Below are 47,221 nucleotides of genomic sequence, written 5' to 3'. Positions count from 1 at the left end.
TTGAACGTACACATAGTTGGTTCAACCGATTTAGAGGGTTATTGATTCGTTGGTCTAAAAGACCAGATGCTTACATAGGATTATTGCATCTCGCATGTGGAATAATTACATGGAGGTCAATCTAATGGGATAGGCTCTTAATACAATTGCCCATGGAGCGAGGAATAGAAGTAGTACGTCCTTTGCCATTAAAAAAAGTATTATGATAATCGTCAACACTTCCACGAAGTCTTTGTGTCGTACGATACCCATACACAGTGCCAAGGCCAATACCACCAAAAGAAGTATGAGAACTTTCAGCAGCAAGCAGCCTTTCAGCGAGTGACTCCCCTTGTTGACCGCTGACTCCTATAATATGCACGTCTGTTTTCAAATTCCCACTCCCTACCAGTAGTAATCCATAAGGTAATTTAAATATTGTGATGTTTTTACAAAAATATCTCTCTTTTTGTCACCACTTTGTAACACAATAAACAAAATGGCGCAAATGAAAAGATGCCGATGTATTGACAGCTACTACATAGCATTAAGAGTAAGTAGTTCTCATGAACATAAAAAGATGTGTTGTATACCCAACTACTACAAAAAGTTATATAAGTATAAAGTGTCCTCTTCATTAAAACAAATAGTACATTGAAAGATTTACGAGGAAAAAATGGAAGAATCAATTCTTCAGGAGATCGGACTTACACAAAATGAATCACGAGTGTATCTTTCGCTACTTAAAACAAAGGCCGCAAGCGCAACTGTCGTTGCGCAGGAAAGCAAAATCCATAGGGTTAATGTATATGATACATTAGAGAAATTAAAAGAGCGCGGTCTTGTGAGTGAATTAACTATTGGCGGCAAAAGAATTTTCACCGCAGCAAATCCTGAGAATATCACAAACATTCTCAAAGAGAAAGAGATTAAACTTAAGACAATTCTTCCGCAATTACAGATGAATTATGCGATGCAGCAAAAAGATTACGCGCTCAATCTGTATAAAGGCGCGAACGCCCTGCGAAAAAGACTGCTTCGTTTTGCAGAATATAATAAACCCATTTATGCGTGGGGAGTTCCTAAAAATGTTGTTGAAGTCATTGGAAAAACATTTGTAGAAGAGATGCATCAGCAACGTGTTAAAAGAAAGCAATGGATGTATCATATTTACAACAGTGATGCAAAAGACAGGATGCTGTATCTGAATACGCTTGCGTACACAAAAGCGCGGTATCTTCCGGAAAGTTATGATTCTCCTGTTGAGACAAATCTTTGCGGCGACGAACTTCTTATGATTTTTCCTGGAGAAGAAATTATTACTGTGAGCATTGTGAATAAAGCGCTTGCGAACGCGTATGAAAAATATTTTTGGCTTCTCTGGGAGAAGACAAGTGAACAAAAATAGCGCCCATATTTTTTGCTTCTCAAAGAGAAATAAAAAAAGCATAGATAAATGAAAATGGCAGATCTGGAAATTGATGTGGGAATTATAGGGGGAGGCGCAGTTGGATGCGCTATCGCGGCACAACTTACCGAGAATTATTCTGTTATTCTTTTTGAAAAGAACCATAATTTCGGAGATGAACAGTCCGGAAGAAACAGTGGAGTTTCACACGCAGGACTCTATTACTCCCCTAAGTCTCTTGCTGCACAATTATGCATTGAAGGACAGCGCATGCTTAAGGCATTTTGCGAAAAACATAATATTTCATATAAGGAAACAGGAAAGATAATTGTCCCGCAGAATCCTCATGACAGGAATGGAAGAAAAGGAATTGAAGATATCCTGGCAAATGCAATCGCTTCAGGAGCAGAAGACCTATCTATCATGGAAGGGAGTGATATCCAAAAAGTAGAACCGAATGTTGTTGCGGCGCTTGCACTCTATTCACCGCGAACAGGAATTGTTGATGCATCATCGTATGTGCAGCGTCTTGCAGGAATTGCAGAGAGAAAAGGAGTATACATGCTCAACGGGACAAAAATTAGAGGTGTAGCAGCAAGAGCAGATGGTTTTGATATAGAAACAGAAAAGAAAGGAAGTTGTCATGTAAAGATTCTGATAAATAGTGCAGGTCTTGGAGCAATTGACGTCGAGAAAATGTTGAATCCTGAAAATGAAGAAACATGCGTGTATGTAAGGGGGGAATATTGCAGTTATATCCCTAGAACAGAAAGAGGAAAAATTAGAGGAAACATTTATCCGCTTCCGGATGCAATGGGTTTGGGCGTGCACCTTACTCCAACATTCGATAGCGGAAAAATACTTGTTGGTCCATTTTATCGTGCAGTCAGTAGTCCAACAGACTATGGCTCAAATCTACTGGAACCGCATACGTTTGTGGAAGCAGTCGCGCCATTTTTTCCAGGGATAAAAGAAGAAGAGCTTCATCAAGATTACGCGGGCATTACCATGCGCCTTAATGGGATAAAGGATTTTGTAATTAAGAGAGATCCAAAATATGCATCGTGCATTCATCTTCTAGGAATTAAATCGCCTGGTTTAACAGCATCGCTTGCAATCGCAGAATATGTGAAACGTATGCTTTAATTAAGACAATGCCCTTTGAACATAAGAGCTGGTTCTAAACAATCCATGAACAGCAGCAAGATACCTTTTCTCATCTCCCGATGAAAAGTGGCCATAACCAAGTGCGTGAAACAGTGTTCCGTCTGTCAATAAAGTATACGCTCGAACAACAGCTGTTTTTGCTTCTGAAACTAACGCATCGTGCAATGGACGATAGTGAGCGGGAATATCTTGTTGAGGAAACGCTTCTAACTGCTGCGAAACCCAAAGTGGATGATAATCCGAATACTGGACTGTCGTTGATGTAGGGATATGAGCGGTTGCGGCAGAAGAATGCGTTTCTTTTTTTGGAGATATCTTTTCTTTTCTGTCTAAATCGTCAACAGCATGAGAAATCTCAGAACCAAATGAAATGCCTGTTCTGAATTCAATCTCCTGAATAATTCTTGTAATATTTTTTAACGCAAGACGATCATCATAAAAAATTTCATTGTTTGCCGCAGAGCGCAAAACAAGTGCCCCTATATCGTTTCTATTTTCAGAAAGCCAAGTGTCTCTTCTGAGGGTAAACGTTGTATATGCAACGCTGTATGCCTCTTCAAGCGCTTCAAATTTTGGACAAGCGGGAGTCAGAGAATAGTGCGATAAATAATCCTGATTGCAGGAAGAAAGCAAAGAAGAGAGTTGCTGAAGAGAAAGTTGCCCGACAACCGCATGGTCAAGAGTCGTGGTGCTGGAATTCAATTCAGCAGTTTTCTGCTGGATATCCTCGCGTTGATGCTGAAGTTCCGCAAAGTTTTTTATTTCTTCTCGCATATCAGAAGAGAGCGCAGAAATTCCTTCTACAAAAGAATAATACTGTTTTATTCTCTTTACTCCCTTTGTCGCTTCTTTTTGTAATGGAATTAGTGTCTCTTTGACGAATGCCAGAAGCTCTTCTTTTGTTGAAAAAAAAGTTGTTCTGTATTGTTGTCGAACAGCATCAATCTTCTCTTGAAGGAGTACTGCGTGTTGATACTGGAGGTGCCATTGTGTCATGTCCGCATCAGTTTCAGAGGAGAAGCCCGAAAACGGCTGGCCGTCTCCTATCGCCTTCTGACAATCTTTATAGAAAAGAACAGCGTGAAGAATATTTTCTTGAGTGGTATTTGATGATGACGTTACGCTCTCCCAAAGTCTCGCAATATATGCGGGTAATGCGACGTCTTTAATTCTTACTGCTATTTCTCGTGTTGCATTGTATTCTGCAATTAATGGAGCATATTGTCTTTGAACAGACCCTTCTAGAGTTATTTTTGGGATAATAGTATCGAACCGCTGTGTATCCTGTGTTGCCTCAGTAAGAAATTCAAGAACAAGAGAAGGGGATGACATGACAACAGGATCATCTTTTTGAAGAAGTTCTTCAAGCAGCAGATACCTATCTCTTACGTGCGTGTTACGAAATGTAGTATCAAATGCAGCGAGACAAGCGAGCCAATTTGTTTCATACATGTTTACGACCCTTGGATTTTTTGTTCCTGTGCAACCCATGCGCCTGCGTGAGCAGGATAAAATGTAGTCATGCGTTGTTGTGCTGAATGAATCATCTCTTCCCAGGGAAGTCCATTCTGCTCTTCTATTTTTTTCCTGACAATTTCAACGTGCTTTTGATCTCCTTCTGTTTTGTCAAGCTGCTGCATGTTCGCAAGCATTTGATCATGATAAAGTCCATAAATCAATTGATGATCTTCAATGCTGACAAAAACAGTTCTCTCTTGTGAAGAAGCGGATTCGCAAGAAGCATGATCAAGTTGAGCAACATATCTTCGATTATGACTAAATCTCGCTGCCGCACCAACTAGCCCGTAATATTGCGCTTGAAAACTTGCGGAACGCTGTGTCAGTGGAATGTAAGAAGCAACGTCTTGTGCGAATGGATCTGCAATGTGCAAAGAAAAAGGGTGATGTAAAAGAGAGCCAACATACATACGAAGATCTTTTTCCAGTTGAACATCAACGTCACTATCACCTTTGTAAAATGCGCTTTTCGCTTTTGCTTGGCGAACAGCTTCCTTATGTTCTTCTGTTGTGTCAGTAACAAGCGCAATGAAACGCCGTGCGGTTTCTTCATCATAATGGAATATATTTTCAAACGCGAGAGATGTAATAACAGTTAGTCCTGATTTGAGTGTATATTCTCGCACATCTTCGCGCCCAACAGTAACTCTTCGTGTCACGTCTCTTCCTTCAGTTATTCCTTTCATGATTTCGGCGATCATTGGGGTCTTTTGTCGTCCACCTGTACTATACGCTTTTTGTACCTCGGGAATATAAAGAATCCTTGTACTGTTAATTCTGTCCACATCATTCATGAGCGCGGTCTCTGACGCGAATTCAAGTTTGTAGATATCGGCAGGATCAAGGAGAGCGACTAACGCGTCAATGATTTTTGTTTTTCCTGAACCGCTTGGTCCACTTAAACAGAAATGAAGGCCGCTTGTCACGCACAATGTTTGCAAAATGAGATTCTTCTCTTCACCAACAACGCCTTTTTGGTTATAATAGCGAAGAAGCTGTTCAAGAATTTTTGAGTCGCGAAGTGAAGCAGGCAAAACAAAGTGATCAGGCTCAACTATTTCAAGAGCGGCTGATGATTGGCGTAAAGGCTGTTGAGAAGAAGAATGTGAACCTTCGTTGGCAAAATAACTGATTTCATCAATCTCTTCCAGAATACCATCAAGATTTCCAGACATTTCTTCAAGAGAAGCATGAGGCGCAGCAGAGTGATCTGCAGAGACAGAAGGTCTTCTTCTGACAATAACTTCAGGAACAACAGCAGGATGCGGAAGAGTAGGAGTGTGCTCTTTTGCTTTTTTAGGAGCAGTTTTTTCTTTCTGCTGCAGCGTTTGAAGATATGGATTAAATAATTCTGCTGCATACGTGTTCGAGGCATAGGCAGTTCGCATTCTTTCGACATCTTCCCTTCGTAAAGCAAGATCTTCTTTAGATATGCCGTCCAAAAGAGAAACGTATTGGCGTGCGCGATCAAGATCACGCTCAAGATTCCGCAAAAGAGGAGAGCTCCACATAATTATGGCCCCCCTAAATTTTGGGAACCAGATCCCAAACCAAACTTTTCTCGATAGTATTGTTGAAGTTTTCCAATTCCTTGTTCAATGGACGCGATAAGCGTTCTCGATTCTTCTGGCTCTGGAACAGCGACAGCAAATTGATACATTTCAACGCACGTTTCGTAGGTCACTCTTTTTTGATCAATAATAAGTCTCTGATGCTGCATCTGAGTTTGATTTGAGTGAATCATTTCTCTGTTTTGATACAACGCCATGAGTCCTGCAGTTATGACAGTTGCGGCTTGTTCAAGAAAGTCAAGATCACGTTTTTCATCTATAAGCTTGGATCGCTCATCCTGCAATTTCTGTGCGGTTGCATAACTCTCCTGTTGAATAACGAGAAGCAATCTTCTGTTTGTCTCGTAATCTCTTGTGGAATCTGAACCATCTGTAACGAACTCAAAACCTGCGTTACACAAGATTTCATCAGAGTACGATTGGATGGCAAATCTGCACGATTCATGATCCTCTTCTAAAGCTCTTTTCATTGCTTCATATTCTGCTATCGCTATCTCTCGCTGATCATATGATTTCCTAATTTCAAGCGCCCTGTCAAAAAGTGTCCGTTGTTTTTTTTCGTAGTCTTCTATCCTCTTGTTTAAAGATGCGAGATTCTGTGCGCAGGCAGCCTCTCCATTCTCAAGCTGCGTATATTTTCGCTGAAAAAAATCTTCCGCGACATGGGCGTTAACGCGAGTTTTGACAAGAGTTGTTAATGAGAGGGATGAGTAACTGCTAAGACCTTGCAACAAAGAATCTGGGTTCAAAACAAGTTGCGTATCGTCATTTTTTGCAGCATCGTCTGTTGTTCCTTCTGCTGTTTGTGCACTTGTATCCATAACGTGAATAATAGGGAGATATCCTGTCAACCAGATGACTCCAGAAAATATTCTCTGAAGATAGAAATCCGCGAGCTCCGCATGTTTGACAAGTCTTTGTTCGAAAGGAGTGTAAAAAGATTCCAGCACGCCAAACTCCCCAGCAATAACTCTTGTGGTGAGTTCCTGGCGTTCAAAAAGAAGAAGCGCTTCAAGTCCATTTTTAGATATTTCATCCACCATTATCCTCACCTCGAATTTTTTCAGGAAGGTATTGAAAATACTTGTTATCAATTCCTTCATCACTCTGTTCAACCGTAAATGTCATGCCATTGGAAAACAGCCAATCCCCTTGTTGCACAACTTCCTCAAGCCTTGAAGGAGTCTTTGACGCAGGTGCCTGAACATACTGCGAAGGCACATATGATCCATCTGATTTCTGATATGCGGTTTTTATTTCAGAACCAATAGTAGTGACCGCATAATACACACCACGTACTGCAAGCGCGCTGCCTCCAATAATGAGAGTGCCAACAATGCCTGCCGCGATATACAAACTTCGTTTTGATTGTTGTTTTTCCATATGAGTTTCCTCAATTTTTTACATACTCTTTTATAGTGTCAAGCACTTCTTTTCCTTTATCAAATCCCGCGTCTATTTTTTTGTCAGTAATGGCGTCACTAACTTGTGTGTAGCCGTCTGTGCTCATAGACGGAACAAGTGCAACAGCAAGAGCATCAACTTCTGCCTGCGGAAGTGTTGTTGTATATCTTTGCATCATTGTTCCTCTTTCTTCAGGAGTCATAGACCCTAAAAGCGCTTCGACTGTTTGAGCCCGCGCTTGTGGCGTCGTAATGTAGGGAACCGCTGTTTCAACAATTGATTCTGGAGACATTGTATCATACAACTTTGCGGCAACAGCTTTTTTTCCTTCTTCATTGAGGAGATTCTGTGTAAGTGGCCAGAGAGAGCGCTCAAGATAGTACGCTCCTCTTGTACGATCATCAAGAGATCTAGCAAGATAAGAATCAAAAACAGACTGCATTCCTGTTACTGTTTGAACAACATCTGCTTTTGGCGCAACTTGGCTGTAAACAACGAGAAGTGTTTCTAGTTCTACCCTGCCTAATCGTTTCTGTATGTATTCACGTCGTTCTTCTGAACGTCCGTTTGCGAGGAAAAGTGCTTCTACAGACAAAAAATCATCATACACAGTAAACATAACTTGGTTGTACATCCCACCGCGCATTTGATTTGCGTTTGTCGTAAAAACTTCCCGTACATTTCCAAGAGCCTCACTAACCTCTGCCTCCAAATTGCCTGCGGGATTTGTAATTTTTGCTTCAATGCCTACCGCTTCCAACGCAGCAGTGAAATAAGAAGAAGCAGCTCTTGCCATTCGTGTTTGAGGAACATAATGTATCAACGCGCCTGCGACAAGAATTCCCCCCACAAGGAGCCCTACTCTTTTTAGTGTTTTTGGTTTAATACTGTTAATACTCCAGTGTGGTCTTGTTTTTTTAGGAGTTGCATTTTCTCCATCAGGTTTTTCTGTTTGATATCTTGCTTGTTCATCAATTCCCATTTTGAACCCCTCTTTCTTTTTTTGTATATTCTAAAATATTCGCAGCAACGGGCGCCGCATGTATTCCTCCTTGATATGTTGGCGGCAACTCTTTTCCTGGTTTTTCCAAGCCAAACATGACAACTGCAAGAAGATCATCTTGCGGAGCGTAGCCAACAAAGATAACATTAGAATGCGCTGTTCCTGTTTTTCCATGAATATCAATGTCAACTCTTTTTGCTCGCTGACCAGTTCCCCGTTCCACAACCTGATCAAGAATAGTATCTGTTTTATCAACAACATCCTTTGAAGTGACAACGTCATCTATTCCTTTGGGAACAAGAGAGAGTGTTTTATCTTGACCGTCAACAGTATAGTCAATGCCTATTTTTTTGATATACTGCGTGTTAATGTCATCGCTCAATCCATATTTGTAATGTGTCGCGACACCTTTTGTTTCAAGGACAGTATAACTTCCCGCAATATCTGTTGCGGACGCCTGAAACGCGCCAATGCCATAAGAGATTTGGTAATCTGTGATATCATATCCAAACGATTGAAATTCCTTGACCAATTGTCGTTCGCCAAGCATGTTGAATAATTGAAACCCAAGCTCAATAAAGAAGCTGTTCACGGAGTCAACAGTCGCTTCTGTCACATTAAGCTTTTCTCCGCTGTGTTTTCCTCCAAAGTTTCCAGGAGTATATCTTTTTCCATCAACAATGTAAACTCTCTGTTCATCCTTGAGAGTAAAGTCAGTTGCGCTGATGCCATGTTTAAACGCGATCATATCCCAAATTGGTTTTATGGAAGAACCTGGATCCCAGAATACTTCAGTTGCGCGGTTTATCCAATTGAGTTCTGGAATTGGTTTTCCATCAACAAGAAGAGAATCTCCATTCGCGTCTTTTTTATACGTGGTGCACCCATCAATCATTGCGAGAACATCGTGTGTTTTTGTGTCTAAAACAACGGCTGTGCCATTGAAAGGATTATTTTCATACCCCTTTTTTGTTTTTCCATCCTTTCCGATAAGTGTCTTGTTGAGGGCAGCGCATTGTTTGTCCATTTGTTCCTGCGCGTATGTTTGGACAGCGAGATCAATGCCCGTATAAAAATGAACAGTCGCGTCTTGTGGCAAAAGCGGTGTTGCTTCTCTCATGAACCCTTCTGCGCGCGTAAATACTTCTCTTGTAAATCCAAAAACAGTGGGATCAATTCGCTTGGACTCATTTCTCTTAAAATCAAAATCGTGATGCGCTAATCGCTCTAGCGCTTTGGTATATTCACGATCAGGAATAACAACATCGTCTCTGCCAAAATTCAGTTCATACAATTTACTAAGAACATATTCTGTCCTATCAGTTGCCCACTGAACAGAAGAAGCGTCTGTATCGCCTTTAAGAAACGCATTGTATGCCTGTTGACCTCTAGGAGGATTTTGAACAATACCCGCAAGGAAAGCGGATTCAAGATAATCCAGTTCTGTTGGCTCTTTTCCAAAGTAATATTTCGCAGCAGAATATATTCCTTTAATAGAAGTGCCTTCTCGTCCAGAATAACCAAAATCCATTAGGTTCATGTAATCCACTAAAATTTGATCCTTGGATTTGTATTCTTCGAGCACAGCAGCAGAGAGCCATTCATCTGCTTTCCATGAAATTTTCATGAAGCCAGGGATAGCGCCAGAATCCATCTCATTTTTTCCACCGTATATCTGGTTAGGATAAACACGATCTGCAACTTGAATAGTGATAGTGCTTGCTCCTCTAGAGACAGGTGTTCCTCTCATTTTCCCAATAAGATTCTGCGCAACAGCAATTGCAGTGGAACCAGGATCCCATCCATAATGATCATAAAACCTTCTGTCTTCTGCCGCGACAAACGCCCATTTCACATGAGAAGGCGCGTCAAGAATAATTTTTGTAAGATTATACTCTTCCCCAATAATTGTTCCGTCAGCCGCATGGATAATAATATCCCTATTCTCTTTAATGCCATCAAAGCGAGCATCAATCCTTTTTTCAATTTCTGAAGGAGTGATCGTTGGTCGCTCTGGCGACTCGCCAAAGAAATACGCGGTTGTGTTTGCAATAGCAATTGCGCTGTGACTTGCGAGATACTCCATCCAGCCAAATTCAATCTCTAATGGAAGACCAATAACAGTTGCGGCGGTTGCGGCGATCGCAGTTCTTTTCGCGCCTGTGTACAATTTTTTTCCAGCGGTGCTGGCAGATTGTTTGATGTTCATGACAGAAAGAAAGCGTCTGACACTCTTTAACTTATGTAGTCTAGACTACTACAACATAAGTTTATACTGCACGGTCAACTACTAAGAATAGTGTATGAGAACAGAAAACAGCGGGAATGGTGCTTGCTGAAAAAGAAGGCGATGTCTCGTTGTTTTCTTCTCAAAAGAATATTGGAGGCAGAAACGAGATGGGAACTATAACCAGAATTGCTCTCGGAACAACAGCGGCGCTAGGATTGCTCTATGTTGGAGGGGTCTACAATCTTGACGACAAGATAACCGCCGCGTATCAGACCGCAAAGCATGAATATATGAAGGCCGGGCAGGAATATTTCTGCCCTGGATTTGGACTGGAAACAATAACTGTTCAAGAGCAAAAGATAATGCCGGAGACGTCTGATCTTTCTTTGTACATTGCTGGTCTTCCTGCCGATGTTCAGGGAGAGATTTTCACAGAAATGTACAGAGGACTTCCCGAAGAAAGAAGAGAAGATGTTCTAGCAGCAGGATTCAACACGCTTTCCTATGATGGAAAATTAGAGACGCTTGACGCTATGGCAAAGAGCTTTGAAAAAGAGATGACAAGAGAAAAAAGAAGAGAATTCAAATAAAAAGGTGATGAATATCAGAAAAATACTTGAGAATAGCGCATCTCTACTTGTGGGGGCTGTGGCTTCTTACATAACAATTTATTACCTTGAAAACATAATGCAGCGACTTCACGCAACACTTGAAACGGCAGTTTCCGCGGCGTTGCCTGATATTTTCAGCTCTCTTCCAGAGGATACAGGAGATTGGGTTACCACAGAACCAACGTATGTTTCCGACACTGGCTTCATGCCTGTTGTTCCCAGTGATATTGAAAATACATTAGATGGGGCATTTCATGATATTGATTCTACCGCTATCGATGTTCTTGCACCTGCCTATGCAAACATCGCTATTGATTACATGAACGCGGAGCAAATCAATCTTCTTTTTTATAGGACACTTCAGGATTATCGTGACAATATACATGATTACAAAACAATCACGCAAGGAATATGTCCTTCAGATGGTGATTCAGATCCTATCCATACATATTCTTCTAAGGATTATAACATGCGCGCTCTTCTTGCCGCGCTTCCCCCTGAGCAGGAGGGGTATGAACAAATCAACGCGGTCTATGGTCTCTTTCAAACGCTTGATGAGGATGTTCAAGTTGAAATTCTCAAAAAAGAAATATATTGGTACGCGTTGAAACAGGACGCTGTCGGAACTCGCAATCAGGTGATGGTCGTGCAAAAACTTGTAGACACATTGATTGATGCGGAGTTTCAAGTGACCTGTAAACCGTTAGAAGAGAAGAATGCGGTTTTAGAAGAGAATCTTTAAAGTATCATTTGCGTTTCTTCCTTTTTATGAGAAGAACTGTTCCTTTTCCTGACAAGGATATGCCGCGTGTCCCTCTTTCTGACAAACGACCGGTCGTCTCGCTGCCGCTTGACGCACTATTACCAATCTCTCGTCCATCCCTTGAAAAAATTCTTTCAAATTCCAGAGGGAAAACAATTCATCTGGAACCAGGCAGCATTTCTTTAGAAAATCCGATTGTTCTTCAAAATCTTTCTGATGTTGTCTTCCAGGGAAGCGCTGATGAAGACAACCCAACCATTATTCGTTATTCTGGAAACGGACTTCAATTGCGGGGCTGTTCAAATGTTGTTGTTGCGCATCTTTCTCTTGAAGGACCCCACCCGTATGCTATTGAAGCAACAGGGATCGCTGTTCGCTCGTCTCCTCATGTTTTTGTGTATCGCTGTGATGTAAGTTCTTTTGCCCGTGCATTAGTGGAGTTTGCCGAGTCTATCGGTATTGTGACAGAATCACGATTTTCAGAATCAGCGATGATTGATTGTCGATCTCCATATGTGCGAAACAAAACTTCATTGGCTCATTTAAAGACACAAAAAAACATGGGCTATGGCATTTGTGTCAATAACGGCGCCCATGTTCGTGTCACACAATCATTTTTCTATCACTGCAAACACGCGATAGCCTCAGGCAATGACAAAAAGCAGGACTACTATACTTCCTACACATTAATGAACAATGTTGTTGAAGCGTGCGGTGTACTTCCTGATCCAGATGCGCCAGCGAGGTATAGATATTCTGCTGCGTGTGTTGATACGCATGAAGTCCATCAAGGCAATTTCTCAATTGTGGGAAACAGGATTATGGGAAAAGGGAATATCATTGGCATCAACATCCGGGGAGGGACAGGAATTGTGGAGAGAAATGTCATTAGAGATTGTGCTGTTGGAGTTCAGGTAGGTTGCGCTGCTTCTCATAGAGAACTATATCATCCAGGAAGAGTTATAGTTGGGAAGAACGAGTTTGTGAATGTTGAGAAAGAAGTTGTTTTTACGAAAGACTATCTTTCATATTTTCCGAGATAGCGGTTTATTATATCAATATATCCCTTGTCAATAGATCAGAAAATAAACAAATAATATTATTTTGCTGGTCTGCTCGCATACTCCAAATCCAACTCAGTCATCCAGAGAAGCGGCGTAAATCCGGTTCTTTTTGCGAGAGGACGTACAAACTGCTCAAGATTATCCATTGCTCTTTTGTAACAAATGTCATCTCCAATTGTGGGAAGATCATGAGCAACACAGTGTTTTGCTTCTCGAACCAATACAGCAGATGCTTCCGCTACAGCGTGGATTCCTTCCACCTTATACTCTAATTCACATCTCTCTAAAAAAGAAATATCTTTTAGTGCATACATAAAAAAAGTTTGTTGAGAGACTATACGGCGAGTATAAACACATAATTCCCGTGTGAAATTTTTTTTGGAATCTATCTTTTTCCCAATCTCATCCCCTCTTGTAAGCCATGCCTGTTCTTGATCAAGAACTAAATCATTTTTTTTATAATATGCTGCGCGAAGAAATCTCTTATATGTTATTTCAAGAAGCGGTGGGGAACAATCTGCTGTTGACCGACCAGTAAAAGATGCTGCTTCTTGTTTTACAGCACATGCTCTTTGTTCTTCTTGCTTTTCTTGCTTTTCGCGCTCGAAATTTCTTGGTACTATTACATTACTATAGTATAGAATCCCACAACCCACAGAGAGCATAGTCCCCATACCTATAAATTTCATTACTTCTATTAGCCCTTCAAGATTAGGATCAAAGGTTGATTTTCCCATTTTAAAACCAAGAAAGAGACTATCATTTATATGTTTCTTCTCTCTCCTATTTATTCTTGATGATTATTTCTGAAAAAGAGTCAAAAAATCGCTTCCTCAATTCGACCTACAGAAATATTAATCTTGCTCATGGACACGATTTTGTAAATCTTTATTCTCTGCATCTCTTGTCGCATATTGTTTATGCAGTTTTTTTCCATAATCAAATGCACTTCTTGCACAGAAGTAGACAATGCTTCCGATAAGCAAAAGTTCCAGACTACTTTCTATTCCCACTAATCCCGATGTTTCTCTGCATGGTACAGAATCACCGCAGGGTTCTAACCATTTTGGCATTGTTCTATAGTCATGCTCCATGATATGCGTAAACAGACCTTTCATTGGCGCGTGATTATACCCATAGTGATAACCAACACCGACTGCGGGAATAAAACCAGTAAGCAAGATCGCAATGCTTTCCAGTTTGTATTTATAACGTCTTGCTGAAAGTGAAATCTTTTCGTGGGGGTTTAATAAATCTGTTGTTGTTGGAAAAACATTTTCCTGCATCACGTTTCTCTGAGTATCATACAATTTTCTTTTTTCAGGATCTCCTAAAACTTCATATGCTTCTGAAATCTGAAGAAATGCTTTATTATCTGATGAATGATTAAGATCTGGATGAAATTGTCGAGCAAGACGCCTATATGCTCTTTTGATTTCTTTTGGACTGGAATTTTTGCGAACTTCAAGAATAGCATAATAATCTTGTTGCATTTCTCAAGAAAGTACTTTCCGGTTTATATGTTTTATAGTAAAAAAGAGGCGTTCAAAACAGATTATTAATGCCCGTCAAACGCGACCAATGAATAACAAGGCTTCCCCACTTTCTTCGCGCCGCCAAGTTCTGGAAGATCGACAATAAACGCGCATTCTAAAACAGCCCCGCCTTGCTTTTCTACAAGTTCCACTGTCGCGCGAGCGGTTCCGCCTGTCGCGATTAAATCATCAACAATAAGAATAACGTCGCCATGTTTAATCGCGTCTGTGTGAATCTCCAGTTTGTCTTTGCCATATTCCAATTCGTATTCAATAGAATCTTTTTCAGCGGGAAGTTTGTTTGGTTTTCTAACAGGAACAAAACCAACATTCAATTGATGCGCAAGCGCGCCGGCAATAATAAATCCCCTGCTTTCAATACCCACTACTTTGTCAATACCTTTGTTCGCGTAGCGCTGCACAAGATGATCAATAACATAACGAAATCCAGCTGGATCTTTGAGCAGTGTTGTCACGTCGCGAAACATGATTCCTTGTTTGGGGAAGTTGGGTATTGTTCGAATCTTTGATTTGATGTCCATAAAAAGAAAAGTTTTGTTGGGTTTAAATGGTTTACGAAATTATAGTAATCTTGGTTTATATTCTTCATACGTTCGAAGAGCGCGTAAAACATACGGCATATCCTCTTTCGTTTTCATAAAAACAACACGCTGTATTTCTGGAACATGGTCAGGCGCGAATCGGGCGTGTTGCTCAAATACACGCGCATAGAGGTCAAGTATTGTTTTTCCGCCAGCTGAACTGCTGTCAATCGCATCATGAACAATTTCGTAGAAAGATAAAGGCATGATAACACTATACTGTGTTGTCGCGTGAGCGCTTCCATACCGCGAATCAAGAAACTCAAGCACCAAGCCCAGCGCTTCACTGGTTCCATTGTCAGTTATTTTCCCATCAGCGTCCATATACGCGGGCACCCATTTTTGTTCAGGTTCTTTCGCCTTGCTCTCTTGAACGCCAAAAAGTCTTTGAAATAAATTCCTGCCAGGGCGTGTATTTGTTTCTTCCTCTTTTCTTAGATACACGAATCCAGCGCGAATAGACGCGACATCGCCTTTTTTCTGTTTACCAACAGAAGTAGACAGCATGCTAAAATGATTATTTTCATAAAGAAACGCGGGTTCATGCATAGCCTCTGCGTCGAGCATCGGGTCAAGAATCTGATTTTCTTTGCCAAGCAAAGGAATGTGTATCCCCACACGCAACGTGACTCCTCTTGGATGACCTTCTTCATTGTACGACAAATTATTTGGTGTTTTATATCCCAGCACAGAGACACCATCGCTTCGATTGGCGACAAGCATATGTGTCCCATATTTTATAAGCCAGTCCATTACTTGTTCATCAAGAGTCATTTTTTTCCTTTTTTCTCCTTTTGTTTATATAATTTATGACACTTGTTTCATGAGAAGTGATCATTTGACAAGCGCGACAAAAGCGGAGAATTTCAAAACGTCGCTGTTGTAATCGCTTCTTTGCAGCCGCAATCCCAATCGCGCAATTGGGGAATAACTGCTTTCAAAATGGTTTTCACTTTTTCCGCGTTGTCATGCATTGTTTTCAAAATCATATCAAGAGTCACATGCGCTTCATCTGTTTTCCAGCAATCATAGTCCGTACTCATCGCGATTGCGGCGTAACAAATGCCCGCTTCACGAGCCAAAACAACTTCTGGTACAGTGGTCATGTTAATGACGTCGCAATGCCAGCTTCGAAATAATTCAGATTCCGCGCGTGAAGAAAATCGTGGACCTTCAATCGTCACCATTGTTCCTTTTGCATGATACGCGATGCTATTCTCGATTGCGGCAGCGGCAAACAACGTGCGCAGCTTATCGCAAAAAGGATCAGCCATAGGAATGTGACAAATCGTTTGTCCAGTATAGAAGGATTGTTCGCGTTTGGTTGTGCGATCAATGAATTGGTCAATGAACACAAGATCTCCTGGTTTGATGTGTTCGCGCAAACTCCCGCACGCGGTTGCCGCGATAATGTGCGTCACGCCCAGTTCTTTCATTGCCCAAATATTCGCGCGGTAATTCACTTCTGTTGGTCGAATCGTATGATTCGCGCCGTGGCGGGGAAGCGCGACAATATCTACTCCTTTAAATGTGCCGACAGTGAGAAGATCAGAAGGAGCGCCAAATGGAGTAAAAACCTTCACTTTTTTAGCGTTGTCCCAGAGATTAGGGTCGCCTAATCCAGAACCACCAATAACGCCAATTTTCATGAAAGAAAAGAACACAGCCAGCGTTTATATTGTTTGTTATTAATGAGGATAAATTATTCTTTTAAAAAAAAGAAATAGAAAGAAAAATTAAAAAAAACGACTATTCCGCAACAGTCGTCGCACTGACAATAGCCCACATATCATCATCTGTTGTTGTTTCGTCCACTTTAAACAAGACTGCAACATAAATCCGTAAGCGTCCATCTTCAAGCTGTGCAATTTGCGGATCATGAAGTGACCATGCATAACCATATTCAGCATTATCAAAATCACCAGGTTCTAAAAGAACATCTTTATACCGTTGGAAGGAAACACCATCATCATCGCTGAGAAAACCATAAATATTTCCTTGCTGCATCGCGACTAAGAAAACACGAGAGTCAGAAAGGACAATTACTTTTTCATCAACATAACTCATCTGTCCACCACCTAAGTCTTCATCGTTCAGAACATTGTCGTTGATAAATGTGAATGTCCATCCGCCATCAGTGGAATACGCTCGTCGAGCATTGTTTAAACCATATTTATCTCCGAGATACAGAAGAACAATATTATCTTTTGAATCCGCAAAGAAATCATAAACTCCCATCCAGCCTTCGTCTTCTTCTTGAAGGGTGTATCTGCATCCTTCATCTTGAGTATATGTAATCCCATCAAAAGAACTTTGACTCGTCAGGCATCCGCCTTCAATCCCTTTTGTGGTGTCGTATCCATACCCACGCCAAGTTCCATCAGGCAGTTGTTTTGCGCGAAACTGTCCACCAACAGAATTAGAGACACTCTCTCCCCTATCAGAAAAAAGTAAGCCATCTTCTGACGTTGCGACGTATTGCGCAGGGCTATCACCTGTATAATCTTCATAGAGCAAAGAAATTGTCCCATCATCGTTCACGCGAGCGCCAGGGTTTGATGCTTCGGTCATTTGCAAACCTTCATCCACGAAGAAAGTAAATTCTTCAGGAAGAGAAGGATAAGAAGAAGTGTCTTCAAGAACAGAATTTTTTTGCTCTGCATTTCCTATCTGTTGTGAAACTTCGCCACCGCAATCTATTGGACAGAGCGTTGCGTCTGTTTGTTCAGCGTCATCACACATTCCATCGCCGCATTTCTCGCTTGTTTCTTCATTTTGAGCAGGACTGTTCTCTACATTAGTCTTATCACTGCAACTTGCGAGAAATAAAACAATGAATAGGAGTAAAGTAAATAATTTTTTTTTCATAATAAACACCTCAAGGACAATGCAAAGCGACATTATATTTAAAAAAGTATTGATTAAGGCAAAAATCGCGCACTAGAAAAGTCCTGCAAAGGAGAAACTATAAAAAAAGAGAAGAGCTAAATGAAGAGAATGAAACAAATTGTGCTTGTAATTCTACTTTTGAGTGTCATACTAACAACATCCTGTTCTCAAACAGAATTCACCAAAGAAGAATTAGAGCAAATCGTCTGCACAGCAGATGTTTCTGAATGTCCAGATGGTTCTTTTGTCGGTAGAGATCCAATGAATAATTGTGAGTTTAAGGAATGTAAAGAAACAATAAAAGAATAAATGCTCTAAAAAGCTACTTCTTCTCCTTCCACGCCTTCACCGCTTTCGGACAGCCTTTCAGAATTCTATCAATATTATTGTACACACTTGGATGCTCTTTCTTGTTCAATTCTTTACGAACCATCTGCAACGCGTCAACCAAGCGAACCTGATCAGCAAGATCCATTTTTTCTAAATCAGTAAACGCGGAGAGGAAATGAAAACCTGTATACTCGTTTAATTTGGAAATGCGAATAATAATTTCAACAAAATAAGGAAGATCATCAAAGAGCGACTTCTTGCGATTCGCCGCGAAAGATAAATACAATCCACGTTGATCATTGGACTGTTCAATCCTAAACTTTTTATCCTTCTTAATCTCTTTGATAAGTGTAACTGCATCAGCACTGTTATTACTCCCCACAATGCGAAGGAAATTTTCCCAGCTCACCAAATGCTGCTCCGCCTCTTTCTTAAACTCCATCAAACTCTTGTGTTTGTCAGGAGCGTGAGAGTTAATGTACAAACTCATCGCGGCGTTTTTATCTGTTGCGTGAGAAGCTGTTTTCAAAAGATCCTTCATCATCTTCCAAACTTCTTCATTGTCGAAAGAAGCAAGCACGCCAAGACAAAGTAATTTCAAATCTCTATTCTTCATCCCAGCAAGTTGCTGTTCAATGTACGTTTCAGTAAACTTTTCAGCAGCGAGTTTCTCATACAAACGAAGAAGTTCTTTTTTGTAGCGAACTGCGACAGCCTTGCGTAATTTTTCTTTCGCCGCGTAAATTTCTTTATACTTGTGATTCACAGAATCATCGCGGACAGATTCGGTAATCGAGAGAAACTGCGCTTTCACTTCAGGAGTCAAAGAAGTATCAACGAGAATTTTGCCGTAAAGAGATAAAAATTGTTCTGAAACAGAAGCACTAATATCTTTCACCAATTTTACTTTTTCATTGTCAAGAATTTCAGAGAATGCCATGTATCGATTGACCGGATCGCTGTCCGTCAAAGCCTGAAGGCTCCGTTGCTCATCAGATTGTTCAAAAGAAACTGTTCCATAAAGGGTATGATTTCTATTCACAGAAACATACGCTGGTTTTTCAGAAAGAGAAACAGAGATTGTTTCTTTTTCTTTCTTCACCCAATAGATTTGCGTGGAAAGCATATCTTTTCCTTGTGCGTCAACAGGACAAAAAACAAATGGAAATTGCCAAGGTCCTTCAGCGTCAAATCCCTTCTGTGAGACAGTGAGTGTTAATTTTCCAGAAGCATAGGCACTTTTGACAAAAAGACGAGGAAATCCTATCCTATACAACCATCCTTTTGCCATTTCTTGAAACGAAAGTCCAGAAACTTCCTCCATCGCGGCGAGCCAATCGTTCGTGTTCGCGTTGCCATGCGTGAACCGTTTATGATACAACGCAAGCGCTTGAACAAATTTCTCTTTGCCCATCAAAATTTCAATCATTTTAACAAACTCAGGCGCTTTGACATAGGTCATGCCAGTGATGAGTTCATCTGGAGTGTTAAATCCCTTTGGAATGATCGGCATTGCCGCTGGACTGGAATCTTCCGCGAATGTTCCGAACATCGGCGCGTGCAACGTCATCACGCGATTAATTCTATTATATGCGTCCCCCATAATCGAAGCGTTATACTCTGTTTCAATATGCACAGTAACTGCTTCATTGAGCCAAAGAACAAAAGGATCAACGCCAGTCACTTCGCTGCCATTCAAATTATGATAAAATTCGTGGCATTTGACATCAAGCATGTATTCAAAACTATCATCGCTGATTTGCTTGAAAGGCATGATTCTGTTGGTGACAATAGTCGTGTTGCCCACGTTTTCCATCCCACCAAAATTCGAGTTCTGCATCCCAATCTCGCGATACACCTCTCCTGTGTAAACATAACCAAGTTTCAACGGTTTAACAAGTTCTTTTAATGCATCGCGAACAGCTGCGAGTTCTTTTTCTTTGCCTTTCGCATTCTTCAACAAATCGCGTTTTTTGACAAGTTCCCATATTTTTTTCTTGACATCTTCCGCGTCATATTTGTGTGCGCCGGTATGCAGATGAATCCACATAATGCCATGACTCAAAATTTCGAGCGCGTGAGAAGCAGCTTCTTTATCTGCGTTGAGCGGAGTAAGAAGTTCGATCATGAATGTTTTGCCCTGCGGATATTCAAACTCTTTTTTGAATGTCGAATACGTTCCAACACAAAGGAAAAAAAGATACGGCGCCATGGGCGTGGTATGATTATAATAACAAAGCATGCTTCTTCCCTGCCCAGCGTCTTTTCGCTGAACAACTCCTTCTTTGGAATGATACTCTGGAGCAAGATCGCCGTTAGAAATGACATTCGTGTAGCGCGAATCAGCGACAATGGTCGTCGTATACGTGCATTTCGCGGTCATGTCATCAAAACACGGAACAAGTCGTTGAAATCCCCATTGCTGGCATTGCGTGATTTGCGTTGGTGGACATCCCTCTGGAGTTTCATCGTAATAAAGTCCTTCAAGAACATTTTTAGTTGGCTTAGTAATAGTTTTAGTAAAGAGAGTAAAAGCAGTTCCTTTCTTAAACGGTTCAGGAAGCGTGACATGAAGTTTATCCGCTTCTTGATCGTAATGATATTTCAGCGCTTTCTTTCCAACTGTTTTCTGGTGAGCGCTTTTTCCTTTCACCGCGTCGTAAAGAGCGACCTCGAGAATTTCAAGATTTTTCGCGTCAAGAGCGAATGTATGCAGCGAATCAGCGGTCACCGTCATGGTCATGTCGCTGGAAACAACAGAATGGTCATCGAAAACATCAAAGAAAAGGTTGAAATGTTCCACATGAACAGGCAACTTGCCAAAATCATCTGGATAATATTTAAATTCTCGTTCAGACGCGACTGCTTTTGTGCTCGGTTCAGTTGGAGTTGGCATAAATCAAGGAAAACTGTATATCTGTTTTTATACATTGCGAAAAAGAGAAAAAAGAACCACAACATTTAAATAGTGGTTACAATAAGTAAAGTTACTATACATATTATTTAGTTACTTATTAACGAAAGAAGGTGTAAATATGGAAGTATTCACAATAAGAGTGCAGGAAAGCGTCGCAAAGCAAATATGGTTTTTATCGAAGGAACTGCAGAAACCACAGGCGGAAGTAATTCGCGAGCTTATGAGTAAGGCAGTAAAAGAAGAACGCCTTCAATTATTGCTTAAGAAATATGAAGAGAAAGAAATAACATTGCGAACGCTTGCAAAGGAACTGGATATTCCTTTATGGAAAGTCCAAGATTTATTGCAGCGAATAACCTTTCCTTATGGCTTAGAAGATGTGCAAAGAGATCTCCAAATCCTTGAGGGAATTTAATGGTTATTCTGGATTCATCGGCAATAATTCCCCTCATAACAATAGGTAAGCTTGAGCTGCTTCGGAAGAATTTTGATAAAGTGGTAGTGCCCTTTGTTGTCTGGAAAGAAGTTGTCGAGGAAGGAAAAAAATTAGGAAAAAATACATTGTCTTTTGAGCAGGGAAAAGATGTTTGGTTTGAGGTTGTGGAGCAGAGAGAAGAGAAGACAAAAGAGATAAAAAGTCTCCATCGTCTGCAAGAAAATGACGCTCTTGTTTTTCTCCTCGCGAAAGAGCATAATGACATTCTGCTTACCAATGACGCAGGACTTTATTCATGCTGTCAGGCAGAAGGAATCAACGTGTGGTGGCTTACCACATTGCTTCTTGCATCTGTTAAAAAAAAGATAATTACCAGAACAGAAGCAGAAGCGGCACTTCTCGCGCTTGTGAACAGCGCGCATATACGCCTTCGTGGAGATATTCTCGCGCAATTGCTTTTAATTATAAAAAATCTTGGCTAAAAGCACAATATTTATATATATGTATATACTTAGAAACCTTATGTCACAAATAATCAGCGTTTCAGATGATGTGTATCATACATTAAAAAGACTAAAAGGAAAAGAAAGTTACTCTGTTGTTATACGAGAATTACTTTCAACGAAAAGCAATAAAGAGAAAGTACTAGAACTCTTTGGAAAAGGAGGAGTGGATGAAGCGAAAGTAAAAGAACTCAATCCACTCTGGAAAAAATGGTCAGAAGAATATGTATAGATTCTGACGTGCTTATTGCGCTTCTGAATAAAGATGAAAAGACAAAGCGGATTCTGGAATCTTTAGATGGAGATTTTTATATCACAACAGTGAATACATTTGAAGTGTGGTATGGACGAAAGAAGACAGAACCTGTTTTTGAAGCGTTGGAATGGCTTCACGCTCTTGAAATGGACGATAAAGCAGCAAGAGTAGCAGGTGACATTTTACGAAAATTAAAAGAAGATGGAAAGATAATTGATATGAAGGACTTGTTTATTGGTGCGATTTGCATAAACAATGATATTGAATTATTGACCTATAACAAAAAACATTTTGAACGATTAAAGGAGTTTGGTTTGATACTCGTTGAAATAGAAGCATGAACCGCTCAATCATCCTTAACCAATCCTGCCTCTCTCCAAAGTTTTTTCTCTTCCTCATCAGGAACTTCTTCGATGTAGGGAAAACCATAATTCGCGACAAACATCAATTTTTCTGGCGCAACGGCAATGCGAAGATAAGCAGAAGTAATTCCCTCTTCCTCAAAATAGACAACCTCGACACCACCTTTGAAGGGGAGTGTCACTTGGAGCTGAGTAAATGCATAAGCCCTTCGTTCAGGATAGCGAGAAAAACGATGCGCAACAATGCAGCGTGAGATTCGTTGATAATCTCCTCTACCTTCTGGATCACTTCCAAGAAGTTCTTCCAAAGGAGCAGTAAGCGCATGAGCAAGGCGTAATGAAATAAAGATCACCCATACTGGCTTCTCGCGTTGCCAAAGCATTTTCCATAATAATCACATTGTCCTGAGCTATATTTACAAAGAGGACCTGGTTTCATAGGATAATTTTCTTTTTTCGTTGTAGAGGTGTTCAGGTGAATCAGTTCAGACTCAAATTTCGCGAGATTGACCAATTCTTCATCAACGTCCAAATGAAATTCGCCAAATTTCAAGAAATCAATGCCTACTTTGTCAGGCAAGCGAGCATGTGTTTCGTGATACATCAAGGCATAGAGCGCAAGCTGCAACCGATACTCAGGAGAGACTTTCGCGGATTTAGAAGTTTTGTAATCCATGAGCACAACCTGTCCATCTTTTTCGTGGATCGCGTCAATAAACCCGCGAACTCCATAGGTTGGTGATTTGTATTCTACTTCTGCTCGTGGGGTTAACCGCTGAAATGAATGAAGAACAGGGTGTTCCTTCATTTCCACAGCAAGCTTTCGCAAAAAATTCGCGTACCAGTTGTTGACCATGTCTTTTGTTTCGATGTGATAAAAATCAAGCTGCGGCCGCGTCAAACCAAGCGAATTAAACTCAGTCGCGGATTTATGCCAATATTGTTCGAGCATATCGTTGATAAAAACTTTCAACACAAACATGAAGTTCTCTTCAGGCAATTTAGAAATATCAATTTTAAAAAAATGTTCAAGAACTGAATGCACCACTTTCCCGCGGGTCAAATGAATGCTTGGTTTACCAGGAATTTTTTCAATATAAGAGTAATAATATTTTCGTGGACATTGTTTGTGCGTGTTAATACTGCTCGGGCTTTGAATACGCGCGAACGTCAACTTTTTTGGTTGTGCGACCTCTTTTGCGAGAACAGAAATAGTCATAGAAAAATCACAAGCGCTACGCTATAAAAAGGTTATTATTAGGAGATTAAAGGTTTTGAGTAAAACTTACTACCCCACAACCTTCCGTCTCCACAACAGATAGCAAACAAAAAGAAAATTAATTGGGACAAGGAAAGCGGGATTAAAGACAGTAACAAAAGAGTATTGTTTCATTGCAAAAAGGGAAAAGACATAGGAGATACTGCTGCAAAGATACAGTGTCGCGTTTTCTCCAAATGGCGCAGCATAGGATTTTCGGATTGTCGGAATAAACGCAATGCAATCAACAAGAGTAATAGTAATGACAGTAAGCAACGGACTGTTCGTGAGATACCAAAATAAAAGGGAAAGCAATGCTCCATAAAAGCTCACCCAATCTAAGAAAACAAAATTCTTCTCTCCTTTTCGCAATGCAAAGATGAAAATAACAAAACAAGAGAGAAACCAGAACGCGCTTATCCACGCGCCAGGACCAGCGCCTTGGCTCACTTGCGCGGCAAAAGTGATGACCGCGAGCAAAGACCAGAAAAACCAGGAAAACGCGTGTGGCTTTGCTTTTCCTGAAAAGAGATCCTTAAAGTAAGGAATATAACCAAGAAAAGCAATGGTAACCGCGATCACACCAAAAATTACTTTGTAATCCATATGTTGAAGAGAAGCCTAGTTGTTTAACTAGGTTTCTATTGAATCTAACAGCAATCTCCAAAACAAAACATATAAACCAGATAATAATTTCATCCATCATGCAAACAAAAACAGTACTTGTCACAGGTGCGTCAAGCGGCATTGGCGCGGCGTTCGCGGAAATTTTCGCGAAAAACAAATACAATCTCATTCTTGTCGCGCGAAGAGAAAAAGAACTCAACATTATCAAGAAGAAATGTGAACAGCAATCCAACGCGCAAGTAAAAATAATCATAAAAGACCTCACGCATTCAAAAGCGCCAGAAGAAATCTACAATGAAATAAAAAAAGAAAACCTCTTGGTAGACATTCTTATTAACAACGCGGGATTTGGAGAGTATGGTTCATTCTACAAAACAAGCTGGGAAAAAGAAGCAGAGATGATTCAAGTAAATATCACCGCGTTAACTGCGCTCGCAAAACTCTTTGGACAGGATATGATACAAAGAAAGTCTGGAACAATTATGAATGTTTCCTCAGTCGCGGCGTTTCTACCTGGTCCATTGATGAGTGTGTACTATGCGACAAAAGCGTATGTTCTCTCGTTGTCAGAAGCGCTTGCGAATGATCTTGAAGGAACAGGGGTAAAAGTCATTGCGCTTTGTCCGGGCATGACAAAAACAGGATTTCAGGATGCGGCAGGATTTGCGGAAAAAGCAGAGAATGAGAAGCAAATGAGTAGTGCGGAAGAGGTCGCGGCATATGGTTTTAAAGTAATCCAAAAAGGAAAACCTGTCATTGCGATTCCAGGAATAAAAAACAAAATAATCGCGCGCTTAGGATGGCTTCTTCCGAGAACAGTGCTTGCGAAAATAATTCGATCAGTGCAAAGCGGACGAGAAAAGAGAGAATAATTCAAAACAAAAAAGAAACAATCTTTAATCTGTCAAAAAAGCAGAAACCTTCTTCAGAACATCTTCGTGCTCACGAGTAAGGACCACATGATTTGCGTCCATTTCCACAACAGTCAAGAACGCGTTTGTCTTGCAATCACTTAAAATTAAATCATTCTTTGTGCTCCAATCAGCGGTAGACAAGAAAATCTGTGTCGGTACAGTAACAGTGCTCAAATAGATAGGAGTCGCGAAAAGTTCACGAACAAGTTTCATCACAGTGCCAAAAGGAGTGCCGCGAATGTCTAAATACGGATAATACCAAATTGGCCTTTTTTGATATTTATGATAATCCTGAAATTTCAAGCGACGCCATCCAGAAAAAGGTCGAACAAGAATAGATGCGGCAATAGCCAAGGCATTGAGAAATGGAGAATAACGAATATATCTCTTCGAGAAAAGAGTGAACAAAATCATTTTATGAACTTTTTTTCTGTTATTTTTGTAAAACTCCAGCGCGACAGACGCGCCAAGACTATTTCCAATGAGAATGACATCATGGATGTGCTCCGCGGCAAGAATGGAAGCAATATCTTTTACGATATTTTTGATAGTGACTGTATCAAGGGATGTTCGCCCGCTTTTTCCATGGTTGCGAATATCAAGCGCAATAAAATTTCTTTTTTCAAACGCGGAAAAGAATGGTTTGTAGACAGTATGGTTGCTTCCCGCGCCATGAATAAAAACAATAAATGGAGCAGTGTTTACGTGATTGATAATGTAGTACAGATCAATTCCATCAACGCTTTTGCATATTTTTTGTTTCATAGGGGAGAATACCTTACTCAATTAAGGTTCCATCTTTTAATGTGTAACTAAATGTTCCGTTATAACAACAAACTTCATCTATTGGTGTTTCAGGAGTAAAAGAGCGAACATCCTCAAGCATTGCTTCGAGTGCTGAAGCAAGTGCTCCTGTCGTCTCAAATGTCCTTCCAGAAAAATAATATGTGTGACCCATTAATGTGGTTACAACAACCTCTTCCCTAAACCCATGAGGAAGTTTTCTTAGTTTTTTTTCATCTGTCATAATGAAGGGAATAAGGGGAATGTATATAAAATTATTCCAAAGATAGGTTATCTCATCGCGTTCCATTGCTCATTCCCATATTTCTCATGTTCAATAACAAATGCTCGCTTTTGTTCTTCAGGGGAAAGTGTGGAAACGACAAATTCTACATCAAACGCTTGCGCAAAGCCTTTCACAAGTGCATTCTGAATATCAATAAAAGAAACTTCTTTTCCAAGCTGCTGCTTTAAGGAAGTTACCCTTTCTTCAACATTGGTAATCATTTTGTCTCTGATTTTTTCGTCGGAAACTCTTAAAAGAGAAAACATTTTGCGAACATCAACATCAAGCAAAACAGTGCCATGCTGCAAAATGGTCTTCTGTTTTCGTGTCTGCGCGTTGCCAGAAATTTTTCTGCCAGAAACAATAAGATCATTAAGCGGAACAAATTGGACATCAAGTCCAAACTCTTTAAGCCCTTCAATAATTCCCTGACTAATCTGTTTATACGATGCAAGAATATCTTTCACGATCAGACCATAATTTTCAGGAATAATAAAACTATACGTTATTTCTTTATCGTGATAAACCGCGCCACCGCCAGTAATGCGACGAATCACAGACACCCCATTGCTCTTGCAAGCCGCCGCGTCAATCTCTTCATGCAGCGATTGAAAATATCCTAAAGTCACAGCAGATGGAGACCATCCATAAAGGCGAAGCGTTGGAAGTTGCGAACCTGAGGAAACAGCTTCAAGAATAGCTTCGTCAACAGCCATATTCCATGAACCCGTATTAAAATCAGTGAGAAGCAAACGGATTTTTGTTTTTTCCAGAGCCATGAAATCACCTTTTCTCCTGCGATGTGCATTGCATGATTGCGTCGCTAATTGCTTCTGCTGTAACGCCAAAGAGTTCTACACTGTTTTGTTTGAAGAATGCGTCAATCATATAGAGCAAAAGATCTTTTTCAAGCGGCTGATAACGCAACAGTTGTTCAAGTTGAAGGATAGATTCTTCAGGATACACAAAAAAGTCACCAGTGATCTGTACAGAAACAAGAACAGTTTCGTCAATATCCGCAGTGATTCTAAGAAGTTTACCATTCGGCACTTTAAGAACTGCTTTTCTTTCCATAAAAAGGAAAAAAGTAATTAGTTTTAAAAAGATGATGGAAAATTATACTTTTGCGAGAAACGCGGTAAGGATTTGTGGAATGGGGATTCCAGAATGCGTACTACAAGCACCTCTTGATTTTTCTCCCCCAAATAGCCAATCCTCTGCTGTAAAAGCTTCTCGTAATTGAAATACCTTTTCTTGTTCTTGTTCAGTAAGTTCCTGTAACTCCCAATGATGAGCGTTTAAAAAACTGTTTTGAAAAATATCTTCAATTCTCTCTAATTTACTCCCTTCTTCCACAAGAGAAGTCGTCGTCTCTCGAAGTTTCTGTTCAGAAATTCCGTAACATTTCGCGACACGTTCATAATCCAATTCACAAAAAACACTCCCATGTTGAAAAAGTGCCTTTTTTTGCTCAAAATAAGGAACGCTTCCAGAAATTTTTCTCCCCTTGACCATAATAGAAGTATACCCTGCTTGGGTTGCATTTTTTATACCCCTTTGTTCTAAAAAAGAAATTATTCTTGACGAAGTAACGATGCCCATACTTGCTCTTGTCCCATAAAGAGAAACAGGCGCAGCAACTGCGTAGGTCAGATCCGTTGATCCGTGATACATCGCTCTTGCTTCTGTAAATCTTCGGACATAAGGGATTCCCTGATCATGACAAAAATCAACTGCAACGTCAGCAATGCTTTGCGATGCACCATAACTCACTGCGCCGTTGCCGCTCCAGCGATAAAATCGGATAGTGGGTGGACCCCCCGCCGCGACAGATTCCGCGATGGTTTTGTCAATAGCCATACACGTGTAAGGGTCATCAGTCCGGAAAGGAAGAAGCCGCCAACGTACATCTGAAGTCATAGGATATTTTTGAGACGCTGTTTTTATAAAGTTTTCAGATAAATTTTATAAATGTATCAATTTTACCATCTTAATATGGTAAAACAACAGACAACTGGTGTGGCAATACTTGTCAGTTCTTTAAGCGCTGGATGCCTCTCTATGGATTATGTTGCTCATGATCCAAAAGAAACACCTTCTGTAGAAGATCTTCCTCCAGATATCCATTCAATTATTTCAACCCCTAATCCTGTGGAAAACAATACATACATCACCATAGAAGCGTACGTCACTGATGACTATGGCGTGGACGCAGTTTTTCTTCAAATAGACGGAGAAACTGCATCTATGGACACGTCAACAGCGCCGTCATACACGATTGCGTATGATACAAGTATACTTCCTATCGGAGAGAATCTATTCTCTATTTTTGCTGTTGACACTGCTGGACAAGAAAGCGGCGCGGAGAGTTCGTTTATTGTCAATAATGTCACGAGCACAGCTATTGAAAGCCTCATTCTTAATCCATATGTTGTTTCTACGGCGAATCTTGCTGATTCGGTGAGCGTCACCCTTACTGCAACTGATTCTTTTTATGATCTCTCTACCCTAGAAGGTTCTTGTGTGCTTGAAAGTGTTGATCTTGGTACACTTTCATATAACACTACAAACCAGACGCATGAACTCTCTTTTCTTCCAGAAATAGGAATAACGCCAACAGATCTTGGCGAAATACCTGTTACCTGCACAATCACAAATCCCGCCGGATACAGTGTTAGTGATAGTACTTCTTTGATTATATATGATGGAATTCCTCCCGCGCTTGACTGTACTGCGACACAAGAAGGAAACAATGATGGTTCTGCATCTTTAGAGATTAGATGCACATCGACTGATGAAAATGGGGTCGATACAGTGCAATGGCAGCAGGATAATTTAGGAAACGGTTATTTTACCAATACAGAAAGTGATACCTTTGTGACGCAGATTGATGTTACTGGGACCCCAGCAACAGGATATGCATTTCTTGTCACCTCGGTAGACAATTATAAAAATAGCGCCGCTGATATTGTCAACGGAACTGTTTATGACGTTACAGCACCAAACATCGCTTGTTTTCTCACTGACGCATGTATTACAAATAATGCGATAAGTGGAAGTGGGCTGTACAATGCAGAGACAACATATGACTGCACCATTACAGATGAAACTTCTCTTGCATCAGTTGTTTATGACGCAGGATCTTTTGGCTCTGGGACAATGAGCGGTTCAGGAAGCACGTACAGTGTTACGCTCTCTGGCACAGAGATCGCAGCAGATAACTATTCAATCTCCGCTACTGCGCAAGACAGTGCAGGAAATACAATGACTTCAACAGATACCTTCACTGTTATAGATGAACTTGCACCTACTTTTACTTCTGTTACAAGTTCTCCAAGCAGCGTTCTTAGTGATGGTTCTGAAGAATTTTCTTTAGAAGTATGTGTTGAAGATGAAACAGATGGCCTAGAATTAGGAACTGGCGTTACTGTTGAAATTGATTCTTATACAAATAGTCTTTCTTATGGAAGTACTTGTTATGCGCTCGCCATCAATGGCAATGAATTTTCAGAAGGAGATTACAGTATTTTGCTTCAAGCAACTGATGCTGCTGGAAATACTGCAGAAGATACAAGCGCGATGATCACTATTGATTCCATTACATATACAACGACAACACTCTATGCAGATGAGGATGTACGAACAAGCGAGGAGAATGCAACAACAAATTATAATGGGTATTCTCTTTATGTCGGCGCTTCCACTGTTGGTCGAGGAAGAAGCTATATCTCTTTTGATTCCAGCACTTTTACCGGCGCGGAGGTTACTTCCGCATTGCTCACTATTTACGCAGCGAGTGGCACTTGCCATTCTTCCTCTAATAATCATGATTGCAACCATGACCTTGTTGTTGATGCGCATGAAATTACAAGTACATGGAGTGCAGCAACAGCGACATGGAATTCTGTTCCATCATATGATACAACAGTCCTTGATAGTGCCACTATGAACGAAGCATTTGGCGGTGGAGGAAGCTACACTTTTGACGTTACCTCTCTTGTTCAGACGTGGGCAGATGGCTCAAATTATGGTGTCTTGCTTAAAGCAGATAGCACAGGCGAAAGCACTTCTAATCAAGTTGATGCAGGGATAGAATCAATAGAAACAGGTCTTCCCGCGACGCTTGAAGTAACATACGGGATGTAATAGTTAAGAATTCTTCAACACCAACCATTTCCCCGCCCAAACCATCCCTTCATCAGCGTGATAAAATGGAGTTTTGTAGACAGAACCATCTGAAGAAAAAAGTTCAAGAAAATTCTGATGCATCTCCATATTCTTTTTATACAACGCAAGGTATTTTTTCGCCAGCTTTGTATCCACAGTTGCAACAACATCTAAATAACATAAACCAAGATGCATCCAAACGCTGTTCCCCTCATAGTTTGGCGCGACAAGTTTCAGAGGAAAGAAAAAATTTGCAGGTACAAAAGAAGTATATTTGAGAGGAAACGGCTGATCCAGTTTTGCTTTTTGAATCACGACGATTGATTTCTGTATCATCTTTTTGTCTGTGAAAATACCAAACCAATAAGGGAAGGTATTCGCGTCACCAGTAACAGCAACAGAGTGGCATGACTCTTTAAAATAATCGCCTGTCCAAAAGACCTTCTTTATTTTTTCCTGTATTTTTTTATAAGAAAAACCATTTCCTGTAAATGGATTATTTAATCCGAGCGCAGCGGTTTCTCGCGCGACAACTGCGACACAGCAGGAATCATAGCAGGTTATTTCTCGCTTCGCGTGGTCTTTAATAGAGGAGAAATTTCTTCCTTTCTGCACAAGCCCTGTTTTCTCGTCAAAAACAGTGTTGTAAAAATGCGAAATCTGCAATTCTAAAAAAGGACGATAAATTGCGACAAGCTCTTTGTTCTTGGAAACGCGAAGACTATACAGCAAGAACGCAAGTGAATCTGGAGCGTAAGAAAAGACGTCAAACGCGTTTCCATTCTTTGTAATGGTCGTCGTCACTCTGTTTTCTCTGCTATACACGCAGAGCGCGAATTGCAGAGTCTTTTCAACTTCTTTTTTATAGCCAAGATTGAGAAGCGCTTCAACGCACATCCCAAAATCGCGCATGTAAAATAAAGAAAAATGACCAGTGCTCACTTGAAAGAACGTGCCGTTCCAGCAGTCTTTGACAATTTGCGCGCAGATTTTTTCAGAATTTCCTGAATATTTCTTCACGCCATATCGAGCAATAGAGACTCTGCGCCGCAGCATGCGAAAGCCTTCTTGAAGATGATAGAATGTGTCCATAGAACAATTCATCTTAATCAGATATAAAAAGATAGTGGAATGCTTTATAAAATCACAACAACCCCACATTTCGCGCATGAAGAAAGAAATGTGTCTCACGGAAGGATGTCTCATGATGTATGATTCCATTATTGTTGGAGCAGGACCCGCAGGAATAAGCGCTGCAATTCAGATGAAAAGAGCAGGATTCACGATTGCTCTTTTTGAAAAGAAACATGTCGGCGGACTTGTTTGGAACGCGAACTGTGTTGAGAATTATCTTGGATATCCAAAACCAATTTCTGGAAAAGAACTCGCCGCTCTTTTCGCGAAACAACTTCATACGTGGAGAATTACTCCTTTCATTGAAACAGTAATAAAGATAACAAAAAGAAAGAATACATTTATTATCAAGACAAACACAAAAAAGTATTTCGCGAAAACAGTTATTATCGCGACAGGAACAACACCAAGGACTGCGCGAATTCCTGGAGATAAAGAACTTTCTGGAAAACGTATTTTTTATGAGATTATAGATTTTCCTGTTCATGAAAAAAATAAATCCATCGCAATTATAGGGGGAGGAGATGTAGCATTTGATTATGCGTTACAACTTGCAAGAAAAAAGCAAATGCCGTACATTCTTACAAAAAAGAAAACAACGTGCCTCAAAAAGTTAAAAGAATGCGCAAAACAAATGAATGTCCCTCTTTTTGAGAATATTTCCGTTACTTCCATAAACAAAAATAATGAAGATAAAGGAAAAAAATTATTACGCCTTTTTACGAATAATAAAACGTTTAAAGCGGATTTTGTTTTTATTGCTGTTGGTCGTGAACCAACGTTTCCTCAAATAGAATATAAGAACGCCGAAAATACAAAAGGACTTTTTATTGCAAACGTGGCACAGCAAACAAAACAACGGCATATTCAAATTGCGTGCGGAGATGGACTGAAAATAGCGATACAAGCAATAGAATATTTACAACACACACAAAAGGATAAAAAAACATGAAAATATACGCTGAGTTTGGAAATGAAGATATCGCGAAAGTATATGTTGGAGAAATAGCGGGCAAACCAATTGAATTCGCGGAATCAACACCAACGCCATTCGGAAGACAGGAAAAATGGGTTCTTATTGTTTCCTGCCTTTCAGGATGCCCTGTCCGCTGTCTCATGTGCGACGCGGGGCAATTTTACAGAGGATGCCTGACAAAAGAAGAAATTTTTGCGCAGATTGATTATTTGGTAGCAAAAAGATTTCCTGACAAAAATATTACAGTAAAGAAGTGCAAGATTCAATTTACCAGAATGGGAGAACCAACATTCAATCCCGCTGTTCTCGCTGTTTTGGAAGAACTTCCCCAACGGTATACCATACCTGGGCTTATTGTTTCTCTCTCCACCATTGGACCAAAAAACGCGGCGCGATTTTTGAATAAACTCCTTCATATAAAAAATACCCTGTACAATAATGGAAAATTTCAATTACAGTTTTCTGTTCATACAACAGATGTTCAAAAAAGGAATGAGCTTATTCCTGTGGAGAAAATGACGTTAGAAGAAATTGCCTCGTATTGTCGGCTGTTTCATAGAACAGGAGATAAAAAGATCACCTTAAACTTTATTGTGATGGAGCGATATCCCATTGATCCCGCAGCGATTCATTCGCTTTTTGACCCCGCAAAAGTACTTATTAAACTAACTCCGCTTAATCCAACGAAATACGCGCGGGAAAATGGATTAAAAACAATGTTAGATCCACATAATAAAATGTCAATTTCTTCTCTTACTGCCGCGTTTCAATCATTTGGATTTGAGACAATAGTCAGCATTGGCAATCTTGAAGAAAACGAGATTGGAAGTAATTGCGGACAGTATGTTTCAAAGAAATTTGAAAAAATCACGTTTTGAACTACACAAGTTCCGCGTACACCACAACATGTTTCCCTTTAATTTCTTCCACTACTTTATGTTCAAGCGGCAAATCATCCTGAGAAAAGACGAGATCTGTAATGCCGCATTTTGCTTTGATTTCATTTTCCCAAACAGAAAGCCCTTTCTCTAATTCAGAATCAACGATCAAATGCACCTGCACGCGATCTTTGCGAACAAGACCCATTGTCTTTCGTAAATCCTGAATACGGCGCATGATTTCTCGGCCGTATCCTTCGTGATCAAGTTCAGGAGTTCGCGTGGAATCAATATAGAGCTGACCATATTTGTAATCTCCAGAAACCAAATGTTCAGGGGCGCGCATCTTCACAACAATATGCTCCTTAGTCAAACAAACCTGTTGCCCATCCAGAGTCACGCAGACTTTTCCTTCTTTGTCCAGCGCGAACATGAACAGTTTTGGATCTGCTTTTTGAATATAAGAAACAACGTGCGGGCTTAATTGTTTAAATTGCTGTCCAATAACCCTATTATTCGGCTCCAGTGTAATGGAAGCTTCATTGAATGATTGTTCGACATGCAATACTTTCACATTTGTCTGGAGAAGAATCATGTCTTTCAGCGCGTCAATCGCTGCAGCAACCTGTTTGTCTGTCGTAACAAGTGTCGCTGCATGAACTGGCCAACGAACTCCTAATTTTATTTTCTCGCGTGCGTTTAAAATAGATTGAATAGTATCCTGGCTAATTGCCATGTGCTGCTCTAAATTATTGTCAATGAAATGTTCATCTGCTGTTGGCCACGCGAAAAGATGCACGCTTGTTTCTGGCAGTGAAAACGCGAATTTAAAATTTAGATACATTTGTTCTGTGATAAATGGCGCGACTGGAGCGAATAACTTCAATATTTTCATAAAAACATCATAAAGCGCGTCCAGCACCATTTGTTTTTCTTCAGGAGTTCCTCCTGCTGCTTTGTCACGAACAGATTGAATGTAGGTTCGTGAAAATTCCAAAAACAAATGTTCGATTGCAAGCGGAACTTCATTGAGCGCGTAGGTATCAAGAAGACGCGTCACGTGTTTCACCGTGCTGTTTGCAAGCGATAAAATATATCGCTCTTCAAGATCAAGCGCTTTTTTCGAAAGCGGCTTTGGTTTGAGATCATTGTTTGCTGCATGATCTAAAATATATTTATGCACGTTCCAAAGAACACCAAGATTTCTATACTTTAAATTCATGTCTTCAAAATTATAATTAATATCGACCGCAGGATTCGCGCCACCAATCATGTAATACCGAAGCGTGTCCGCGCCATATTTGCTAATCACTTCTTCTGGCAAAATATAGTTGCCCAAACTTTTCGACATTTTTCGTCCTTGGGAATCCTGCACAAACCCGTGCATGTACACTGCTTTGAAACTTGGCTTGTTCATGGTCAATGTTGAAGCGACCATCAAAAGATTAAACCATCCCCTGATTTGGTCTTTTCCTTCAAGAATAAAATCTGCGGGGAAAAGATCTTCAAAATGTTCTGTTTTATTTGGATAATCTAAACAGTTCCAGCTTGCGCAGCCCGCGTCAACCCAGACATCAAGAATATCAGGCACGCGATGCTTTTTGCCGCCGCAGCTGCAAGGAATAGTAATTTTATCAATCCACGGTTTGTGGAGATTTTCCACTTTTTGTCCTGACTTCTCTTCAATTTCTTTAACAGTGCCAAGCACAATGTAATTGTCGCATTTATTGCAGCGCCAGATCGGAAGCGGCGTTCCCCAATACCGCTGTTTGCTGATGGAATTATCGCGAAGATTGTGCAGCCAGCTGTCGAACGCGTTAAACGCTGCTTCAGGAACCCAGTTAATTTTGTTGTTGTCTGCGATCATCTGTTTTTTCAAATCTTCTACTTTGAAGAACCATTGCGTTGTCGCTTTGAAGATGATTGGTTTGTGGCATCGCCAGCAATGTGGATATTCGTGTTCAATTTTCTGTTTTGCCGCGAGCGCGTCAACAGCAGCGAGCGCTTTGATAAATTCGAGATCATCTGTTTTTGCTTTGAATCCAGCAAACGCGTTCATGGATTTAGGAAATGTTCCTGCTCCATCCACCGTGTTGAACGCGGGAAGTTTGTTTCTAATCCCCACTTCATAATCCTGCGGACCGCAGCCTGGCGCGCAGTGAACAAGACCTGTTCCGCTGCTGAGTTCGACAAACTCATTGCTGAGCACCACTGTGTGCGTATTTTTCGCTTCAAGTTTGATCTGGTCGAAATGAGGAATATCTTTATGCAATGGATGCAGATAACGCATGCCTTCAAGCTTTTTTCCAGAAAATTCTTCAATGATGGAAAATGCTTTCTTGCAAACTCCTTCAATAAATGGTTGTGCGAGATCTTTCGCGACAATCCAAGTTTCATCTTCAACGTGCGCTTTCACATAGGTAAAATCAGGATGCGCCATGATCGCGAGATTGAAAGGAATCGTCCACGGCGTTGTGGTCCAGATCACGAGGAATGTTTTTTCTTCTCCTTCAACAGGAAATTTGACATAAAGAGAAACATCTTTTGTCTTTTCATATTCAAGTTCGTGTTTCGCGACAGCGGTTTCACAGCTTGCGCACCACGTCATTGGCCGCGCGCCTTCATACAAGCGATTTTTCTCATGCGCTTTTTTAATGAGCCACCATTCGCCTTCGATAAATTCCTGCGTAATCGGCATGTACGCGTTATCAAAATCCATCCATACACCGAGCTGTTTGAACTGTTCATTCATCAGCTTCATGTGCGTGATGGACCATTCTTCGCATTTCTGAACAAATGTATCAACGCCATATTCCTCAATTCCTTCTTTAGAAGAGATGTTCAAAGAAGCCTGCACTTTATTTTCTGTCGGCAAACCATGCATGTCATAGCCTGCTCTGTCCCAAACATCAAATCCACTCATGCGTTTGTAGCGCAGGATCATGTCTTTAAGTGATTTGTTCCACGCGGTGCCGATGTGAATTTTGCCGGATGTATAAGGCGGTCCATCAAGGAAGTACCATTTCTTTCCGCCTTTATTCTTTGCTTTTGCCTGTGGATAGGTGGAATTCTGTTTCCAGAACGCGAGCATGTCATTCTCAACAGTTTGGAAAGAATATGATCCGATCTCGTTTGCCATGGTTATTGTTGATGGCAGTTTATTTATATAATTTGCGACGTAGGGAGCAAATTATTCCAAAAAATGAGTGAAACTAATTTTTTGATAAAGATTGTGACAAGGGGGAAGTAAACTCATTTCTGAACAAATTCAACTCCTTGGAAATCTTCAAATTCCTTATCTCCTGTAACAAAGAGATAGCCATGTTCTTTTGCAAAAATATATCCTACAGCATCAAAAAAAGAAAGATTTCGTTTATTATTCTCTTTCTTAAATTTAATCGCTTTGATTAAAATAGGAAAAGAGACCGGTTTTGTGTATTGTATCAGTTTTGAAAGCCAATACTCTGCTGTCTGTTCATTATATTCTCTCAACACAACACTATAAAACTCTGTAAGCGTTAATTCATTGATAAGACAATGTTCATTCAAATATTTGATAAAAGTTACATTTGCCTTGCTGATCTCGCAAAGAATGTATGTATCCAAACATTTTATTTTATCCATTTGCTTTCCAGCTCTTTTCGTGTTTCTCTTATAAGTTGCTCTGTTGATTTCCTAAAAGGAAGCGCCCCAAATAATTCTTTGAGAACATTTTGCTTTCTCTTGATTTCAATAACCATTTCTTCTCCTGGCTTAATGTGTTCTTCCTTAACGATATTTGTAGGAAGTAAAACCCCTATTGAATTTCCCCATTTTTTTGCTTTTACTACTGTTTCCATAGTATCACCTTGAAGTATAATAATTAACCAATAAGTATAACTCCTATAAAAAGATTTTGGTTTAGGATAGAGAACAAACACGCGCAAGAGAAATACGCAAACAATCGCCTTACAGTCCTGCATCACAATTCATCTCTCTATTGTTTATTTTTTGTTAGAAAAATTTCTTCAAAAAAACACAAAAAAAGACATAGGGATTCCAAAAACAGGAAGGCGAATTAAAGAAGGAAAGTGACAATGGGAAACGAGCGATTCTAACTTGCTTTCACTTTAAAAATTGAGTGAGCGGTTGTTGTTGTTTTTCTTTTGTGTCTTGTTTTTTTATATCTTGTTTCTTTATCTCTGAAGCTTCATTTTCTTTTTTAGCGTCTTCTGCTGTTTTTTCCTTCATTGTGGTCTTTTCTGTTTTCATTAATTCGTCTTTTGCTGCTATTAGGGGCATATATATCTTTTCCAGCTTGAACTTGAGTCTAGGAAGAAGCATTTCTATCTTATTTTTCTGTTCTTTGTAAATCTCCCTTCTTACAATGTATTTACTTCCTACTATTTTCCCCTCTTTATATTGCGCTTCTATTTTTTGAAGAAGAATCCCTAAGAGGTTCTTCTCGTTTTGCAATGACACTATCTTATGTTTAAGATAGAAGACGCATATCTTTTTATGAGACACAATAACAAGAATTGCGATGAGAATAATAATAATGAGTATGTCAAGAATATGCGCAGAAAACCAGAGCGCGAAATCTTCCTTCATTTCCATCGTTTTATCAGGAAGCGTATTTTCTTCCCTTATCCTCGCTTCCTGATATTCTTTTGTTTCTTTGGGCTGCTCAACGTCATCAGTATAAAAGATTATTTTGTAAAGAAAAGGGAGAAGGACAAAAAGAGTAAAGAGACTGCAAAGAAGTGTTACAACGAGTTTCCTTCCAGTGCCTTCAATTTTTATCCCGACAAAAGTATATTTCCCATTTTCCTTTGTATTCTTTTTCCCATCTTCTTTTTTTTCTGTCATTCTACTCTCAACACCTTCTCAAGAAATCTATATTTTACAGGAAGAAGTATCGCTTTTCGCGTACTCCACTCCTTTAACGCGAACTTCCACTCTTCTAGGGTAATACGCACAAAAAATTTTATTTCAAGATGTGGATAACGCGCACCAATGATGTTTTCTTTCAAATGGTGAAGTATTATCCACCCATACATCAGCGCATCCCTGAAAATGTAAAATGGAATGAGCGCTTGCTGGAGGGCAGTAAACCCCGTTTTACGATAAACGTGTATGTCTGTAAAGGAGACAAAACTAAATATCCCCGCAGTAACAAACAGAACAAGAAGAAGATACATGAGTACTCTCATAAAAGAAATACCGTCCTCTTCAAGAGCTAATGAGAGGAGTCCTTTTTTTTCAGCAAGCGGCGATTCCTCTCTTGGAACAATTGAGGTAAAGAAGGGAACTTCAATACTTATTGTGGGTAATACAGGAACGTCAGGAGCGGAAATTTCCGGCGCGGCAACTGTCGATGGAATATGATCATTGAGACCTCCAGCGCCTCCTGCTCCGCCGCCAGCGGCAGCCGCGCTCTTTTCCTGTGCAGGAGCAGGACTTGGCTCAGATTCACTGACTTTCTCTCCAAATCCAGGATCTAATGCGTTTAGTACTATTGTGTAATTTTGTCCAGGAACGACTGTTTGCAAAAAGACATAAGAACCAAGGCAGGTTCGTGTGTCAAAAGAAAAGTTCGCGCATTTGTACACTTCATCGCCAACAGCAGTGACTGTCACGTTCGCGCTCCTGAAATCTAAGCCTGAGAAATCAATCGCGAATGTGCTGCTAAATCCAGCGTCCACTGTCGCGTTTTCCACTTTCATCACGGAATTATACGATGATTCATTAAAATCAAGAATAAGGATTCGAGAGAATGTAAAGTTTGAAAAGTCCAGTTGTTTTGTGAGAAGCCCACTGTTATTGCTGATGAGCGAAGACGTATAAGAAGTAACAGACGCATTATCGCTGTTTAAAAGGTCAAAATGAGGCTCATCTTCATTATATGTTATTCTTCTAAAAGAAGCTGTTTGTGTTTCATTTCTATTCCCTAAACTATCATTCGCGATAAATGTGATTGTATACACTCCTGACTGCGTCACATTTGTCCATGTATAATTGTAGATATTTCCTGTTTTTTGCATGAGGAGTTGTTCTTTTGATCCATTGGGATAGGTTATGTTCGCAAGAACTGTATCAACGCTGAGGAAAAGATCTGTCACAAGCGCGCTAATATTCACAGTTTCATTCAATGTTACGGATGTATTCACTACAGGAGTTGCATCTCGAACAGCTGGACCAGTGCTGTCCACAGTCACGTTTGTTTTTTCTGTCGCGTTGATGTTGCCGAGCAGATCTGTCGCGGTAAAGGTGATGTTGTAATATCCTTCAGCGCTCGTGTTTCCAAAACTGTAATTAAAAATGCTGCCGACGCTGATGAGAAGCAACTGCTCTTTTGTGGTGTTATTTGGATACGTCACGTTCGCGAAGACAGTACTTATTCCCAAATTATCTGTGACTGCGGCGCTGATATTTATTCTACTTCCGACAAAAGTAAAATTGTTTGGAGTGGGACGCACATTGATAACTGTTGGACTCAATCCATCAACAGTGATATTTGTTTTTTGTGTAAAATTAAGATTTCCCGCAGTGTCGTTCGCGATAAACGTGATGTTGTAAATTCCGTTTTGCGTTGTGTTGCCGAAACTAAAATTATAAATTCCTCCAACTTTCTGAAGCCGCAGTTGTTCTTTTGTTGTATTGTCTGGATACGTGATATTCGCAAGCACCACATCAACATTCAGCCATTCATCCGTGACTGCCGCGCTGATGTTCAGCACAGCATTGCCGCTGAGATTAGATTCTGTCGACGGTCACATTCGTTTTTTCTGTCGCGTTGATGTTGCCGAGCAGATCTGTCGCGGTAAAGGTGATGTTGTAATATCCTTCAGCGCTCGTGTTTCCAAAACTGTAATTAAAAATGCTGCCAAAGCTGATGAGAAGCAGCTGCTCTGTTGTGGCGTTATTCGGATAGGTGACGTTCGCGAATACAGTATTTATCCCTCCATTGTCTGTCACATTTGCACTCATATTCACCACACTGTTTCTTGCGGTGAAACTATTCGCAACTGGACGCAGCGTTGTAACAACCGGGTTGATCACGTCTTGTACAACCATAGTCACATTTGTTTTTTGTGTAAAATTAAGATTTCCCGCAGTGTCGTTCGCGATAAACGTGATGTTGTAAATTCCATTTTGTGTAGTGTTGCCGAAACTATAATTGTAGATGTTCCCTGTTTTTTGCAAACGGATCTGTTCCTTTGTTGTATTGTCTGGATATGTGATATTCGCGAGCACAATATCAACATTCAGCCATTCATCGGTGACTCTCGCGCTGATGTTGATGATAGTCCCATTGATTTCTGTGGATTCCAATACGGGTTGAACATTCGCGACAGCAGGACCAGTGCTGTCCACAGTCACGTTTGTTTTTTCTGTCGCGTTTATGTTCCCAAGCAGATCTGTCGCGATAAAGGTGATGTTGTAATATCCTTCGTTGCTTGTGTTTCCAAAACTGTAGTTGAAAATGCTGCCAACGCCGATGAGAAGCAGCTGCTCTGTTGTGGCGTTATTCGGATAGGTGACGTTCGCTACTGTTATACTAATGCCAATATTATCAGTCACTGTCGCGCTGATATTCACCACACTGTTTCTTGCGGTGAAACTATTCGCGGCTGGACGCAAACTTGTGAGAGAGGGATTGAAATTGTCCTGGTTGATCAGCGACACGTTTGTTTTTTCTGTGATGTTCAAATTCCCCACTGTATCATTCGCTATAAAGGTGATATTGTATTCGGAGATATCAGTGGTATTTGCGAAACTATAATTATAGATATTTCCAACTTTTTGCAGGAGAAATGTCTCTTGCTTTGTCGTGCAAAGAAGAAGAATGCAATTGATGTAGCTAATGTTCGCGCGAACGCTATCAACACTCTGGAACGCGTCAGTCACTGTCGCGCTAATATTTATAACACTGCCATTGAGCTGGCTTGAACCGAAAACTGGGCGAAGGGTAGCGACCGCTGGCGCTGTGCTATCAACAGTGAACGTTGTCTGCACTGTATCATTAATATTTTTATGGGTGCTTGTGTCGTTCGCGATAATAACAACAGTAAAATTACCCTGATCATTAGTATTTAGAAAAGTGAGATTAAAAAACTGTGGTGTCGCGCCTGTTCCATTCGTCATTCTAAACTGCTCCACTGTTCCATTCGCGTGCGTTATATTCACGAGCACAACATCCACTCCGATAGTATCTGTCACGTTTACTGTTATGTTCACTATTCCCGCAGCAGGGACAGTTCCTGGATTAGCTACTAAGGCAGTGACATTTGGCGCTGGATCAAATTGATACCACGCGAATTGTACGCCGTTTTGACCTCCGTTGAGAACTTCTGTATTGGTTTCGAGAGGGGACGCGGAAATATTCTGGAAACCTGTTCCATTCCAGACAATGGCGGTAATATCTTCCAATAAGTCCTCAGCGACAACCATGATTTCGTGTGTTGTTGGATGTTTTGTAAACGTTAAACCCTGAATATCATCGCTTGCGAAATCTTGTGTTTGAATGGAGGAGAGGAGCGTTGTGGCGCTCCAGCTTTCATTTTGGACCGCAAAAAGAGCGTAGGATAGGTTAAGGCTATTAGAATCAGTAAACCCAAAAATCGCGACATTTCCATTTGTTCCGTTCCACACGCAATCTATATTAATGTTATTTGCTCCGCCTGTTTCTACTGTTCCATCTTCTGTAGGAGAGTTGCTTAAAATTCTGCTTCCATTCCAGATTCTGACATTAAGGTCAGCGCCTCCATCAACAAAAATAATTCCAACATAATCATTTGTTGGATGGCTGCACACTGTTAAATGATCAATGCCATTTCCAACACTTTCAGATTCTTCAGCGCCCCATGTTTTTGTCGCGGAGGTATAATTTCTTCGTACAACAGCTGTTCCAGTGCCATAGAGCGCAAGTCCATCTCCGCTGGCGGTTTCCCACGCAAAAGCAAAATGTTCGCTGACCGCGGTTGTCGTTGTTATTGAAAGATTCACCCCTGAATTTAATTCAAAGTCACTTCCGTTCCAGAGAACAGCATAGAGGTCGCCTGCGTTATTATGAAGAAGAACCATAATATCGTCACTGCTTCTTTTTGGATAAAGAGAAACCCAGCGAAGAGGCGATCCAGTCCCTGCTAACATAGGCGTTGTTATATTCACTTCAGAAGAATATCCTGTTCCATTCCAGATTCTGTAGCCAAAAACAGCGTCAACTGTCCCGCTATTCTCATAGACAATGAGCGCGTCCCCGGAAATATCTTCATATGCTATATCAAACCCTCTCGTGCTTGTTATGTCGACACTTGTTGAAACCTCTAAAAGATTGGTAAAATTCTTTGTTTGATTGATAATTTGAATATTGACATCCGCCTGCTGATCCTCTGTCCCAAGAATCATTTCATCTCTTTCGTGGTTTGCTTTAAGAACAACAAAATTAATGAGTCCGCCGACAGCGTTTGTATTTGTTCTTTCCTCTGAAAAGTTTTTGTTGGAATCATTCCATATTCTATACAACGGGGTTTGCACCACGGCTTCCTGATACACGACAATGCCATCCACTGCTGCTGTGTTAATACTATCCGCGTGCGCTGTGGGAAGAACGAAAAGAAAGAGAGCAAAGTATAAACAAAACAGCAACAGAACCCAAGAAACTACCTTATTGAATGGATAGCATGAATGTATTTGATTGCTCCATGTTTTTATTACTCTTTTCTCTGAAAGTACAAATACCATGGATTTTTACTCCACCCCTTTATATACTCTCTCTCTCTCTCTCTCTCTCTCTAATAATGTATATATATCTTTCTTATTTTTAAGGGGGGGGTTGTAGTACTCTTCCTGAAAAGACACGCCTCTCATAAGTGGAGCTTATTGTCATTTAATAAATCCGAATACCTTTCTTCTTAATCTCCCATTGTCCAACCGCGGGAGAGCCACCATGAATAATGTCCTCTTTTTTATACTGTTCAACTGCGTTCCACGTTTTCTCAAGACTTTTTATGAAATGAGAGACAAGCGCTTTCTTTGAACCTTCTCTTGCTTTTGCGAGAGCAGTACAATACGCTTTATGATTTTGGAGTAAAGAAATAGTTTTTATTACTAAAAGAAACTATCTTCTATTAATAATAGAAAGATTTAAATAGATACAGTGCTAATCAAAGTTTATGATCATAAAAGAAACAATAAAGGAAATTATAGTGTCGCAAATGGCATTTTTAGAGAGATTAGAAGCAGGTATTTTTAGAGAAAAAGGAGACGAGATTGATGTAAAAGACTCTTTTGCTTTAATAATCACGGGAATAAGAAGATGCGGGAAAAGCACATTTCTCAATCAAATAGTACAAAAACAGAAAAAAGGATATTATTTGAATCTTGAAGATCCTCGTTTAGAAGGATTTGAACTTTCAGATTTTACTAAAGTAGAAATAATAATGAAAGAACTTTATGGAGCTGGTGGAGTTTATTTTTTTGATGAAATCCAGAATGTGGAGAAATGGGAGAAATTTATAAGATATCTTATTGACAAAAAAGAAAAAGTGGTAATAACGGGGTCTAATGCTTCTCTATTAAGTCAAGAGCTTGGTACAAAATTAACTGGAAGGCATCTTCAAATAGAAATGTTTCCATTTTCATTTAGAGAATTTCTTATCTTAAAAAAACAAAAACCATCGCTTGTTGCTTTTGAGAAATATCTTTATGCTGGGGGCTTTCCTGAATATCTTAAAAAAGAAGATCCTACAATTCTTCATGAATTACTGTCAGACGTTGTCATGAGGGATATCGCTATACGATTTGGGATAAGAAATACGGGCATTCTAAACAAGATAGTGATTTATTTAATAAGTAATGTCGGAAAAGAGTTTTCTTATAATTCGTTAAAGAAAATGTTTGAAATAAAGTCAGTTCAGAGTGTTATTGATTATATATCTTATTTTGAAAACGCTTATTTACTCTTTACTATCCCTCGTTTTAGTTACTCGTACAAACAACAGCAGGTAAACCCAAAAAAAGTTTATTCCATAGATAATGGTTTTTCGTATAACAACTCAGTCTCATTTTCAAAAGACAAAGGAAAAATGCTTGAAAATGTTGTTTTTTTACAGCTCAGAAGAAGCCACAAAGAAATTTTTTATTTTCAAGAAAAAAATGAGTGTGATTTTTTGATTAAAGAGAAAGATAAAATAATCCGAGCAATTCAAGTCTGCTTTGAGTTACATGAGGAAAATAAAGAGAGGGAATTGAATGGTCTGGTTGCAGCGTTACACAAATTTGACATAAAAGAAGGATATATTTTAACGTATAATCAAGCTGATTCTTTTTTGATAGAGGGTAAAAAGATACAAGTAAAACCGGTGTGGAAATGGATGTTGGAAAAGTTCACTCAATCTCACTAAACACTTCCTGTTCTGATGGTCAATCCAATAAACCTCAATCGTAAAGATATGTACATCCTAATGATCACAAAGTTTATAAACATGTCCATTATAATGTACTTGTTTTAAAATGGAAAGAGCGAAATTAGAAGAATTTAACCCATGGTGGATAAGTGGAAAAGTAGATGGAGAACTCGCTTTGCCTTTCAAGAGAAAGGTTTTTACTGAGATTAAAAATCATGTAGGCAAAAGATTTATTGTCGCGCTAACTGGCCTTAGAAGGATTGGAAAAACGACACTTATGTATCAATTAATACACACATTACTGCAAGAAAAAGTTGAGCAGACAAATATTCTTTTTTTTTCTTTCGATGAAATGTCTATCCCTTTAAGTGACGTTTTGAATACATACAAAGAAATGAACTCAAAAGATTTCAGAGAGAACAGAATATATATTTTTCTTGATGAAATCCAAAAGTACAAAAATTGGGAGAATGAATTAAAGAAATATTATGATTTATATCCTAAATTAAAATTTTTCATAAGCGGCTCAGAATCTCTTTTCATAAGAAAAAAAACAAAAGAAACCCTGGCGGGCAGAATTTTCGAATTCACTCTCACACCATTTACCTTTAGAGAATATCTTAGATTCAACAACCTAAAAGAAGAAAATTTCAAGTATGAAACAGCGGTAAACCCACTTTTCTTGAAATTTGTTGAAAAAGGTGGATTTCCAGAAACATTTTCCTTTGAAACAGACAAAGATTTTAAGGAATATATTCGGGCGTTAATTGTTGATAAAATAGTGTATAAAGATATCCCTCAAATGTTTGGGATAGAAGACCCTGAATTCTTAAAGATTCTCTTGGAATTGATTTCCACAAATCCAGGAATGTATGTTGATTACCAGTCATTAAGTAAACAATTTGAAAAAGACAGAAGGGTAATAAAGGATTATGTTTCATATCTTAAAGAGAGCTTTTTAATAACAATTTTAGGAAATTATAGAAAAGGCAGTATAACAACATTAAGGAAGAAAAAAAGAGCGTATCCGACTGATACTGCCCTGTCTTATCTATACAAATCAAAAATAGATGAGTCCTTTTTTGGAAGAATGGTTGAAACAATAATCGTGAATAAACTCAGAGCGAATTCGTTCTGGAAAAATGGGACTGAAATAGATATAATTCACGAGAAAGTGCCAATAGAAGTCAAATATCAAGAGAATATAAATTCTGAAGATTTTAAACCAATGAAAGAATTCATGAGAAAATTTAATCAAACACAAGGAATTTTAATCACAAAAAAAGAAGAAAAAGAAGTCAAATTTGAGGAAGGAACAATAAAATTAATTCCGGCATGGAAATTTTTATTAGAATAAATCCGTGCTATTGATGATTCGCATCGCGATTTTTTTTCAAAGATAGAAGCAACTATCAGCGAGGTAGTAGCTACTAATAGCAAAGTGTCAAAATTTAAGCGATTTCAAGCTCTTTTGACACCTTTTTTTGTATGACAGTATCTGCAAAATCTCCAAGAAGTTTCACTGCTCGTAATCTCTTCTTTATTGTCTTAAAATAATAATCATACTCCATTTTTGTCAACTGCTTATTATCGATAATTTTTTGTATGATTTCCCTTTGCTTTGGCTTGAACAGATTCGCAAGCGCATACTGAAAATCATATTCCTTTGCTTTATTGATCTTTTCTGCCAACCCAATTTGCTGTTCTGCTTCATAAAGCTTCTTTTGCGCGATAAAGTCATAAAGATATTCATCAAAAGAAAAGACAAACGAAGATTCCTTTTTTTTAGATACTATTTTTTTAAGAGAAGGGATCAAAGTATTTTCTGGCTCTATTTTAGTAAAAATATCCAAAGCAACGCCTAATACTGCTTTTACTTCATGAATTACCTTCTTTTCTCTTGCTTTTTCAAGCAGTAAAGACCAATTAAAAGAGAGAGAAGCATTTTTTGTTGCGATATAAATAATAAAAGGAATCGCTTTCAAAAACCTTTTTTCTTTTCCTAAAAGTATTTGTATTATACCATCCTCAATAGAAACTGATTTTTCTACCTTGAAATAAGAGTATCCTATTTTTTCCAATAATCCAGTTATATTCTCTGCCATTCTTGTATCCTCATTGGACTGACCCCCTTTTCGTGGACAGTAAGTTAAGATACTATTCCCCTATTTAATTTTTGTTGTTCGAACTCATTTGGCGGTACATATCCGATTGATGAGTGCAATCTTTTCTCATTGTACTTTTTGATGAATTCTGCTAT

Annotated in this window: 47 protein-coding genes; 16 read left to right on the top strand and 31 right to left on the bottom strand. The window is 39.7% G+C overall.

Translation table 11 applies throughout. The annotated features are described in order from the left end of the window. Positions 1-121: 121 nt before the first annotated feature. Entirely contained in the window at positions 122-373 is a 252-nt protein-coding gene (locus HZC31_03820; protein MBI5002487.1) for a hypothetical protein, read from the bottom strand. Between the two features lie 282 nt (positions 374-655). Here HZC31_03820 and HZC31_03815 point away from each other — a divergent pair, with 282 nt between their 5' ends. Together HZC31_03815 and HZC31_03810 are read left to right on the top strand one after the other, a co-directional pair. Further along, entirely contained in the window at positions 656-1,387 is a 732-nt protein-coding gene (locus tag HZC31_03815; GenBank protein MBI5002486.1) for a hypothetical protein, read from the top strand. Between the two features lie 54 nt (positions 1,388-1,441). After that, positions 1,442-2,533, top strand: coding sequence for an FAD-dependent oxidoreductase (locus tag HZC31_03810; protein ID MBI5002485.1), 1,092 nt, complete (start codon positions 1,442-1,444; stop codon positions 2,531-2,533). On the opposite strand, the gene HZC31_03805 is transcribed toward HZC31_03810, so the two are convergent. From HZC31_03805 to HZC31_03780, 6 genes are read right to left on the bottom strand one after another with little or no spacing between them, the layout of a single operon-like run. Continuing rightward, positions 2,534-4,006: a hypothetical protein gene (locus HZC31_03805; GenBank protein MBI5002484.1), complete on the bottom strand. Its 1,473-nt coding sequence runs from the start codon at positions 4,004-4,006 to the stop codon at positions 2,534-2,536. A gap of 2 nt (positions 4,007-4,008) precedes the next feature. Continuing rightward, a complete protein-coding gene (locus HZC31_03800) occupies positions 4,009-5,583 on the bottom strand; it encodes a hypothetical protein (protein MBI5002483.1) in 1,575 nt (524 codons plus the stop codon). A gap of 2 nt (positions 5,584-5,585) precedes the next feature. Continuing rightward, a complete protein-coding gene (locus tag HZC31_03795) occupies positions 5,586-6,686 on the bottom strand; it encodes a hypothetical protein (GenBank protein MBI5002482.1) in 1,101 nt (366 codons plus the stop codon). Continuing rightward, a complete protein-coding gene (locus HZC31_03790) occupies positions 6,676-7,026 on the bottom strand; it encodes a hypothetical protein (protein ID MBI5002481.1) in 351 nt (116 codons plus the stop codon). Before HZC31_03790 ends, HZC31_03795 begins: the two co-directional genes overlap by 11 nt. Before the next feature lie 10 nt (positions 7,027-7,036). After that, the gene (locus tag HZC31_03785) at positions 7,037-8,029 is read right to left on the bottom strand and encodes a hypothetical protein (GenBank protein MBI5002480.1); all 993 of its coding nucleotides are present in this window, start codon (positions 8,027-8,029) and stop codon (positions 7,037-7,039) included. After that, a complete protein-coding gene (locus HZC31_03780) occupies positions 8,019-10,259 on the bottom strand; it encodes a transglycosylase domain-containing protein (GenBank protein ID MBI5002479.1) in 2,241 nt (746 codons plus the stop codon). Before HZC31_03780 ends, HZC31_03785 begins: the two co-directional genes overlap by 11 nt. 188 nt (positions 10,260-10,447) lie before the next feature. Here HZC31_03780 and HZC31_03775 point away from each other — a divergent pair, with 188 nt between their 5' ends. From HZC31_03775 to HZC31_03765, 3 genes are all read left to right on the top strand, one after another. Further along, on the top strand, positions 10,448-10,870 hold the full coding sequence (locus HZC31_03775) for a hypothetical protein (GenBank protein ID MBI5002478.1): 423 nt from the start codon (positions 10,448-10,450) through the stop codon (positions 10,868-10,870). 97 nt (positions 10,871-10,967) lie between these two features. Next, on the top strand, positions 10,968-11,633 hold the full coding sequence (locus HZC31_03770) for a hypothetical protein (protein ID MBI5002477.1): 666 nt from the start codon (positions 10,968-10,970) through the stop codon (positions 11,631-11,633). A gap of 26 nt (positions 11,634-11,659) precedes the next feature. Further along, a complete protein-coding gene (locus tag HZC31_03765) occupies positions 11,660-12,697 on the top strand; it encodes a hypothetical protein (GenBank protein ID MBI5002476.1) in 1,038 nt (345 codons plus the stop codon). A gap of 56 nt (positions 12,698-12,753) precedes the next feature. Here HZC31_03765 and HZC31_03760 read toward each other — a convergent pair whose 3' ends face one another. The 6 genes from HZC31_03760 to HZC31_03735 all read right to left on the bottom strand — a co-directional run bounded on the left by HZC31_03760 (position 12,754) and on the right by HZC31_03735 (position 17,723). Then, positions 12,754-13,455: a hypothetical protein gene (locus HZC31_03760; protein MBI5002475.1), complete on the bottom strand. Its 702-nt coding sequence runs from the start codon at positions 13,453-13,455 to the stop codon at positions 12,754-12,756. Positions 13,456-13,572: 117 nt separating this feature from the next. Continuing rightward, entirely contained in the window at positions 13,573-14,211 is a 639-nt protein-coding gene (locus HZC31_03755) for a J domain-containing protein (protein MBI5002474.1), read from the bottom strand. A gap of 65 nt (positions 14,212-14,276) precedes the next feature. Further along, positions 14,277-14,795: an adenine phosphoribosyltransferase gene (locus HZC31_03750; protein ID MBI5002473.1), complete on the bottom strand. Its 519-nt coding sequence runs from the start codon at positions 14,793-14,795 to the stop codon at positions 14,277-14,279. A gap of 39 nt (positions 14,796-14,834) precedes the next feature. Beyond that, complete coding sequence (locus tag HZC31_03745) at positions 14,835-15,629, bottom strand: hypothetical protein (GenBank protein MBI5002472.1); 795 nt, start codon at positions 15,627-15,629, stop codon at positions 14,835-14,837. A gap of 92 nt (positions 15,630-15,721) precedes the next feature. Further along, positions 15,722-16,504 (bottom strand): S-methyl-5'-thioadenosine phosphorylase, encoded by a 783-nt coding sequence (gene mtnP / locus HZC31_03740; protein ID MBI5002471.1) that lies wholly within the window; start codon positions 16,502-16,504, stop codon positions 15,722-15,724. A 100-nt stretch (positions 16,505-16,604) separates the two neighbouring features. Next, complete coding sequence (locus HZC31_03735; GenBank protein ID MBI5002470.1) at positions 16,605-17,723, bottom strand: hypothetical protein; 1,119 nt, start codon at positions 17,721-17,723, stop codon at positions 16,605-16,607. A gap of 129 nt (positions 17,724-17,852) precedes the next feature. Between HZC31_03735 and HZC31_03730 the strand changes: the two genes are divergently transcribed. Further along, positions 17,853-18,053 carry a hypothetical protein gene (locus tag HZC31_03730; protein MBI5002469.1) on the top strand — a complete coding sequence of 67 codons (201 nt, stop codon included), beginning with the start codon at positions 17,853-17,855 and terminating at the stop codon, positions 18,051-18,053. Between the two features lie 13 nt (positions 18,054-18,066). Here HZC31_03730 and HZC31_03725 read toward each other — a convergent pair whose 3' ends face one another. Next, positions 18,067-20,970 carry an aminopeptidase N C-terminal domain-containing protein gene (locus HZC31_03725; GenBank protein MBI5002468.1) on the bottom strand — a complete coding sequence of 968 codons (2,904 nt, stop codon included), beginning with the start codon at positions 20,968-20,970 and terminating at the stop codon, positions 18,067-18,069. Between the two features lie 139 nt (positions 20,971-21,109). On the opposite strand from HZC31_03725, the gene HZC31_03720 reads away from it, so the two are divergent. The 4 genes from HZC31_03720 to HZC31_03705 are packed head-to-tail and all read left to right on the top strand — an operon-like array spanning position 21,110 to position 22,527. After that, positions 21,110-21,406, top strand: a complete 297-nt coding sequence (locus HZC31_03720) for a hypothetical protein (protein MBI5002467.1) — start codon at positions 21,110-21,112, stop codon at positions 21,404-21,406. Then, complete coding sequence (locus tag HZC31_03715; protein MBI5002466.1) at positions 21,406-21,909, top strand: PIN domain-containing protein; 504 nt, start codon at positions 21,406-21,408, stop codon at positions 21,907-21,909. The genes HZC31_03720 and HZC31_03715 overlap by 1 nt, the downstream gene beginning before the upstream one ends. Before the next feature lie 40 nt (positions 21,910-21,949). After that, entirely contained in the window at positions 21,950-22,162 is a 213-nt protein-coding gene (locus tag HZC31_03710) for a hypothetical protein (GenBank protein MBI5002465.1), read from the top strand. Further along, positions 22,141-22,527, top strand: a complete 387-nt coding sequence (locus tag HZC31_03705; protein MBI5002464.1) for a type II toxin-antitoxin system VapC family toxin — start codon at positions 22,141-22,143, stop codon at positions 22,525-22,527. Before HZC31_03710 ends, HZC31_03705 begins: the two co-directional genes overlap by 22 nt. Positions 22,528-22,532: 5 nt before the next feature. Here the strand turns inward: HZC31_03705 and HZC31_03700 are convergent, their stop codons facing one another. The 3 genes from HZC31_03700 to HZC31_03690 all read right to left on the bottom strand — a co-directional run bounded on the left by HZC31_03700 (position 22,533) and on the right by HZC31_03690 (position 24,412). Continuing rightward, positions 22,533-22,931 (bottom strand): hypothetical protein, encoded by a 399-nt coding sequence (locus HZC31_03700; protein MBI5002463.1) that lies wholly within the window; start codon positions 22,929-22,931, stop codon positions 22,533-22,535. After that, the gene (locus HZC31_03695; protein ID MBI5002462.1) at positions 22,898-23,767 is read right to left on the bottom strand and encodes a PD-(D/E)XK nuclease family protein; all 870 of its coding nucleotides are present in this window, start codon (positions 23,765-23,767) and stop codon (positions 22,898-22,900) included. Before HZC31_03695 ends, HZC31_03700 begins: the two co-directional genes overlap by 34 nt. A 69-nt stretch (positions 23,768-23,836) precedes the next feature. Continuing rightward, positions 23,837-24,412, bottom strand: coding sequence for a hypothetical protein (locus tag HZC31_03690; protein ID MBI5002461.1), 576 nt, complete (start codon positions 24,410-24,412; stop codon positions 23,837-23,839). Between the two features lie 98 nt (positions 24,413-24,510). Between HZC31_03690 and HZC31_03685 the strand changes: the two genes are divergently transcribed. Next, entirely contained in the window at positions 24,511-25,305 is a 795-nt protein-coding gene (locus HZC31_03685; protein MBI5002460.1) for an SDR family oxidoreductase, read from the top strand. Between the two features lie 24 nt (positions 25,306-25,329). On the opposite strand, the gene HZC31_03680 is transcribed toward HZC31_03685, so the two are convergent. From HZC31_03680 to HZC31_03660, 5 genes are read right to left on the bottom strand one after another with little or no spacing between them, the layout of a single operon-like run. Continuing rightward, positions 25,330-26,112 carry an alpha/beta hydrolase gene (locus tag HZC31_03680; protein ID MBI5002459.1) on the bottom strand — a complete coding sequence of 261 codons (783 nt, stop codon included), beginning with the start codon at positions 26,110-26,112 and terminating at the stop codon, positions 25,330-25,332. A 13-nt stretch (positions 26,113-26,125) separates the two neighbouring features. Beyond that, on the bottom strand, positions 26,126-26,374 hold the full coding sequence (locus tag HZC31_03675; GenBank protein ID MBI5002458.1) for a hypothetical protein: 249 nt from the start codon (positions 26,372-26,374) through the stop codon (positions 26,126-26,128). Between the two features lie 47 nt (positions 26,375-26,421). Further along, a complete protein-coding gene (locus HZC31_03670; GenBank protein ID MBI5002457.1) occupies positions 26,422-27,195 on the bottom strand; it encodes a lipoate--protein ligase family protein in 774 nt (257 codons plus the stop codon). Between the two features lie 4 nt (positions 27,196-27,199). Beyond that, on the bottom strand, positions 27,200-27,490 hold the full coding sequence (locus HZC31_03665; protein MBI5002456.1) for a hypothetical protein: 291 nt from the start codon (positions 27,488-27,490) through the stop codon (positions 27,200-27,202). Between the two features lie 42 nt (positions 27,491-27,532). Beyond that, complete coding sequence (locus HZC31_03660) at positions 27,533-28,336, bottom strand: lipoate--protein ligase family protein (GenBank protein ID MBI5002455.1); 804 nt, start codon at positions 28,334-28,336, stop codon at positions 27,533-27,535. A gap of 75 nt (positions 28,337-28,411) precedes the next feature. On the opposite strand from HZC31_03660, the gene HZC31_03655 reads away from it, so the two are divergent. After that, positions 28,412-30,562: a DNRLRE domain-containing protein gene (locus HZC31_03655; GenBank protein MBI5002454.1), complete on the top strand. Its 2,151-nt coding sequence runs from the start codon at positions 28,412-28,414 to the stop codon at positions 30,560-30,562. A gap of 3 nt (positions 30,563-30,565) precedes the next feature. Here HZC31_03655 and HZC31_03650 read toward each other — a convergent pair whose 3' ends face one another. Continuing rightward, a complete protein-coding gene (locus HZC31_03650; GenBank protein MBI5002453.1) occupies positions 30,566-31,675 on the bottom strand; it encodes a hypothetical protein in 1,110 nt (369 codons plus the stop codon). A 76-nt stretch (positions 31,676-31,751) separates the two neighbouring features. On the opposite strand from HZC31_03650, the gene HZC31_03645 reads away from it, so the two are divergent. Together HZC31_03645 and HZC31_03640 are read left to right on the top strand one after the other, a co-directional pair. Continuing rightward, positions 31,752-32,669 carry an NAD(P)/FAD-dependent oxidoreductase gene (locus HZC31_03645; protein MBI5002452.1) on the top strand — a complete coding sequence of 306 codons (918 nt, stop codon included), beginning with the start codon at positions 31,752-31,754 and terminating at the stop codon, positions 32,667-32,669. Continuing rightward, positions 32,666-33,571, top strand: coding sequence for a radical SAM protein (locus HZC31_03640; protein ID MBI5002451.1), 906 nt, complete (start codon positions 32,666-32,668; stop codon positions 33,569-33,571). Before HZC31_03645 ends, HZC31_03640 begins: the two co-directional genes overlap by 4 nt. Position 33,572: 1 nt before the next feature. On the opposite strand, the gene HZC31_03635 is transcribed toward HZC31_03640, so the two are convergent. The 6 genes from HZC31_03635 to HZC31_03610 form a co-directional block, all read right to left on the bottom strand. Beyond that, positions 33,573-36,710, bottom strand: a complete 3,138-nt coding sequence (locus HZC31_03635; GenBank protein ID MBI5002450.1) for an isoleucine--tRNA ligase — start codon at positions 36,708-36,710, stop codon at positions 33,573-33,575. Positions 36,711-36,823: 113 nt separating this feature from the next. After that, on the bottom strand, positions 36,824-37,195 hold the full coding sequence (locus tag HZC31_03630; protein MBI5002449.1) for a PIN domain-containing protein: 372 nt from the start codon (positions 37,193-37,195) through the stop codon (positions 36,824-36,826). Continuing rightward, a complete protein-coding gene (locus tag HZC31_03625; GenBank protein ID MBI5002448.1) occupies positions 37,183-37,410 on the bottom strand; it encodes an AbrB/MazE/SpoVT family DNA-binding domain-containing protein in 228 nt (75 codons plus the stop codon). Before HZC31_03625 ends, HZC31_03630 begins: the two co-directional genes overlap by 13 nt. 265 nt (positions 37,411-37,675) lie before the next feature. Next, positions 37,676-38,419 carry a hypothetical protein gene (locus HZC31_03620; protein MBI5002447.1) on the bottom strand — a complete coding sequence of 248 codons (744 nt, stop codon included), beginning with the start codon at positions 38,417-38,419 and terminating at the stop codon, positions 37,676-37,678. Beyond that, on the bottom strand, positions 38,416-40,290 hold the full coding sequence (locus tag HZC31_03615) for a hypothetical protein (GenBank protein MBI5002446.1): 1,875 nt from the start codon (positions 40,288-40,290) through the stop codon (positions 38,416-38,418). The genes HZC31_03620 and HZC31_03615 overlap by 4 nt, the downstream gene beginning before the upstream one ends. Positions 40,291-40,306: 16 nt before the next feature. After that, positions 40,307-43,297 (bottom strand): hypothetical protein, encoded by a 2,991-nt coding sequence (locus tag HZC31_03610; protein MBI5002445.1) that lies wholly within the window; start codon positions 43,295-43,297, stop codon positions 40,307-40,309. A gap of 431 nt (positions 43,298-43,728) precedes the next feature. Here HZC31_03610 and HZC31_03605 point away from each other — a divergent pair, with 431 nt between their 5' ends. Together HZC31_03605 and HZC31_03600 are read left to right on the top strand one after the other, a co-directional pair. Next, a complete protein-coding gene (locus tag HZC31_03605; protein ID MBI5002444.1) occupies positions 43,729-44,958 on the top strand; it encodes an ATP-binding protein in 1,230 nt (409 codons plus the stop codon). A 109-nt stretch (positions 44,959-45,067) separates the two neighbouring features. Next, complete coding sequence (locus tag HZC31_03600; protein ID MBI5002443.1) at positions 45,068-46,318, top strand: ATP-binding protein; 1,251 nt, start codon at positions 45,068-45,070, stop codon at positions 46,316-46,318. A 94-nt stretch (positions 46,319-46,412) separates the two neighbouring features. Here HZC31_03600 and HZC31_03595 read toward each other — a convergent pair whose 3' ends face one another. Together HZC31_03595 and HZC31_03590 are read right to left on the bottom strand one after the other, a co-directional pair. Beyond that, on the bottom strand, positions 46,413-47,066 hold the full coding sequence (locus HZC31_03595; protein ID MBI5002442.1) for a hypothetical protein: 654 nt from the start codon (positions 47,064-47,066) through the stop codon (positions 46,413-46,415). A gap of 44 nt (positions 47,067-47,110) precedes the next feature. Then, positions 47,111-47,221: IS3 family transposase (locus HZC31_03590; GenBank protein MBI5002441.1), on the bottom strand; the 111-nt coding region annotated here is incomplete at its 5' end.

The organism is Candidatus Woesearchaeota archaeon (assembly GCA_016214075.1).
In the GTDB taxonomy this organism is placed as follows: domain Archaea; phylum Nanobdellota; class Nanobdellia; order Woesearchaeales; family DSVV01; genus JACRPI01.
This window is presented reverse-complemented; position numbering and strand designations above follow the sequence as displayed.

Bases quoted from the DNA above. Each gene is read 5' to 3' on its own strand.
- HZC31_03680 (MBI5002459.1), bottom strand. From the start codon at position 26,112: ATGAAACAAAAAATATGCAAAAGCGTTGATGGAATTGATCTGTACTAC.
- HZC31_03815 (MBI5002486.1), top strand. From the start codon at position 656: ATGGAAGAATCAATTCTTCAGGAGATCGGACTTACACAAAATGAATCA.
- HZC31_03600 (MBI5002443.1), top strand. From the start codon at position 45,068: ATGGAAAGAGCGAAATTAGAAGAATTTAACCCATGGTGGATAAGTGGA.
- HZC31_03730 (MBI5002469.1), top strand. From the start codon at position 17,853: ATGAAACAAATTGTGCTTGTAATTCTACTTTTGAGTGTCATACTAACA.
- HZC31_03770 (MBI5002477.1), top strand. From the start codon at position 10,968: ATGCAGCGACTTCACGCAACACTTGAAACGGCAGTTTCCGCGGCGTTG.
- HZC31_03800 (MBI5002483.1), bottom strand. From the start codon at position 5,583: ATGTGGAGCTCTCCTCTTTTGCGGAATCTTGAGCGTGATCTTGATCGC.
- HZC31_03635 (MBI5002450.1), bottom strand. From the start codon at position 36,710: ATGGCAAACGAGATCGGATCATATTCTTTCCAAACTGTTGAGAATGAC.
- HZC31_03620 (MBI5002447.1), bottom strand. From the start codon at position 38,419: ATGACAGAAAAAAAAGAAGATGGGAAAAAGAATACAAAGGAAAATGGG.
- HZC31_03725 (MBI5002468.1), bottom strand. From the start codon at position 20,970: ATGCCAACTCCAACTGAACCGAGCACAAAAGCAGTCGCGTCTGAACGA.
- HZC31_03595 (MBI5002442.1), bottom strand. From the start codon at position 47,066: ATGGCAGAGAATATAACTGGATTATTGGAAAAAATAGGATACTCTTAT.
- HZC31_03640 (MBI5002451.1), top strand. From the start codon at position 32,666: ATGAAAATATACGCTGAGTTTGGAAATGAAGATATCGCGAAAGTATAT.
- HZC31_03785 (MBI5002480.1), bottom strand. From the start codon at position 8,029: ATGGGAATTGATGAACAAGCAAGATATCAAACAGAAAAACCTGATGGA.
- HZC31_03645 (MBI5002452.1), top strand. From the start codon at position 31,752: ATGAAGAAAGAAATGTGTCTCACGGAAGGATGTCTCATGATGTATGAT.
- HZC31_03755 (MBI5002474.1), bottom strand. From the start codon at position 14,211: ATGCAACAAGATTATTATGCTATTCTTGAAGTTCGCAAAAATTCCAGT.
- HZC31_03745 (MBI5002472.1), bottom strand. From the start codon at position 15,629: ATGACTCTTGATGAACAAGTAATGGACTGGCTTATAAAATATGGGACA.
- HZC31_03750 (MBI5002473.1), bottom strand. From the start codon at position 14,795: ATGGACATCAAATCAAAGATTCGAACAATACCCAACTTCCCCAAACAA.
- HZC31_03710 (MBI5002465.1), top strand. From the start codon at position 21,950: ATGTCACAAATAATCAGCGTTTCAGATGATGTGTATCATACATTAAAA.
- HZC31_03795 (MBI5002482.1), bottom strand. From the start codon at position 6,686: ATGGTGGATGAAATATCTAAAAATGGACTTGAAGCGCTTCTTCTTTTT.
- HZC31_03775 (MBI5002478.1), top strand. From the start codon at position 10,448: ATGGGAACTATAACCAGAATTGCTCTCGGAACAACAGCGGCGCTAGGA.
- HZC31_03605 (MBI5002444.1), top strand. From the start codon at position 43,729: ATGATCATAAAAGAAACAATAAAGGAAATTATAGTGTCGCAAATGGCA.
- HZC31_03685 (MBI5002460.1), top strand. From the start codon at position 24,511: ATGCAAACAAAAACAGTACTTGTCACAGGTGCGTCAAGCGGCATTGGC.
- HZC31_03610 (MBI5002445.1), bottom strand. From the start codon at position 43,297: ATGGTATTTGTACTTTCAGAGAAAAGAGTAATAAAAACATGGAGCAAT.
- HZC31_03695 (MBI5002462.1), bottom strand. From the start codon at position 23,767: ATGACTATTTCTGTTCTCGCAAAAGAGGTCGCACAACCAAAAAAGTTG.
- HZC31_03690 (MBI5002461.1), bottom strand. From the start codon at position 24,412: ATGGATTACAAAGTAATTTTTGGTGTGATCGCGGTTACCATTGCTTTT.
- HZC31_03715 (MBI5002466.1), top strand. From the start codon at position 21,406: ATGGTTATTCTGGATTCATCGGCAATAATTCCCCTCATAACAATAGGT.
- mtnP (MBI5002471.1), bottom strand. From the start codon at position 16,504: ATGAAAATTGGCGTTATTGGTGGTTCTGGATTAGGCGACCCTAATCTC.
- HZC31_03735 (MBI5002470.1), bottom strand. From the start codon at position 17,723: ATGAAAAAAAAATTATTTACTTTACTCCTATTCATTGTTTTATTTCTC.
- HZC31_03705 (MBI5002464.1), top strand. From the start codon at position 22,141: ATGGTCAGAAGAATATGTATAGATTCTGACGTGCTTATTGCGCTTCTG.
- HZC31_03765 (MBI5002476.1), top strand. From the start codon at position 11,660: ATGAGAAGAACTGTTCCTTTTCCTGACAAGGATATGCCGCGTGTCCCT.
- HZC31_03660 (MBI5002455.1), bottom strand. From the start codon at position 28,336: ATGACTTCAGATGTACGTTGGCGGCTTCTTCCTTTCCGGACTGATGAC.
- HZC31_03655 (MBI5002454.1), top strand. From the start codon at position 28,412: ATGGTAAAACAACAGACAACTGGTGTGGCAATACTTGTCAGTTCTTTA.
- HZC31_03760 (MBI5002475.1), bottom strand. From the start codon at position 13,455: ATGGGAAAATCAACCTTTGATCCTAATCTTGAAGGGCTAATAGAAGTA.
- HZC31_03700 (MBI5002463.1), bottom strand. From the start codon at position 22,931: ATGCTTTGGCAACGCGAGAAGCCAGTATGGGTGATCTTTATTTCATTA.
- HZC31_03675 (MBI5002458.1), bottom strand. From the start codon at position 26,374: ATGACAGATGAAAAAAAACTAAGAAAACTTCCTCATGGGTTTAGGGAA.
- HZC31_03805 (MBI5002484.1), bottom strand. From the start codon at position 4,006: ATGTATGAAACAAATTGGCTCGCTTGTCTCGCTGCATTTGATACTACA.
- HZC31_03665 (MBI5002456.1), bottom strand. From the start codon at position 27,490: ATGGAAAGAAAAGCAGTTCTTAAAGTGCCGAATGGTAAACTTCTTAGA.
- HZC31_03810 (MBI5002485.1), top strand. From the start codon at position 1,442: ATGGCAGATCTGGAAATTGATGTGGGAATTATAGGGGGAGGCGCAGTT.
- HZC31_03630 (MBI5002449.1), bottom strand. From the start codon at position 37,195: ATGGATAAAATAAAATGTTTGGATACATACATTCTTTGCGAGATCAGC.
- HZC31_03670 (MBI5002457.1), bottom strand. From the start codon at position 27,195: ATGGCTCTGGAAAAAACAAAAATCCGTTTGCTTCTCACTGATTTTAAT.
- HZC31_03625 (MBI5002448.1), bottom strand. From the start codon at position 37,410: ATGGAAACAGTAGTAAAAGCAAAAAAATGGGGAAATTCAATAGGGGTT.
- HZC31_03780 (MBI5002479.1), bottom strand. From the start codon at position 10,259: ATGAACATCAAACAATCTGCCAGCACCGCTGGAAAAAAATTGTACACA.
- HZC31_03720 (MBI5002467.1), top strand. From the start codon at position 21,110: ATGGAAGTATTCACAATAAGAGTGCAGGAAAGCGTCGCAAAGCAAATA.
- HZC31_03790 (MBI5002481.1), bottom strand. From the start codon at position 7,026: ATGGAAAAACAACAATCAAAACGAAGTTTGTATATCGCGGCAGGCATT.
- HZC31_03650 (MBI5002453.1), bottom strand. From the start codon at position 31,675: ATGGACACATTCTATCATCTTCAAGAAGGCTTTCGCATGCTGCGGCGC.